At 43.3% G+C, this 57,671-nt stretch carries 47 protein-coding genes (1 of these 47 running past the window's edge); 16 read left to right on the top strand and 31 right to left on the bottom strand.

Annotated elements, in window-relative coordinates; genetic code table 11:
• A protein-coding gene (locus KTR07_RS18310; RefSeq protein WP_008767734.1) for a hypothetical protein crosses the window boundary here: on the bottom strand, window positions 1-169 show its 5' portion. The gene continues 206 nt to the left of window position 1, outside the view; 169 of the gene's 375 nt are visible here — the first part of the coding sequence; the start codon lies at window positions 167-169; the stop codon falls past the left edge of the window.
• Window positions 170-179: 10 nt separating this feature from the next.
• Window positions 180-728, bottom strand: a complete 549-nt coding sequence (locus KTR07_RS18305) for an RNA polymerase sigma factor (protein WP_008767733.1) — start codon at window positions 726-728, stop codon at window positions 180-182.
• 155 nt (window positions 729-883) lie between these two features.
• Between KTR07_RS18305 and KTR07_RS18300 the strand changes: the two genes are divergently transcribed.
• Window positions 884-1,300, top strand: a complete 417-nt coding sequence (locus KTR07_RS18300; protein WP_011108002.1) for a DUF6249 domain-containing protein — start codon at window positions 884-886, stop codon at window positions 1,298-1,300.
• Between the two features lie 83 nt (window positions 1,301-1,383).
• Here the strand turns inward: KTR07_RS18300 and KTR07_RS18295 are convergent, their stop codons facing one another.
• On the bottom strand, window positions 1,384-1,602 hold the full coding sequence (locus KTR07_RS18295; RefSeq protein WP_011108003.1) for a winged helix-turn-helix domain-containing protein: 219 nt from the start codon (window positions 1,600-1,602) through the stop codon (window positions 1,384-1,386).
• Between the two features lie 236 nt (window positions 1,603-1,838).
• On the opposite strand from KTR07_RS18295, the gene KTR07_RS18290 reads away from it, so the two are divergent.
• From KTR07_RS18290 to KTR07_RS18275, 4 genes are all read left to right on the top strand, one after another.
• Entirely contained in the window at window positions 1,839-3,578 is a 1,740-nt protein-coding gene (locus KTR07_RS18290; protein WP_217315473.1) for a thiamine pyrophosphate-dependent enzyme, read from the top strand.
• 178 nt (window positions 3,579-3,756) lie between these two features.
• Window positions 3,757-4,674: a DUF2157 domain-containing protein gene (locus KTR07_RS18285; protein ID WP_032841475.1), complete on the top strand. Its 918-nt coding sequence runs from the start codon at window positions 3,757-3,759 to the stop codon at window positions 4,672-4,674.
• Window positions 4,658-5,614, top strand: coding sequence for a DUF4401 domain-containing protein (locus KTR07_RS18280; RefSeq protein ID WP_008767728.1), 957 nt, complete (start codon window positions 4,658-4,660; stop codon window positions 5,612-5,614). The genes KTR07_RS18285 and KTR07_RS18280 overlap by 17 nt, the downstream gene beginning before the upstream one ends.
• A complete protein-coding gene (locus tag KTR07_RS18275; RefSeq protein WP_008767727.1) occupies window positions 5,601-6,104 on the top strand; it encodes a GDYXXLXY domain-containing protein in 504 nt (167 codons plus the stop codon). Before KTR07_RS18280 ends, KTR07_RS18275 begins: the two co-directional genes overlap by 14 nt.
• A gap of 381 nt (window positions 6,105-6,485) precedes the next feature.
• On the opposite strand, the gene KTR07_RS18270 is transcribed toward KTR07_RS18275, so the two are convergent.
• The 6 genes from KTR07_RS18270 to KTR07_RS18245 form a co-directional block, all read right to left on the bottom strand.
• A complete protein-coding gene (locus KTR07_RS18270; protein WP_008767726.1) occupies window positions 6,486-7,577 on the bottom strand; it encodes an OmpA family protein in 1,092 nt (363 codons plus the stop codon).
• Between the two features lie 99 nt (window positions 7,578-7,676).
• A complete protein-coding gene (locus tag KTR07_RS18265) occupies window positions 7,677-10,736 on the bottom strand; it encodes a hypothetical protein (RefSeq protein WP_008767725.1) in 3,060 nt (1,019 codons plus the stop codon).
• 373 nt (window positions 10,737-11,109) lie between these two features.
• The gene (locus KTR07_RS18260) at window positions 11,110-12,048 is read right to left on the bottom strand and encodes a site-specific integrase (protein ID WP_008767724.1); all 939 of its coding nucleotides are present in this window, start codon (window positions 12,046-12,048) and stop codon (window positions 11,110-11,112) included.
• Window positions 12,049-12,753: 705 nt separating this feature from the next.
• Window positions 12,754-14,316 carry an ATP-binding protein gene (locus KTR07_RS18255; RefSeq protein WP_008767723.1) on the bottom strand — a complete coding sequence of 521 codons (1,563 nt, stop codon included), beginning with the start codon at window positions 14,314-14,316 and terminating at the stop codon, window positions 12,754-12,756.
• A 165-nt stretch (window positions 14,317-14,481) separates the two neighbouring features.
• Entirely contained in the window at window positions 14,482-16,119 is a 1,638-nt protein-coding gene (gene groL, locus KTR07_RS18250) for a chaperonin GroEL (RefSeq protein WP_008763228.1), read from the bottom strand.
• Between the two features lie 45 nt (window positions 16,120-16,164).
• Window positions 16,165-16,437, bottom strand: coding sequence for a co-chaperone GroES (locus KTR07_RS18245; protein ID WP_010539043.1), 273 nt, complete (start codon window positions 16,435-16,437; stop codon window positions 16,165-16,167).
• A 262-nt stretch (window positions 16,438-16,699) separates the two neighbouring features.
• Here KTR07_RS18245 and KTR07_RS18240 point away from each other — a divergent pair, with 262 nt between their 5' ends.
• Together KTR07_RS18240 and KTR07_RS18235 are read left to right on the top strand one after the other, a co-directional pair.
• The gene (locus KTR07_RS18240; protein WP_032841473.1) at window positions 16,700-17,728 is read left to right on the top strand and encodes a L,D-transpeptidase; all 1,029 of its coding nucleotides are present in this window, start codon (window positions 16,700-16,702) and stop codon (window positions 17,726-17,728) included.
• A gap of 43 nt (window positions 17,729-17,771) precedes the next feature.
• Complete coding sequence (locus KTR07_RS18235) at window positions 17,772-18,488, top strand: murein L,D-transpeptidase catalytic domain family protein (protein ID WP_008767720.1); 717 nt, start codon at window positions 17,772-17,774, stop codon at window positions 18,486-18,488.
• Between the two features lie 54 nt (window positions 18,489-18,542).
• On the opposite strand, the gene KTR07_RS18230 is transcribed toward KTR07_RS18235, so the two are convergent.
• Window positions 18,543-21,194: an ATP-binding protein gene (locus tag KTR07_RS18230; RefSeq protein ID WP_225710292.1), complete on the bottom strand. Its 2,652-nt coding sequence runs from the start codon at window positions 21,192-21,194 to the stop codon at window positions 18,543-18,545.
• A gap of 75 nt (window positions 21,195-21,269) precedes the next feature.
• A complete protein-coding gene (locus tag KTR07_RS18225; RefSeq protein WP_162303121.1) occupies window positions 21,270-21,419 on the bottom strand; it encodes a hypothetical protein in 150 nt (49 codons plus the stop codon).
• Window positions 21,420-21,687: 268 nt separating this feature from the next.
• Between KTR07_RS18225 and KTR07_RS18220 the strand changes: the two genes are divergently transcribed.
• The 5 genes from KTR07_RS18220 to KTR07_RS18200 all read left to right on the top strand — a co-directional run bounded on the left by KTR07_RS18220 (window position 21,688) and on the right by KTR07_RS18200 (window position 29,505).
• Window positions 21,688-23,157, top strand: a complete 1,470-nt coding sequence (locus tag KTR07_RS18220; protein WP_008767718.1) for a 4Fe-4S dicluster domain-containing protein — start codon at window positions 21,688-21,690, stop codon at window positions 23,155-23,157.
• Window positions 23,138-24,175 (top strand): [FeFe] hydrogenase H-cluster radical SAM maturase HydE, encoded by a 1,038-nt coding sequence (gene hydE / locus KTR07_RS18215; RefSeq protein WP_008767717.1) that lies wholly within the window; start codon window positions 23,138-23,140, stop codon window positions 24,173-24,175. Before KTR07_RS18220 ends, hydE begins: the two co-directional genes overlap by 20 nt.
• Window positions 24,176-24,179: 4 nt before the next feature.
• Window positions 24,180-25,598: a [FeFe] hydrogenase H-cluster radical SAM maturase HydG gene (gene hydG, locus KTR07_RS18210; RefSeq protein WP_008767716.1), complete on the top strand. Its 1,419-nt coding sequence runs from the start codon at window positions 24,180-24,182 to the stop codon at window positions 25,596-25,598.
• Between the two features lie 63 nt (window positions 25,599-25,661).
• The gene (gene hydF / locus KTR07_RS18205) at window positions 25,662-26,879 is read left to right on the top strand and encodes a [FeFe] hydrogenase H-cluster maturation GTPase HydF (protein WP_008767715.1); all 1,218 of its coding nucleotides are present in this window, start codon (window positions 25,662-25,664) and stop codon (window positions 26,877-26,879) included.
• 88 nt (window positions 26,880-26,967) lie between these two features.
• Window positions 26,968-29,505 carry a S9 family peptidase gene (locus KTR07_RS18200; RefSeq protein ID WP_032841442.1) on the top strand — a complete coding sequence of 846 codons (2,538 nt, stop codon included), beginning with the start codon at window positions 26,968-26,970 and terminating at the stop codon, window positions 29,503-29,505.
• 84 nt (window positions 29,506-29,589) lie between these two features.
• On the opposite strand, the gene KTR07_RS18195 is transcribed toward KTR07_RS18200, so the two are convergent.
• From KTR07_RS18195 to KTR07_RS18155, 9 genes are all read right to left on the bottom strand, one after another.
• A complete protein-coding gene (locus KTR07_RS18195; protein WP_008767713.1) occupies window positions 29,590-30,990 on the bottom strand; it encodes a hypothetical protein in 1,401 nt (466 codons plus the stop codon).
• A 610-nt stretch (window positions 30,991-31,600) separates the two neighbouring features.
• The gene (gene hisS / locus KTR07_RS18190; protein ID WP_008767712.1) at window positions 31,601-32,965 is read right to left on the bottom strand and encodes a histidine--tRNA ligase; all 1,365 of its coding nucleotides are present in this window, start codon (window positions 32,963-32,965) and stop codon (window positions 31,601-31,603) included.
• A 151-nt stretch (window positions 32,966-33,116) separates the two neighbouring features.
• On the bottom strand, window positions 33,117-33,797 hold the full coding sequence (locus KTR07_RS18185) for a zinc metallopeptidase (RefSeq protein ID WP_008763217.1): 681 nt from the start codon (window positions 33,795-33,797) through the stop codon (window positions 33,117-33,119).
• Between the two features lie 119 nt (window positions 33,798-33,916).
• The gene (locus tag KTR07_RS18180) at window positions 33,917-35,233 is read right to left on the bottom strand and encodes an alpha-L-fucosidase (RefSeq protein ID WP_113748287.1); all 1,317 of its coding nucleotides are present in this window, start codon (window positions 35,231-35,233) and stop codon (window positions 33,917-33,919) included.
• Between the two features lie 177 nt (window positions 35,234-35,410).
• Window positions 35,411-36,682, bottom strand: a complete 1,272-nt coding sequence (locus tag KTR07_RS18175) for an adenylosuccinate synthase (protein ID WP_008763215.1) — start codon at window positions 36,680-36,682, stop codon at window positions 35,411-35,413.
• A complete protein-coding gene (locus KTR07_RS18170; RefSeq protein ID WP_008767710.1) occupies window positions 36,679-37,167 on the bottom strand; it encodes a Fur family transcriptional regulator in 489 nt (162 codons plus the stop codon). Before KTR07_RS18170 ends, KTR07_RS18175 begins: the two co-directional genes overlap by 4 nt.
• A 179-nt stretch (window positions 37,168-37,346) precedes the next feature.
• Window positions 37,347-38,015: a DNA alkylation repair protein gene (locus KTR07_RS18165; protein ID WP_113748890.1), complete on the bottom strand. Its 669-nt coding sequence runs from the start codon at window positions 38,013-38,015 to the stop codon at window positions 37,347-37,349.
• A gap of 8 nt (window positions 38,016-38,023) precedes the next feature.
• Window positions 38,024-40,072 carry a dihydrofolate reductase gene (locus tag KTR07_RS18160; RefSeq protein ID WP_072067454.1) on the bottom strand — a complete coding sequence of 683 codons (2,049 nt, stop codon included), beginning with the start codon at window positions 40,070-40,072 and terminating at the stop codon, window positions 38,024-38,026.
• Between the two features lie 94 nt (window positions 40,073-40,166).
• The gene (locus tag KTR07_RS18155; protein WP_008763211.1) at window positions 40,167-40,631 is read right to left on the bottom strand and encodes an AraC family transcriptional regulator; all 465 of its coding nucleotides are present in this window, start codon (window positions 40,629-40,631) and stop codon (window positions 40,167-40,169) included.
• A 268-nt stretch (window positions 40,632-40,899) separates the two neighbouring features.
• On the opposite strand from KTR07_RS18155, the gene recQ reads away from it, so the two are divergent.
• A complete protein-coding gene (recQ, locus tag KTR07_RS18150) occupies window positions 40,900-42,705 on the top strand; it encodes a DNA helicase RecQ (protein WP_165938127.1) in 1,806 nt (601 codons plus the stop codon).
• Window positions 42,706-42,853: 148 nt separating this feature from the next.
• Here recQ and KTR07_RS18145 read toward each other — a convergent pair whose 3' ends face one another.
• From KTR07_RS18145 to cysK, 3 genes are read right to left on the bottom strand one after another with little or no spacing between them, the layout of a single operon-like run.
• Window positions 42,854-43,942, bottom strand: coding sequence for an acyltransferase (locus KTR07_RS18145; RefSeq protein WP_008767707.1), 1,089 nt, complete (start codon window positions 43,940-43,942; stop codon window positions 42,854-42,856).
• Window positions 43,943-43,990: 48 nt separating this feature from the next.
• Window positions 43,991-44,809: a lipopolysaccharide assembly protein LapB gene (locus tag KTR07_RS18140; protein WP_008763207.1), complete on the bottom strand. Its 819-nt coding sequence runs from the start codon at window positions 44,807-44,809 to the stop codon at window positions 43,991-43,993.
• Between the two features lie 10 nt (window positions 44,810-44,819).
• On the bottom strand, window positions 44,820-45,770 hold the full coding sequence (gene cysK / locus KTR07_RS18135; protein WP_008767706.1) for a cysteine synthase A: 951 nt from the start codon (window positions 45,768-45,770) through the stop codon (window positions 44,820-44,822).
• Window positions 45,771-45,858: 88 nt separating this feature from the next.
• On the opposite strand from cysK, the gene KTR07_RS18130 reads away from it, so the two are divergent.
• The 3 genes from KTR07_RS18130 to KTR07_RS18120 are packed head-to-tail and all read left to right on the top strand — an operon-like array spanning window position 45,859 to window position 49,049.
• Window positions 45,859-47,694 carry an LTA synthase family protein gene (locus tag KTR07_RS18130; RefSeq protein WP_008767705.1) on the top strand — a complete coding sequence of 612 codons (1,836 nt, stop codon included), beginning with the start codon at window positions 45,859-45,861 and terminating at the stop codon, window positions 47,692-47,694.
• Window positions 47,695-47,733: 39 nt separating this feature from the next.
• The gene (gene lpxF / locus KTR07_RS18125; protein WP_011108022.1) at window positions 47,734-48,411 is read left to right on the top strand and encodes a lipid A 4'-phosphatase; all 678 of its coding nucleotides are present in this window, start codon (window positions 47,734-47,736) and stop codon (window positions 48,409-48,411) included.
• An 8-nt stretch (window positions 48,412-48,419) separates the two neighbouring features.
• Entirely contained in the window at window positions 48,420-49,049 is a 630-nt protein-coding gene (locus KTR07_RS18120) for a class I SAM-dependent methyltransferase (protein WP_008767703.1), read from the top strand.
• Window positions 49,050-49,054: 5 nt separating this feature from the next.
• On the opposite strand, the gene KTR07_RS28465 is transcribed toward KTR07_RS18120, so the two are convergent.
• The 8 genes from KTR07_RS28465 to KTR07_RS18085 form a co-directional block, all read right to left on the bottom strand.
• Entirely contained in the window at window positions 49,055-49,144 is a 90-nt protein-coding gene (locus KTR07_RS28465) for a WD40-like domain containing protein (RefSeq protein ID WP_371737218.1), read from the bottom strand.
• Entirely contained in the window at window positions 49,144-50,376 is a 1,233-nt protein-coding gene (locus KTR07_RS18115; protein WP_254306560.1) for a DUF4784 domain-containing protein, read from the bottom strand. The genes KTR07_RS28465 and KTR07_RS18115 overlap by 1 nt, the downstream gene beginning before the upstream one ends.
• Window positions 50,377-50,579: 203 nt before the next feature.
• A complete protein-coding gene (leuB, locus tag KTR07_RS18110) occupies window positions 50,580-51,641 on the bottom strand; it encodes a 3-isopropylmalate dehydrogenase (protein ID WP_008767701.1) in 1,062 nt (353 codons plus the stop codon).
• Between the two features lie 90 nt (window positions 51,642-51,731).
• Complete coding sequence (locus tag KTR07_RS18105; RefSeq protein ID WP_008763199.1) at window positions 51,732-53,261, bottom strand: alpha-isopropylmalate synthase regulatory domain-containing protein; 1,530 nt, start codon at window positions 53,259-53,261, stop codon at window positions 51,732-51,734.
• The gene (gene leuD, locus KTR07_RS18100; RefSeq protein WP_008763198.1) at window positions 53,237-53,839 is read right to left on the bottom strand and encodes a 3-isopropylmalate dehydratase small subunit; all 603 of its coding nucleotides are present in this window, start codon (window positions 53,837-53,839) and stop codon (window positions 53,237-53,239) included. The genes KTR07_RS18105 and leuD overlap by 25 nt, the downstream gene beginning before the upstream one ends.
• 42 nt (window positions 53,840-53,881) lie before the next feature.
• The gene (gene leuC / locus KTR07_RS18095; RefSeq protein ID WP_008763197.1) at window positions 53,882-55,276 is read right to left on the bottom strand and encodes a 3-isopropylmalate dehydratase large subunit; all 1,395 of its coding nucleotides are present in this window, start codon (window positions 55,274-55,276) and stop codon (window positions 53,882-53,884) included.
• A 77-nt stretch (window positions 55,277-55,353) separates the two neighbouring features.
• A complete protein-coding gene (locus KTR07_RS18090) occupies window positions 55,354-56,850 on the bottom strand; it encodes a 2-isopropylmalate synthase (protein ID WP_008763196.1) in 1,497 nt (498 codons plus the stop codon).
• 396 nt (window positions 56,851-57,246) lie between these two features.
• Window positions 57,247-57,489, bottom strand: a complete 243-nt coding sequence (locus KTR07_RS18085; RefSeq protein ID WP_008763195.1) for a hypothetical protein — start codon at window positions 57,487-57,489, stop codon at window positions 57,247-57,249.
• Between the last annotated feature and the right edge of the window lie 182 nt (window positions 57,490-57,671).

Here is a 57,671-nt window from a genome sequence, read left to right as displayed (position 1 = left end):
CTGCCCAACCGATTCTCGTTTTCCGCTTCGTCTGCTTCTCAGCCTCCTGATGAACACGCTCCATCATCCGATACGAAAAATTGGAAGACAGTCGTTCCGTTTGCCTCCGTTCCAATGCTTGTTTCAGCATATTGCCCGTATTCTCGTTTATCTTTCTTTCCTCTTCCATATCCTCTCTTCTATTTATTATTCATCAATACACAAATCTTTTTCCGGGTACGATGAAGCCGTACTTTCACATTACTGATCGAAAGTTTCAGCACCTCACCGATCTCTTCCATTGACTTTTCTTCATAATAAAACAAAGTAATCAATGCTTTCTCTTCTCCGCTCAACTGATCTATCGCCATCTCCAAACGCTCCAGTTGTTCTTCGGTTTCTGCCGGAGCAAGCACATTGTCCGCCATCTCATCGGGTACATTATTAATCGTATTCTCTTCTATATAAAGAAACTCCTGTTTCTTTTTCCGGGTAGCCGAGATAGCGGCATTGTAAGCGATGCGATAAATCCATGTAGAAAAACGGCACTCGCCTTTATAACGATTCAAGTTGCGGAAAGCTTTCAGAAAAATATCCTGAAGTAGTTCCTCCGCATCTTCGGGACAACCGACGATCTGCACTACCAACGTATACAACGGACGACTGTAGCGGTCAAGAAATACGGAAAAGTATTCCGTCTCTCCATCCAGTATGCGTTCGATATAGTATGATTCGTCTTTCTGTTCCATCTTGACTCTTTAGACGCTGCCCGATACAAAAGGTTACAATCCGGGAAAGAAAAAATACAGGATTATAAATTATCCGCTTTTCAGTGTAACCTTTTTCCGTCCACTGCGTCAAACGATACAAAGAACGAAAATATTCACTTAAAAACAGTATAATTATGATGGATTTTATCACCATTCCCTTGGTCGTAGGTACTATTACATTAGGAATCTACAAATTATTTGAACTTTTTGTATGCAAGAAAGAGCGGATAGCCATGATTGAAAAGCTGGCTGACAGAGTCAACACAGGAGAAATCAACAGTAACTTATCCCTCAACCTTAATTACTCCCGCTCCCGATTTACCTTCGGTTCTTTAAAAAGCGGTCTGCTGATGCTTGGAATAGGATTAGGTCTACTGGTCGCCTTCTTTATCTGCATCAACTCATTTCCGGGATACACCGCTTCCAGAAACTGGGACGTGGAACGTCAGGCAAGTGTCGTGTATGGCGCATGCGTACTTCTTTTCGGTGGTGCAGGGCTGCTGACAGCTTTCCTCATCGAGATGAAAATACAGAAGAAAGAGAAAGAATAAAAAACCAAAATCCCCGAAGCCTCATCTACAAAGATGTAACTTCGGGGATTTAATCTGTTCTCATTAAAACATCAGACATTCTTTCATCCAATATAAACATTTACGCAGAGATATACATAAAGTTCCTCATCACACTGATCGAACTCTATCTTATTCTCTTTCGATAACCAGCCCAGAGCGGCACCCAATTCTTTATCCTTCAACCCGGACTTTCTCTTTAAGGTACCATAGCCCCATTTCTCATTGTTGCTCAGCAGTTGCCAGACTTTACCAGCATACACACCGATTTGCTTTCTATCCATTTTCTACAGCTATTAAGAGGTTAAAAACATTAGGTTAAGATTTCGCCTATAAAGATAACAAATGGATATCACAATTGTTCCCTCCCCGATGCTAAAAAGTTGTTACAAAATTATTTTTAACATAAAACCTGCGATGTGTACCGACACAACGGACTTATTAGCATATGTTAAAACAGAACTTTTCTTGGCATACATCTGTTATTACATTAAGAATCAATCCTAAACCTATTAGAAATATGGCAAAAAAAATAGCAGAACAACTGATCGATACATTAGTTGAATCGGGCGTAGAGCGCATCTATGCCGTGACGGGCGATAGTTTAAATGAAGTAAACGAAGCTGTCAGAAAGAACAATAAGATACAATGGATACATGTACGGCATGAAGAAACCGGAGCCTATGCCGCAGCAGCCGAAGCGCAACTGACCGGACGGATAGGATGCTGCGCAGGCAGTAGCGGCCCGGGGCATGTTCACCTCATCAATGGACTATATGATGCACAACGCTCAGGCGCACCGGTCATCGCCATCGCTTCCACCATCCCCAGCGGAGAATTCGGGACTGAATATTTTCAGGAGACCAATACTATAAAACTCTTTAACGATTGCAGCTACTATAATGAAGTGGCAACTACTCTGGGACAATTCCCGCGTATGCTTCAATCAGCCATTCAGACAGCCATCACCCGAAAAGGAGTAGCCGTTGTAGGCTTACCGGGAGACCTGGCCAAAGCATCTTCCGTTTCCGTCGATTCTTCGGTAAAGAATTATCCGGCTCCGCCAGAAGTCTGTCCGGCGGAAGAAGACTTGATACAATTGGCAGAGTTGCTGAACAACCATAAACGCATTACTCTTTTCTGCGGCATCGGCTGTCGGGGAGCACACGAGGAAGTGATCGCGCTTTCGGAGAAGCTGAATGCTCCTGTGGTATATACTTTCAAAGGAAAAATGGAAGTACAATATGAAAATCCTTATGAAGTCGGAATGACCGGACTGTTGGGAATGCCTTCCGGCTATTACAGCATGCACGAAGCCGAAGTACTTCTTATGCTCGGCACAGACTTTCCTTATTCCGCTTTCCTGCCCGATGACATCAAGATAGCACAGATAGATATCAAACCCGAACGGCTCGGACGCCGTGCCAAAGTGGATATCGGACTTTGCGGAGATGTAAGAATGACTATTCAGGCATTATTGCGTATGCTGGACCCCAAGACTGATGATACTTTCCTGCTGAAACAACTGAAAAGATATGAAGGAGTAAAGAAAGACCTGGCAGCCTATACGGAAAATAAAGGAGATATAAAAAAAATCCATCCGGAATATGTGATGTCCGAGATTGATAAACTGGCGTCGGACGATGCAATATTCACCGTAGATACCGGAATGACTTGTGTATGGGGTGCACGTTATCTGCAAGCTACGGGAAAACGGCATATGCTGGGTTCTTTCAATCATGGTTCTATGGCGAATGCTTTGCCACAGGCCATCGGGGCAGCGCTTGCCTACCCCGACCGTCAGGTAGTGGCGCTCTGTGGTGACGGAGGTCTGTCGATGACTTTAGGAGATCTGGAAACCGTTGTCCAATACAAGTTACCGATTAAGATCATTGTCTTCAATAACCGCTCCCTGGGAATGGTAAAACTGGAAATGGAAGTAGACGGCCTGCCGGACTGGCAGACAAATATGCTGAATCCGGACTTCGCGCAAGTAGCCGAAGCAATGGGAATGACAGGCTTCAATGTCAGCAATCCGGAAGAAGTACTGACTACTTTATTAAATGCATTCGAACTGGATGGTCCGGTACTGGTAAATATCATGACCGATCCGAACGCTCTTGCCATGCCTCCTAAGATAGAGTTGGGGCAGATGGTAGGCTTCGCCCAGTCCATGTATAAACTGTTGATTAACGGACGCTCACAGGAAGTGATCGATACTATTAATTCGAATTATAAACATATACGGGAAGTCTTCTGACAGTTCCTTCTTCAACGATATTTATCCTTGCACACAGACAAGATGATTATCTTCAGAAAGGTATAATCTGATCTCATTACAGACTAACAATGAATCAGATTCTGCCTTTTTTATATATCCAACCGAAAGATAATCATTTTATTTTCTTATGTTTGTAATCATCAAAAAAGAAAAGTACATGGAAAAACCGGACTCTTCACTCCTATTCAGGCAACCGATGTATGCCGATAAAAAACAATGGAAACAATTTCTTTCTATTTTTCTGTTAGCAGCAGGCGTTGGTTTTACGGTAGCAGGAATTATCTTTTTCTTCGCCTATAACTGGGAAGATCTTCCCAAATTCGCCAAACTGGGAATCGTACAAACATTGCTTGTTGCATCTGTTCTGCTAACAGTATTTACCCGATGGAATATACTTATCAAACAGATAATCCTCACCGGAGCCACATTCCTGGTAGGCACACTTTTTGCTGTATTCGGACAAATCTATCAGACGGGCGCTGATGCGTATGACCTGTTTCTGGGCTGGACACTGTTCACCATCCTCTGGGCAGTCGCCATCCGTTTCACTCCGCTCTGGCTGACGTTTATCGGACTGCTCTGTACTACCATTTGGCTGTATGCAATGCAAATAGTGCCGGATAACCAATGGGCAGTCACTTTGCTGACCAGTGCAGTAACCTGGATTTGCGCTTCGGCAACGGTCGTCACAGAATGGATGAGTATCAAAGGTACCCTCAGCCGACAGAACCGTTGGTTTGTCAGCCTGCTTTCTCTGGCGACCATCGTGCATGTGACTTATCTTATGATGGCAGTAATCTGCGAAAAGGATGCAATCGTATCCATTCCGCTCACAAGTACCGTTCTGCTGTTCTCGGCAGGGTTATGGTTCGGATGGAGACAAAGGAATTTATTCTATCTTTCCGCCATTCCTTTTGCCATACTGATGATTTTACTATCCCTGTTTATCTGTCACAGTAACCTTAGGGATGTCAACATATTCCTTCTCTCAGGAATTATTGTTATCACCGGTACCACTTTATTGATTTATGCAATCCTTCACCTAAAAAAACAATGGTATGGCACAGAAGAGTAACCTGACAATCGAAGTCCTTTCAATTATCGGAGGAGTGCTGACCGCTATCTTCTTTCTGGGATTTCTGGCACTTTCCTCCATTCTCCGATCCGAAACATCCTGCCTGATTGTAGGAAGTATCCTGATCATTACTACTTTATTTGTCAATCGTCTCCTGACCAAACCTTTTCTGGATGCGATGAATATTACGTGCTACATAGCCGGATGTATATTAGCCGGTTATGGAATGAATAGAAACATGGATGTCCTCTTTATTGTACTGATAGGGATCAGTGTAGTAACGATGCTGTTATCCAAAGGGTTCATCCTGACTTTCCTTTCGGTAATCTCATTCTATATGGCGCTGTTCGGAGAGATAACGAATTTATTCTCTTCACTGAATCCGCTGAATGTCGCTGCCGTGCCTATTATAGCTATTTTCTTATTCGTCAATCTATCTGAGACAAAAATACTCAGCTATACGAACGGGGATTTTTCTAAATACAAACCTATTCATTCCGGTCTGTTCGTATCGTGTGTCCTTTCATTGGCCGGGTTGTCTGTCAATTACTTGACAAAAAGCACAAATGACTGGATCATATCTGTTTTCATGTTGGTGGGTATCCTTCTGATGGTTTATAAAATCATGCAGGTGATGCAGGTTAAGAGTCCGGTACATCAGGTGTGCATCTATCTTCTTTGTATCCTGATCTGCCTTCCCAGTCTGCATGCCCCTTATCTATCAGGCAGTATCCTGTTGATACTGATATGTTTTCATTACGGTTATAAAGCAGAGTCCGCAGTTGCGCTCCTCCTCTTCATCTATTCCATATCCAAATATTACTATGATCTGGATATCACCTTGCTGACGAAATCGATCACCCTGTTCTTCACGGGAATCGTATTGCTCATAGCCTGGTATATTTTCACTCAAAAAAAGACAAGACATGAAAAAATATAGCCGAATACTGATTATCGCTAATTTAATCCTTCTTCTGGGATACTTTAACTGGTCTGTTTATCAGAAAGAACAGACGCTGAAAGAGGGACAACTCGTATTATTGCAACTGGCTCCTGTCGATCCCCGTTCGCTGATGCAAGGAGATTATATGAGGCTTAACTATAAAGAAGCAAATTCCGAATTGATAAACAGACAGGAAGCTAAACGCGGTTATGCCGTGCTCAAGCTGGACAAAAATCACGTCGGAGAAATAATACGTCTTCAGGAATCCCTTGAACCAGTAAATGAAAATGAGATCGTCCTGAAATATAAAACGATAAATGGCAGATTATTCCTCGGTGCCGAATCCTTCTTTTTTGAAGAAGGACAGGATTCTGTCTATAATCGTGCCGCTTATGGTGGATTGAGAGTAGATAATAAAGGACAGAGTTTACTGGTAGGATTGTATGACGGGGATTTCCGGCAGATTAAACCGTACAGAGGCAAATAGTAATCTATAAATATATAAAAGACCCGGACTTTCTCAAGCCCGGGCTTTTGTATTCTTAAACATCTTCTTATTAGTGGGGAATAAGGGGATTACATTAAAAGTAGTAATCTCGGGAAAACAAGACAGATGAATAAGATCATAAAGAGAATGCCCTAGGGAAATAAGGGAGGCATTCTCTGCCAAGGGTAGATTTTGAAAAGAGAGACTTTCACAAGTATCGTCTTTCTATCTACTCCCGGTTATCTCCACATTTTAAGTGAAGAAGGGTTCATCGTAGAAGTCCGAACTTTCACAAGCAGGAGACTTCCGGATATTCTCAATGTGGCTCCTCGTATGAATAGAGGAAGTGGGGAAATCAAACCACACGAGAATTAGAAAATATTATTCTGCAATGCAGATACTTACACGGTTCTCTTCCGGAGTCGCATAAGGTTGTACAGTATCTCCCTTAAAATCAATTTTAATTCTATCTGCAGCAATGCCTTTTACCTTCAATGCTTCAGCCACATTGACAGCACGCTTTTCCGATAGTTTGCTATTGATTTTAGGATTACCTGTATTGACATCTGCATAGCCTGTTATGCTTATTTTAGCTGCCGGATGTGTCTCAAGATACTCAATCAGAGAAACAAGTTTGGCTTGTTGATCATCCTGAATCTTTGCGGAATTCAATGCAAAGAAGATATTCTGCTTCATAGGCTCAGCTACCACCTCTTTTTTAGGTTGTGGTTGTTCCACTACAGGAGCAGGCTTCGGCTGTTCAACCACTACCGGTTCCGGTTCGTAATATATCGGTGCTGTTTTTGTATAACTCTTGCCAAGTTTGATACTCAAACCCACTAAAGCATTCAATTGCCAATCACAATTTCCAGCTTTCTTTGAGTTGAATTTGTCTGATAAAGCATTGGCGTTGGCCTCGATATTAATGGATAAACGGTCATTCAGACGGAGATCACACCCTAAGCCCAAGCGTCCGGTCACAAGAAACTTGCCTTCCTGCCAAAGATATTCCATTTCATAAGTACGTGTATCCAATGCATTCGCTTCATCATTATCAAATCCACGATTAAGTCCTGCTCCTGCAAAGAGATAACCATTGAAAACACGTTTCGGATTAAAACCGCAAAATAAAGTACTAAAATCGGCTATAATATCTACATTTCCCTGAAGGTATTTGTATTGATATACCTGTTCAGGATTAATCCATCCACCTTTTGCCTGCCAACCACTTACACCAACACGTGCACCAAAAGCAGGAGCAAACTTATAGCCTACGTTAAGAGCAGCTGCCGGAGAAATCAGATCGGCAAATTTGGCTTCACCAACAGTATGAGCAGCACCTATTTGTGTCTGAATAAACCAATGAGGATGAAAAACAATCTTACCGGGTTCTTTTATACGCTGTTCTTCGCTCTGTGCAAATGCCATTGTAGTGCATAGAATAGCAAAAACAATTAATACGTTTCTTTTCATACGCTAAGTATATAGTTAGAGAAGGGTATCCTCTCATTTTAAGAAGATACCCTTCCACCTAAAAAGGATTATAGTGATTCTTACGAATTACTGTTCACATTATCCGTGCGTAGGTAATACAGTTACTGTTATAACCTTCGTCACATCACCATATGGATAGCTGACTGTTACAGGAATCTGAAGTTTAAATGAAGTCTTCACAGTCACACCCTTATTATCGTATGTAACCATACCGAAGTCACCATTTTCAATTGCAGTCAAGTTATTGCTTGTATCTGTACCTGCAGCATAAGTCACTACATTAGGATACAAAGGTGCAACTTCCGACCACAACACAAATTTGTTTGGATCTGTTTGTCCCATATTGGTCTTAATGTTATCAGTAGCGATAGCAAATGCTGAAATTCCATAATACGTATAGAAATTATTCGTACCCATTTCAAAATCATGTCCACGCCAGTCTGTCAATGAAATCAACTGATTCAAAGCGACCTTAGCACCACCTGTTTCAGCATCCTGAATAGTACTAACCGGACCTGCCATGATATTAACCGGACGCAAGAACTTAGCATCAAATTTACCATTAGTCAACGGAAGTTTAGTATTGCAACCCTTATTGGTAATCACAACTTCAATCGTTGCAGTAAACGGATTCTCATTGTAAGCCGATTTATTCAGCAACGCTTTGGCAACAGCTGTCTTATTATAAGTAACCTTGCTACCAACGATAACTGCCACTTCTTCTGCAACACCAGTTCCCTTCGCACCCATCAACTTATCTCCGGCATCGTTTCTATATACATAGTAATCAACTCCATCAATCGTTATTTTCTGCTTAGCTGTTACGACTCCGTTTTCTTCCGCAAATACAAACTTCGGATCATTCAATTGAGTAGGCTGGAAGTCTGTAAACTTGCTGTCTACTGTAGTTACAATCTTATTACCCATAAATACAGAATAGAAATCAAAGTCTGCCAAGGTAGCCTTATTAGTGGCAATCGGTTCTTTAGCATCTATCTCAATAGAGTTTCCACTCCAAAGGTTTGTATTCTTAGCACCGATTGTACCTGAAGCTTTGTGTACCTTGCCTGTAGTCAAAATGATTACTACATCCTTGCGTCCTGTTGCAGAGTAGTATACCTTCTTAGTGAATGTATCACCTTCTTTAGCAGCTAACAAGTCTGCATTATCAATAGTCCAATCTACAAGGATTGTCTGTGTACCTTCAGGATCTTGAAGTTCTACTACCTTACCAACACTATTGTCACCAATAGCAGGGTTAGTCTTAGCATCATTCAATTTGTAAATAGCATAGAATTCATCTTTCTTCAGACCAAGCGCATTATAAACATCTACATTCATAAATTGAACATCTGTTGTAACCGCTGCATCATCGCAACCTACATAAATTTCCTCATGTTTCGGATAGTCTATTTCTTTACCATCCACATCATCTTTCACAATATTGATTTTCACCCAACCAGCATTCAAGACTTTCTTCGTGGCAATCTCTCTCAACATAACACGTACCATTGGCTGACGATCAGCAGCAGCAACACCCGGTTCTCCGTATACAGTAGAAATAGCCTCACCATCTTCTAATTTCAAGAATGCATTCTGAGGAGTTTTGTTATCGCCACTGATATAGTTGGACTGTGCAAACGCGATTTCCAAATCCAAATCAGCCAAATCACCTTCAAAAACTTTCTCTTCAGAAGGATCAGCATCCGTTTTATCAGCTGTTTCTTTATAATGGAATGTGAATTTATCTTTCAGAACCAGTTTTTTAGGATCTTTAGCGTCTACAGTAGCTGTAAGAGCAAAGTTAGCCTCTGCTTCAATAGCTTCCAAAGCTTGACCTATCTTAGAATCATTGTCATCTGCACCGTACAAATGTCCATCATTCGTTGCATTATTATTCACTTTATCTTTAAAAGCAAGAACAAAGTCAGACCAGTTGGTTTTATAGATAGCAGCATAATCAGAAGTAATTACTCTAGGTTCTTTCTCGTCTTTCAACTGAACAGACACCTGTAACGCAAGCGTTGAAACTTCCTTAGCATCCAAAGCTTTGATTTCTTCTGAAGTCGCACTGAATGTAACTTTCAGCATACGACAATTCTTGCCATCTATTTCCTTATCTACCAATTTATAAGAAGTTACTGTAGGATTAAACTCTTGCGAACGTGTAACAACTTCCTTATTGTCAGCCACATAATGAACAGATTTTTCTACAATCTGTGATTCACTGATATTTTGAGGATTAACATGATAGTAAGCTACAATTTTCGGAGTGAGCACATTTACTTTCGTTGTATTCCGCTGCCAAACTTCACCAGTTTTTGTAGGAGTAGCATCGGATGTCTTCACCGTCCATTCATTGTAATTAAGGCTGATAGCCTTCATTGCTTGAATACCGCCCAAATAAGACTGTGGTTCGAAAACAAGGCTACTTAAAACTGCAGTGTTCGTTTTCAATACAAATCCCTCCGGATATTCTTTCATACCACTAATCACGATGTTACCATCTTCGTTAACTGCAGCAGTAATCGTTCCTTCTGCCTTCCAAGATTGTGCAGGATCAGTCGGCTTTCCGTTCACATACCATATACCGCTAGCATCAGGAGTATAAATATCGGCAGCAGCTTGTACACCTAGATTTTTTGCTGCATCACCTTCACCAATCCACCAATTGCCATCTTTGATGTAAGGAGTCAAACCGTCAGTACCATTAGTGCTATTGCCATCCTTACCTTCAGCCTGTACTTTCAAATCGGTATTTCCAATCCACCAGTTACCGTCTTTAATATAAGGAGTATCTCCGGCAGCCTTCCACTGAGTTTTCTCAGTACCTTTGTACCAATAGCCATCATCACCGATAGTATAAACAATACCGTCTTTACCGTTAGTACCATTAGTAATTTCATAAGTCTTCTCGTTGCCCAGAATTACTTGAATACCATTAGCGATTGGTTTAACATCTTTGACCCACTGTCCACTATCCAGCACCTTCTGAATCTCAGCCAGTTTAGCGTCATTCGCATCAATGCGCTCGTTAATCGCATTGATGTCATCATCGTAGTCCTTACAGCCTACGTAGGTGACAGTAGAAAGTGCTAACGCCCCGAAGAACATCACTTTTACAAATTTTCTTTTCATAACTACTTAAAAATTACATTAATAATATATTATTAAACACTAAGTTTCAATAATGCCTGTCCCGTTACTTGGTAGGTAACGGGGAAACCTTTGTGGTAACCTTTATAAAGTAGTTTTTGTAGAAAACAGATTCAAAAAGAATCTAAATCTTTTACCCCTGCTTCGTAGTAGCGGCAGAGGGGAGGAAAATCTTTTGCCAAAATTTAAGGTTAATACAGTCTTAATACAAAGAATCCGCAGTATTTGTCGTTTATGTGTTCTTTTTTTAGTAGTTTATCAGAGAATTTTTCATTTTTGTTTGCATGTTTTCCAAAATATGTCCATATTTGCAGCGCTATTCAGTCCCGTTACCTACCAAGTAACAGGGTAGTAATCAAACTATTATTCCACCAATAGAGCGTTTCACAAAATCAACGATCCTATTATTTGCTTCATCAATTTTCCTACTACGGAATGGCTTCAGATAAGTTTCGGTCACCGTAATGGAAGAATGTCCCATTGCCTCAGAAATGATACCTGGATGAATTTCACAATAATAAGCTGTCGTAGCCCAGGTATGACGTGCTGTATACGAGCTAAGTTTGCTTTCCAGTCCCAGCCACTGACCTAACAATTCTAAATGCTGATTGAAACTCCGTAAGGCTAACTGATATTCCCGATATGCTTCCTGACTTCCTTCAATACTATGAAGAATTGAAAACAAATAAGGAGAACTAAGATCCCGACTTATGTGCTTTTCTAATAAAAGCATAGCTTCCGGTGTCAGAGTCACTGATAAGGAACGACCGGTCTTACGCCGACGATACGTTATCACGTTTCCTCTTAAATCGCTTTTACGCAAATAGGCCAAATCAACAAAAGGTAAACCACGAAGCAGAAACATCAGAATAAACAGTTCCTTCGTATGACGTAAATCTGAAGGAATTGTGGATGATTTCGACAAACGACTAAAAACTTTTCGCATATCTTCATCTTCCAGCGCACGTTTCCTATCTGCACGTGTTCCTGTGTAAACAGAACGGAATAAATGCGGAATATATTCCGCTTTACGAAGATCAACTGCACGATTATAAACCGCACGCAACACACGAAGGTAAGTGGAAACTGTATTCCAACTGGAACCACGACTGCGAAGATAGACTTCAAAATCTTTCAACCATTCGGGATTTACCTGATGAAAATCAAGGTATTTACTCCCATGAAAGGTTGTCACAATGTTCAAAGTACTTCGATACACATGGGCAGTCCCAAAGTTTCCCTCTGCCCGTAGCCCATCGGCTACTTTCTTAAAAAATGAAATTAAATTCCCCATTGCATAAACTATTAGATATACACTATTAAATAGATACACTTCCTACTCTTATAATAGGAGTGAACGGTCAAAAAACAAAGACCTCTCGACAAAAGTTTGGAGGCAAAGAAACGAATTTTAATTGGATCAACATCAAAAACACGTATTTTGTTGATTTCTGTTGCTTTTACGCATTATACCATAAGTTTTCAAACAAGGGTTTCACCCTTCACCTTTTCTTTGAAAACCTTTATTCATCAGTGATAGTGGGTGAAGGGAGGTACCTTCACCTCTTTCTTCAGACAAGTCAGATACAATCGACCGCTCGTTTACATACAATCAATAGGATGTTTAAAACAAACATTGAGAAGAAAAAAATAATCTATTAGCATCTTTCCATTAGGTTATAGTTAATGCAAATATCATTATAGCAAAAACAAATTAGCTTATAGCAAAACGAATGATGCTTTCATGAACGAATGTCATTTTCAGTTCAAAGGGTGAATAACTAGGCCTTCACCCGATATCATCGATAAATAAAGGATTTCGAAGGTAAAGTGAAGGTGAAGATAATATTTATAACATCTCCCGTATGGCAACTTAAAGCTACGCTTTAGCAACCATAAAGCATAGCTTTTGGATATCCAAAGCATTGCTTTACGAAAGCAAAGAATATTATGAACGAAGCTAAATGGCAGAAAGACTTTACCAACTAATTTCAAATACTCATTTTCCTCCTTTTTCTACAACCCACTTCTCTATATTTCGTGTCTTGGCACTGAAATTCACTCCAATTTTGAACAACTCCCGATCATTGGATTCGAAAGGCTGAGCGTAATGTTTCTCATTTATCTGTAGCAATGCTTCCTCCGCTGTACCATCCAATTTAAACTCCATGACATAAACGAATTTTTCTGTCTGGAGAACAAGATCAATACGTCCTCCACTAGTATGATATTCTGCTTTAACATAGAATCCTATTAACTTGAAAACAATAAAAAGAACATTTTGATAATGTAATTCCAAATCACGAATCAACTCATAAGGTGTATCAGCAAAGAAAATTTGTAAACGTCGAAAGAAAGAATCATAATCTCCGGCTTCTATCTCACGAACAAATTTCTGAATTTCAAAAGAAGATTCCACTGCATTAGTATTAGCATAGAAAGGAAGCAAGAATTTAACAAACCCTTCTTCTACTTCACGGTTAGGAAATCCAAGACGATAAATACCAAAGCGCTCATCATATCCTTTTATAGTGAGATAACCACTCTGATAAATGACAGGTATCGGATTGTCGGAAGTAGAATCAACACTATTCAAGACTTCAGCACTCGTTTCTTCGTGCGCCATTCTCTGAAGATCATAATGATGTTTTTTTAATAATTCTACCAGATAGGTAGGTGTACCGGTTTCGAACCAATAGCTGCCAAATTCATTACGTAAGAATGCATTGAGAAGACTAAACGGATTATACATGCCGATGGAATTATGAGTAAAATGGTAACCATCATAGTATTCACGCAATGCAACACATATTTCATTATATGTCATTCCACGAGCATCTGCAAATTCAGAAAGTTCAACCTCCAGATTATCATGCAATTCTTGATCACTGACTCCACATATATCTATATATTGATTCCACATGGAGATATCGTTGAGATTATTCAAATCGCTGAATACACTAACCTTACCAAACTTCGTCACACCTGTCAGCATAGCAAATTTAATATAACCATCCATCGACTTCATCACGCCGTAGAAGGCTTTCAATGTATTCCGGTATTCTTCCTGCAACTCATCTCTACCAATGGCTTGCAACATTGGTTTGTCATACTCGTCGACAAGAATCACCACCCGCTGCCCTGTTTTTTCTGCGGCCAGTCTAATTAAAGTAACCAAACGGTCATCGATCGTTTCATCACTGGAACATGAGCCGTATTGAGCTTCGTAAACAAGAAGTTGTCGATCTATCAGACGGATAAGATCATTTTCAGTATCAAACTTTTTAGCATTCAGATCCAAATGAATAACCGGATATTCAATCCAGTCCTTCTCCAGACTCTCCATCGCCAATCCTTCGAAAAGTTCTTTTCTTCCTTTAAAATAAGCTTCAAGAGTAGATAACAGCAAACTTTTTCCAAAACGACGGGGACGACTTAGAAAATAATAACTGCCAGTCTTTACCAATTTATAAATCAACGCAGTTTTATCAATGTAAAAGTAACCATCTTTTCGAATCTTTTCAAAGTTCTGTATGCCGATAGGATAAATTTTACTACTCATATTCTCAGGGATTTTTGATTTGCAATACACAAAGATACTTCTTTCCAAACAAATAACGCCAAGTTACACACAAAAGTTTCTATCACAAAGCTGCGCAAAAAAAGAACCGCCTTCCCCACAGGGAAAGCGGTTCCATACCTTATTTTTATGTCCGGAAAGGAAGAATTACATCATTCCGCCCATGCCGCCCATGCCCGGAGCGCCCATCGGCATTTCTGGTTTATCTTCTTTCTTTTCCACGATCACACATTCTGTAGTCAGGAACATACCTGCGATAGAAGCTGCATTTTCAAGAGCCACACGAGCTACTTTAGCAGGATCTACTACACCGGCAGCGTGCAGATTTTCGTAAACATCCGTACGAGCATTGTAACCGAAGTCACCTTTACCTTCACGTACTTTCTGAACAACTACCGCACCTTCCTTGCCTGCATTGGCAACAATTTCGCGAAGCGGTTCTTCGATAGCACGTTTGATGATACCGATACCTGTTGTTTCGTCCGCATTGTCACCCTTCATGCCTTCAAGAGAATCGATAGCACGGATGTAAGCAACGCCACCACCCGGGATGATACCTTCTTCGATAGCAGCGCGAGTTGCACGCAATGCATCGTCTACACGGTCTTTCTTTTCTTTCATTTCTACTTCAGAAGCAGCACCTACATAGAGAACTGCTACACCACCTGACAATTTAGCCAGACGTTCCTGCAATTTCTCACGGTCGTAATCTGATTTAGTAGCAACGATCTGAGCCTTGATCTGATCGCAACGTTCCTTGATGTTTTCTTTCACACCGGCACCGTTTACGATTGTTGTATAATCTTTAGATACTGTTACCTTGTCAGCAGTACCGAGCATTTCGATTGTAGCCTGTTCCAGTTTCAGACCTTTTTCCTCGCTGATTACCACACCACCTGTCAGGATAGCGATATCTTCCAGCATTTCTTTACGACGGTCACCGAAGCCCGGAGCCTTCACAGCACAAATCTTCAGCTGAGAACGCAGACGGTTTACTACCAATGTAGTCAACGCTTCGCTATCCACATCTTCCGCGATAACCAACAGAGGACGACCTGTCTGAACAGCCGGCTCAAGGATAGGCAAGAAATCTTTCAGGTTAGAAATCTTCTTGTCGTAGATCAGAATGTAGGGTTTCTCCATCTCACATTCCATCTTTTCCGTATTAGTAACGAAATAAGCAGACAGATAACCGCGGTCGAACTGCATACCTTCTACTACACCGATAGTAGTGTCAGTACCTTTAGCTTCTTCGATAGTGATTACACCGTCCTTAGAAACTTTACGCATAGCGTCAGCAATCAATTTACCGATTACCGGGTCATTGTTGGCAGATACAGTAGCAACCTGTTCGATCTTGTCGTAGTTGTCACCTACAGTTTCAGCTTGTGCCTTGATTGATTCTACCACTTTGGCAACAGCCTTGTCGATACCACGTTTGATATCCATCGGGCTTGCACCGGCAGTCACATTCTTCAAACCTTCAGCTACGATAGCCTGAGCCAAAACAGTTGCAGTAGTTGTACCGTCACCTGCATCGTCACCAGTCTTAGAAGCGACTTCTTTCACCAGTTGTGCACCGGTGTTCTGGTAAGCATCTGCCAATTCGATTTCCTTTGCTACTGTCACACCGTCTTTTGTGATGTGCGGAGCACCGAATTTCTTTTCGATGATAACGTTACGTCCTTTCGGGCCAAGAGTTACTTTTACTGCATTTGCCAATGCATCGACACCTTTTTTCAATTGGTCGCGGGCATCGATATTGAATAATATTTCTTTTGCCATAATGATATCTTATTTATTTTAAAATGATAAATTTAGAATTTTGAATTAACCCAGGATAGCGAGAACATCGCTCTGACGCATGATAAGGTATTTAGTGCCTTCTACTTCAAGTTCGGTTCCGGCATACTTGCCATAAAGAACTGTATCGCCTACTTTCAATACCATTTCTTCGTCTTTCGTTCCGTGACCAACTGCCACAACTTCACCCTTCAAAGGTTTTTCTTTTGCTGTATCAGGAATAATGATACCACCAATTGTTTTTTCTTCTGCAGGTGCAGGGAGGATAAGCACTCTGTCTGCTAATGGTTTAATGTTCATAGTTCTTTTTTTTGATTTTATTTGTTATACATTATATTCATGATTTGTCCTCTTCTTGAAGAAGACGCTAAATCAGTTGCGAAAAGTATGCCAAAGCAAAATAATGATTGTTTGGCAGAAATTGACTGACAAAATGACTGACAACAGGTTATTAATGGCAAAAAAGCATATTTGTTCCACACTTTTTAAACAATAGAAGCGGATTATTCCTTATAATAACGTATATTCGTAAATGAACCCCAAGATAAACTGTATAGATTATATGAATAAAATAAGTTTTGGCATATCCATCGCTTTTTGCGTACTCTATTCCTGCACTTCGCATACAGGACACAAAACTTCTGAAGAGACTTTACAGGCTGATTCACTGGCACAGGACACGATTGCGGAAACTGTGGCAGAACCTGTCGTCAAAAAGATTACTCCGGAAGAAATTCAAATCACCAAAGAACTACTGTATGATAAATACACGCTGGAAGATACATATCCTTATAAAGATACGACCCGCAGTTTCCAATGGGACAAAATAAAAGAACAGCTTGCTCTGCTCGAAAACATACAACTGCAGCCGTCTCAATGGGCTATCCTCCAGAATTACAAGAACAGAAACGGTGAAGCTCCATTGGTGAAAAACTTCAAAAGAAATGCCTACGGACGGGTAGCGGACACGCTTGGGGTAGAGCGATACCAGTCTGTCCCGCTTTATCTGCTGACGGATACGATAGCACCCGAACGCTACGGGCAGGATGGTGAACTGACGCGTTTTATTGAGGACGGAGAAAACTTTGTCAAAGCAGAACCGATATTTACAGAAGGCGAATGGATGATTCCTAGAAAGTATGTCAAAGTGATCGGAGATACGGTGGTTTTCAATAAAGCCATTTTCGTTGACCGCCATAATCAGAATATTACCGCACTGGAACGCACGGAAAAAGGGAAATGGGTAGTACGCAGTATGAACCCTTCTACTACCGGACTTCACCGACCGCCGTATGCGCAGGAAACTCCTTTAGGAATGTTCGTACTGCAGGAAAAGAAGGTGAAAATGATATTTCTGAAAGACGGCTCGAAGGAAACAGGAGGCTATGCGCCTTACGCCAGCCGCTTCACGGACGGAGCCTACATTCACGGAGTACCTGTCAATGAGCCCCGAAAGACACAGATAGAATATAGCTGGTCACTGGGAACTACTCCCCGATCACATATGTGTGTACGGAACGCAACTTCCCATGCCAAATTTATTTTCGACTGGGCACCTGTTAATGAGACGATTATTTTTGTTTTGGAATAAAAATCCCTATCTTTACCGCGATTTTATTTCAAGCTTAAACCCTATGCTTCAGAAAGTTATATTATTTTTATCATTCCTTTTCATTCCATTCAGCCATGTTTCAGTCGACACAATGGCCGTTCCTGCATCTGACTCTCCGACTCCTGTGTCCGAATTAGCTGCCGGCGAACAGCTCTTTGAAGAAATGGAGTTGGGTGGAATTGTCAATTTCATTGCATTCCGTCAGGCTGTCGCCGGTTACAACCGCATCAAGGAGAAGAGTAAACCGATTCTGACGCTGATTGACTTCTCAAAGCCGTCTACCGAAAAACGTTTTTTTGTCTTCGATATGGAGAAGAAACAACTGCTGTTTTCATCAGTAGTCTCACACGGACGAAACAGTGGAGGGAACTATGCCACTTCTTTTTCCAACCAAAACGGCTCTTATAAAAGTTCACTGGGATTTTATCTCACTGAAAACACTTACCAAGGCGGAAACGGCTACTCACTCATCCTAAACGGACTCGAAAAAGGAATCAATGACAAAGCTAAAGAACGTTCCATCGTCGTGCACGGGGCTTCATACGCCAATCCGACAGTAGCCGCCTCGGGACGTTTGGGGAGAAGTCTGGGATGTCCTGCCCTCCCGACAAAACTAGCCAAGCCCATCATTAATACAATTAAAGATGGCAGTGTTATGTTTATCTATGCCAATAATAGCAGCTATCTTGCTCAAAGCGACATCTTAAAAAATGTCAGTGCCCCCATGCCGGCACTCTAAACAGTCTTTATCAGAAAGAGCTGCACGGACTAACCGCACAAAGGAAGAACAACTTTACTTTATCGGCAGGGTAAACCAGAAACAAGAACCTTTCTCTGGTTCACTATCTACGCCAATCTCGCCACCCAGTTGTTCCACAATACTGCGGCAAATGGAAAGCCCGAGTCCTGTGCCATGTACAAAGGAATTCAGTTTGACGAAACGCTCAAAAATCTCGTTCTGCATTTCCGGCTCAATACCTATGCCTGTATCGGCAATGTAGAAACGCAGATGAGCCTCATCAAGCTGATCATAGCCTACCCGTATATTTCCTTCTTCCGTGAATTTAAGCGCATTGTTTACAAAGTTGGAAATAACCTGATGTAAACGATTGCGGTCACTCATGATGCGACATTCCGGCAGATGGCGGTCAAAAAGGATTTCCACGTTCGGTCTGGCCTTCATTCTCATAGCGAGAACAATATCTTCACAAAGCAGATTTACGTCCACTTCACGTTCGGTGAAATCGAACGTTCCCGCCTCAATCTTCGATAAGTCAAGAATATCTGAAATCAATTGTAATAACAGGTCATTGTTTTCTTCCACAATATCCATGTACTGCCGTCTTTCCTCCATGTCCTCCGTATCCACCATCAGACTGGAAAAACCAACTATGGCATTCAGCGGAGTGCGTATCTCATGACTCATATTGGCAAGGAAAGCAGACTTCAACCGGTCGGATTCTTCGGCTTTCTCTTTTGCCTCTATCAGTTTGGCTTCCGTTTCTTTCAAGGCAGTGATATCGTAGTTGACTCCAATCAATTCCACTTGGCCTTTTTCCGGCTCATAGAGATTCAACACTACATTGGTACGCACCCAGTTCCATTCATTCTTCGTACCGGGACGCAAAATACGCATCTCACCTTTGAAGGCTTTTGCTTTCCCTTTCTTTGCTTCTTCAAAAAAAGCAAGCATACGGGAACGGTCATCCGGATGCATTTTGGAGTAAACACCGACTACATCGGAAAGAGGTGTATTCTCATCCTCTCCCATATTCTTGAACCATTGCTTGATGGCATAGCCCTGACGATTCAGCAGATTGAGTTTGGCATATCCCACCTTGGCATAATCAGATATAAGAAGAAACAGATTCTCAAAATCAGAAATAGGCTTCAAGGCATCAATACGCTCCGTATTATCCATATTAATAAGGATATATCCGGTAAGGTTACCATGATTATCATATAATTTGCGGACTTTTGTATAAAGTTCGATGACACCGGCTTTCAATGGACGATAATACCCCGTGTGGCGGGCACATTCGAACGAATAACGGGCACGAAAATCCGTAATACTGCTCTTGCGTATACTCTCAAGTATCTGGGCATCCACATTCGGGTTTTCAAAGAAATTGAGTCCGATCACCTCCGACTTATCTGAAATTCCCAGAATATCCATATCCCTCTCGTTCAAATCCACCAGATTCCCCTCTTTATCGTAAATCTCCACCCCGGCAGGAATATTGGCAAAGATGTTTTTGAAGAGTCTTTCACTGCGTGCCAAAGCTGCTTGTTCGAAGATTACTTTCTCTTTCGCCCTGCGCAGTTCAAGGCAAATACTGATTACATTGGCCAAAGAAGACAGCCAGCGATAATCTTCGTCCGACCATGAAGCGGAACCATCCACCAAATCTACTCCCATAAATCCGTAGACATGATCATTGACTACCAATGGAGTCGCCATCAAAGCCTTAATTCCCTGACGGGACAACACCTCATATTCACCCTGCCCCATTCCAGGCATCGGCTTTAATGTTTCAAATAAAATAGGCTTCTTGCCCAATATCTGTGATGTCCACCACGGCATGAAGTCTACCGGAATTTCCTGCAATTTATTTATTTCCGCTTTTACTCCTTCCGCTACAACTTCATAGGTACAGTTATAAAAATGATTTTCTTCGTCCGTCTCGAAAATATAGGCACGTCCCGCCCGATAAAAAGCCAGAATATCTTTTAATATCTCATAAATTCCTGTCTCGACTTCTTCATCTTTCAGAAAACGGGACAAAGACCGTGAAATTGAGTTCTGATAATAAAGCAAATCATTGATACGGTGTGAGATGGTTTCCGTTTTTTCATATTCCACCTTTTCGACAGATTTCTGTTCAAAGTCTGCCGCATGTTCAGCCACATATTTCCATAAGGGGGCGGCGTTGAGTGACTGCATGATCTCATTGTTTTCCAGCAGTTGTTTCACTTCTTCAAAAGTCAGCAGATGTACAGACAAATCTTCGGTATCTTCCAGATGTTGATGATCTATCGGTTCGACATTCGTAGCTAGGAAGCAATGAGTCAGGTTGGTATGCGTACTCGGATTGGCAGATATCACCATGTATTCCTGCCAGTTTCCTTTTCCATATCCGGTCTCCTCCCACAGTTCGCGCTGAGCGGAAACTAATGGGGAAGCATCCTCTTTATCACAAACTCCGGCACAGAGTTCATAAGAGGTACGTCCCAATCCAGGACGATACTGACGGACAAATACAAATTTGCCGTCTTTGGTTATTGCTATCGTGTTTACCCAATCGGGATATTCAAGAATATAATATTCAGGGATGTGGTTTCCATTAGGTAATAGCATATCTTCGCAGCGAACTGTCAACCACGGGCGGCGAAACAGATATTTGCTACTTACTGTTTTCCAGGCCTTCTCTTTCTCTTCCATCATTATTTGGTTTGCTTGCGGCAAAAGTAATGATTTTAGCCGGATAACTATTGCCCTATACAAACAAATATCTGTTTTTTACTCGCAAGTGATCTCTATTGTCTGGACCTGTTCGAGGTACTTCTTTGTAGCACTAACCAGCGAACTCCCCATATAATACCAAAACATCAGGCTGATGATGATCATCAATGCACCGATCATCGCAAAACGACTTCTTTGTTCCAACATACTGCTACTCATATCTCTTCTCCTCTCTTATTTTATGTTTTACAAAGATAACACCGAAATGCTACAAAAAATTGACAAGAATGTTTCAAAAACCTTAAATATTGAATTTATTTAACCAACCGGAGGGAAATAGTCTCCTGCATACAGGCTGTTTTATCCTTCCGGAAATATTAATGTAACAATCTGCTACATTCAATTTAACGATTATTAGTTTATCCGCAAACTAGTTACTATCTTTGCACCCACTAACAACCCTTTTAATTACTATATGGCTTTTACTAATAATATTATGATTGTCCGGCATAAATTGCTGGCTGACCTTGTCAGACTCTGGAAAAACGACCAGTTAGTAGAAAAAATTGACCGTCTCCCTATTGAGCTGAGTCCGCGCAAATCAAAACCGCTGGGGCGTTGCTGCGTACACAAAGAACGTGCTGTATGGAGATACAAGACCTTCCCGCTGATGGGACTGGATATGACGGATGAACACGATGAAGTAACTCCTCTCTCCGAATATGCACGGATGGCACTGAACCGCCCGGAGCCAAGTAAGGAAAATATCATGTGTGTCATTGACGAAGCCTGTTCTTCCTGCGTACAGATTAATTATGAAATCACCAATCTTTGCCGGGGATGTGTGGCACGCAGCTGCTATATGAATTGCCCTAAGGATGCAATACGTTTCAAGAAAAACGGTCAGGCAATGATTGATCATGATACTTGCGTCAGTTGCGGTATCTGCCATAAGAGTTGTCCTTATCACGCGATTGTATATATCCCCGTTCCTTGCGAAGAATCCTGCCCGGTGAAAGCTATCAGCAAAGATGAGCATGGCGTGGAACATATTGACGAAAGCAAGTGCATCTACTGTGGAAAATGTATGAATGCCTGCCCGTTCGGTGCTATCTTTGAGATTTCACAAACCTTTGATGTACTGCAACACATCAAGAAAGGAGAAAAGTTGGTAGCTATCATCGCTCCGTCTATCCTCGGACAGTTCAAGACTTCTATCGAACAGGTATACGGTGCCTTTAAAGAAATAGGATTCACCGACATTATCGAAGTAGCCGAAGGAGCCATGATGACCACCAGCAACGAGGCACACGAACTGCTGGAAAAACTGGAAGAAGGTCAGAAATTCATGACTACCTCCTGCTGTCCTTCATACATTGAACTGGTAGAAAAGCACATGACGGAAATGAAACCGTACGTTTCTACCACAGGATCACCGATGTATTATGCGGCACGAATCGCCAAAAAGAAACATCCGGATGCGAAGATTGTATTTGTCGGTCCGTGCGTAGCCAAACGAAAAGAGGTACGCCGTGACGATGCTGTAGACTATATCCTGACATTCGAGGAAGTAGGTTCTATCTTGGATGGAATGGACATTCAGCTGGAACAGGTGAATTCTTTCTCTATACTGCATACTTCCGTCCGTGAAGCACATGGTTTTGCACAAGCCGGTGGTGTGATGGGAGCCGTAAAAGCATATCTGAAAGAAGAAGCGGACAAGATCAATGCTATCCAAGTGTCGGATATCAACAAAAAAAATATAGCCTTGCTGCGCGCCTGTGCCAAAACAGGAAAAGCAGCGGGACAGTTTATCGAAGTGATGGCTTGCGAAGGTGGCTGTATCACCGGACCAAGTACGCACAACGACATTGTTTCAGGACGTCGTCAATTAGCACAAGAACTGCTCAAGCGGAAAGAAAGCTATGAGACAATGGATAGATAAACTGCAAGAAGAAAGGACACTCCAACCGGAAGAATTCCGGCAACTGCTGACCGAATGTGACGGAGAATCATTGCGCTATATCAATAAACAGGCGCAAGAAGTCAGTCTCCGTCATTTCGGAAACCGGATTTTTATTCGCGGACTGATTGAAGTCAGTAACTGTTGTCGAAATAACTGCTACTACTGCGGTATCCGGAAAGGGAATCCGAATCTGGAACGTTATCGGTTATCCACAGAAAATATACTGAATTGTTGCAAGCAGGGGTATGACCTCGGCTTCCGTACTTTTGTGCTGCAAGGGGGAGAAGACCCCGTACTGACAGATGAACGGATAGAGGATATAGTTTCAACGATTCGCCGGAGTTATCCTGATTGCGCCATTACACTGTCACTGGGCGAAAAGTCGCGGGAAGCATACGAGCGTTTCTTTCAGGCAGGAGCCAACCGCTATCTGTTGCGTCACGAGACTTATGACAAAGAACATTATCAACAACTGCACCCTACCGGTATGTCATGCGAGCATCGTCTGCAATGCTTACGGGATTTAAAGGACATCGGCTATCAGACAGGCACCGGAATCATGGTAGGCAGTCCGGGACAGACTATAAAACACCTGATTCAGGATATTCTGTTTATCGAACAGCTTCGCCCCGAAATGATTGGTATCGGCCCCTTCCTGCCTCATGGTGAAACGCCTTTTGCCCAGTCTCCCAGCGGAACCGTGGAACAGACGCTCCTTTTATTATCCATCTTCCGTCTGATGCATCCGTCGGCGCTGATTCCGGCAACTACGGCACTGGCTACCCTCACTCCCGACGGACGGGAACGGGGAATACTGGCAGGCGCCAATGTAGTCATGCCCAATTTGTCGCCACAGGAAGAACGCAAAAAGTACAATCTGTATAATAACAAAGCCTCCCTCGGAGCGGAATCTGTGGAGGGACTCAACATATTGCAACAGCAGCTGGAAAAGATCGGTTATCAAATCTCCTTCTCCAGAGGCGATTACAAACAATAAAGAAATGTATAAAATAGATTCACCCCAAGCAGAAGAATTCATTCATCATGAAGAGATTCTGGAAACTCTTGAATATGCACGGAATCACAAAAATAACCGCGCATTCATAGAACAGCTGATCGAAAAAGCCGCTCTTTGCAAGGGACTGACGCACCGCGAAGCAGCTACCCTGCTGGAATGTGACCAACCTGACCTGATAGAACGAATCTTCCATCTCGCCAAAGAAATCAAACAGAAGTTTTACGGCAACCGTATCGTTATGTTCGCACCGCTTTACCTGTCGAACTATTGCGTAAACGGATGCGTATATTGCCCTTATCATGCCAAAAACAAAACAATCGCCCGCAAGAAACTGACGCAGGAAGAAATACGCAAGGAAGTAATCGCTTTGCAGGATATGGGGCATAAACGTCTGGCACTTGAAGCCGGCGAACATCCGACTCTCAACTCACTGGAGTATATACTGGAATCCATCCGGACCATTTATAGTATCAGACACAAGAATGGGGCTATCCGCCGTGTAAACGTAAATATCGCCGCCACTACCGTCGAGAACTATCGCCGGTTGAAAGATGCCGGCATCGGCACGTATATCCTATTTCAGGAAACTTATCACAAAAAGAACTACGAAGCTCTCCACCCCACCGGACCGAAAAGTAACTATGCTTATCATACCGAAGCAATGGACCGCGCCATGGAAGGCGGCATAGACGACGTAGGAATGGGAGTGCTCTTCGGACTGAATACCTATCGCTATGACTTCGTAGGATTATTGATGCACGCAGAACATCTGGAAGCCCGTTTCGGTGTGGGTCCGCACACTATCAGCGTGCCGCGCATCTGTTCGGCGGACGACATCAATGCGGGAGATTTTCCCAATGCGATTTCCGATGATATATTCAGTAAGATTGTAGCTGTCATCCGGATAGCGGTTCCTTACACCGGCATGATTATATCCACACGTGAATCACAGGAGTCCCGCAAAAAAGTGCTTGAACTCGGTATCTCACAAATCAGCGGCGGCTCCCGCACCAGCGTAGGCGGCTATGCGGAAACGGAACTTCCGGAAGATAACTCCGCACAATTTGATGTAAGCGACACCCGGACATTGGACGAAGTGGTCAACTGGCTGCTCGAATCAGGATATATCCCCAGCTTCTGCACCGCCTGCTATCGGGAAGGACGCACCGGGGACCGATTTATGTCCTTAGTCAAATCGGGACAGATAGCCAACTGCTGCGGCCCCAATGCATTAATGACTCTGAAAGAATACCTCGAAGATTATGCATCGGAAGACACCCGAATCAAAGGTATGAAGCTGATAGCCAAAGAGACCGACCGGATTCCGAATCCCAAAATCAGAGAAATAGCCATCCGGAACTTAAAAGATATTGCGGAAGGAAAAAGAGATTTCAGATTTTAAGGGGCAAGGTGCCCCTGCCAAGTTTCCATGCGGATAATTAACGTTACAACAATTGCTTGATTTATGAATTTAGTCCACACCCCCAATGCCAACCGGCTCCACATCGCCCTCTTCGGAAAGCGTAACAGCGGAAAATCCTCCCTGATCAATGCACTGACCGGACAGGATACCGCTCTTGTTTCCGATACTCCCGGAACAACGACCGACCCCGTGCAGAAAGCAATGGAAATTCACGGTATCGGTCCTTGTCTGTTCATTGATACTCCGGGATTTGACGATGAAGGTGAGTTAGGAAACAGGCGTATCGAACGCACATGGAAAGCCGTAGAGAAAACCGATATCGCCCTTCTGCTTTGCGCAGGTGGTAGCTCTGCAGAGGAAACCGGAGAACCGGACTTTACCGAAGAACTTCATTGGCTGGAACAACTCAAGGCAAAAAACATCCCGACCATTCTGCTTATCAACAAGGCAGATATACGGAAGAACACCGCATCCCTTGCCATCCGGATAAAGGAGACTTTTGGAAGCCAGCCGATTCCTGTCAGTGCCAAAGAGAAGACAGGCATCGAACTGATACGACAAGCCATTCTGGAAAAGTTGCCGGAAGATTTCGATCAGCAAAGTATTACTGGCAACCTGGTAACGGAAGGAGATCTTGTCTTGCTGGTCATGCCACAAGACATTCAAGCCCCCAAAGGGAGGCTTATTTTGCCACAAGTGCAGACAATGCGGGAATTGCTCGACAAGAAATGTCTGATCATGAGCTGCACCACAGATAAGTTACGGGAAACGCTGCAAGCCCTCTCCCGCCCTCCTAAACTGATTATTACAGACTCACAAGTCTTTAAAACAGTCTACGAGCAAAAGCCTGAAGAAAGCAGACTGACCTCTTTTTCCGTCCTTTTTGCAGGTTATAAAGGAGATATCCGGTACTATGTGAAAAGTGCCTCAGCCATCGGAAGTCTGACAGAATCTTCCCGTGTACTGATAGCCGAAGCCTGCACACACGCCCCTCTATCCGAAGACATCGGGAGAGTAAAACTTCCGCATCTGTTAAGAAAGCGGATTGGAGAAAAGTTATCGATAGATATCGTGGCGGGAACTGATTTCCCGCAGGATCTCACTCCTTATTCTTTGGTTATCCATTGCGGCGCTTGTATGTTCAACCGCAAATATGTGCTGAACCGCATCGAAAGAGCAAGGCTACAAAATGTGCCGATGACAAATTACGGAGTAGCTATCGCTTTCCTCAACGGGATACTTAATCAAATAGAATATTAAAATAAAAAGAACAGAACCTTGCAGACTTCAAGCATTTGTCTTATATTAGTCACGCAATCAAATATTTATTAACTTTAGACATAAACAAATGAAAAAGAGAACTATGGCTTTGGCCATCTTTCTGGCAACCGGTGTTACTATGCAAGCACAAGACCGACTGACACAGTACAAAGTCCGGAATGCCATCAGCGTTCGTACCCCCATTATGAACGACAGCATCAATCCTAAAGGAGAAAAACACACCAAAAAGATGTTACTCCAGACCCCGGTCGTACTACATTTGCCGGATGCACCGATGCAGTCGCTCACTGCGGACACAGCGGGGTATCTCAGCTTCGAGAAAGCAGATAAAGACAATAAACTTTATCTGGTTAAGACTCAGATTCGTGCAGAACGTTTCCTGAAAGGGAAGTTGAAAATCACCTCCCCCGTCCGCTGGGAAGTCTTCATTGACGGAGCCTCCAAGCAAGTAAAAGATGCGGCAGAAGACAGCATCACCTCCGGCTCATCACGTGACATCGCTCTCAGCCTTGAACCGGAGCGGGATTACGAGATAATCATCAAACTGCTTTCTGCTTCCGACGACAAAGCGGCTCCAACGCTGAAATGCGAACTGATCAAAGACGAGAAATTCAAGGATATCGCCTGCAATCTAGATCCGGAAGCAAAGAAGCGTTTTTCTCTCGACAATACAGTTTATGGCAACCGTGCCATCTCTGTTTCCATCTCTCCCAGCGGAAAGTATCTGCTGACCCGTTATTGGGATAACCACGCCGCCAAACGCTCACGCACTTATTGCGAACTGACGGAACTAAAGAGCGGAAAAGTACTCCTGACCAATCTCAGAGACGGCATGAGCTGGATGCCTAAAAGTGACAAGTTATACTACACGGTAACTGCCCTGACAGGAAATGACGTAATCACCCTCGATCCTGCCACACTCCGCGAAGAAACGATTTTGCAAAGTATTCCCGAACAGAGTTTCAGATGGTCGCCCAACGAAGATTTTCTGATTTACTATCCCCGCGAAGAAGGAGTCAAAGAAGATGGTCCTCTCCGCCGCATCGTAAGTCCTGCAGACCGTATTCCCAATTCCCGCGGACGGAGTTTCCTTGCGAAATACAACCTGGCCGACGGTGTCTCCGAGCGCCTGACCTATGGCAACCACAGCACATATCTGCAAGATATTTCTCCGGACGGAAAATACATGTTATACAGTACATCCAAAGAAAACATCACTCAACGTCCGTTCTCTCTGTCCTCACTTTACCAAGTAGATTTGGAAACGTTGAAAGTGGATACTCTTTTCTATGAAGACCGCTTTATCGGAGGTGCGGGCTACTCTCCTGACGGCAAGCAGCTATTGCTGACCGGCAGCCCCGAAGCGTTCGGCGGCATCGGAAAGAATTGTGGCAATCACCCTATTGCCAATGATTTCGATACTCAGGCCTTTATTATGGATCTGAGTACCCGCAAGATACAACCGATTACCAAAGACTTTCATCCGACAGTCAGCCCTCTGCAATGGAATCATGGCGATGGGTGCATCTATTTCAATACGGACGATGGCGATTGCAAAAACATCTATCGTTATTCTCCGAAGGACGGAAAATTTGAGAAGCTGAACCTCGAAACGGATGTTACCAGCGCTTTCGCTTTGTCCGAATACAATCCGGGCATCGCAGCTTACATCGGTCAATCGGACTACAACGCCGGAGTGGCCTATCTCTATGACATGAAGAAAAAGACTTCCAGCCTGCTTGCCGACCCGATGAAACCGATTCTGGAGAAAATAGAATTAGGCAAAACAGAGCCGTGGAACTTTACCGCTTCCGACGGAACTGTCATCACTGGCAAGATGTGCCTGCCTCCGAATTTTGATCCGAACAAGAAATATCCGATGATTGTATATTACTATGGCGGTACGACTCCGACTACCCGCGGAATCAGTAATCCGTATTGCGCACAATTATTCGCTTCACGTGACTATGTGGTCTACGTCATCCAGCCTAGCGGAACGATTGGCTTCGGACAGGAATTCTCCGCCCGCCACGTCAATGCGTGGGGCAAACGTACAGCAGATGACATCATCGAAGGCACGAAGCAGTTCTGCAAAGAGCATCCGTTTGTGGATGAAAAGAAAATCGGATGTCTCGGTGCTTCTTATGGCGGATTCATGACGCAGTATTTACAGACGCAGACGGATATTTTCGCCGCTGCCGTATCGCACGCCGGAATCAGTGACGTGACCAGCTACTGGGGTGAAGGTTACTGGGGTTATTCCTACAATGCCATCGCCGCAGCCGACAGTTACCCGTGGAAGGACCCGGACTTGTTCACCAAACAAGGCTCCCTGTTCAACGCCGACAAGATAAACACTCCGTTACTGCTGCTACACGGTACGGTAGATACCAATGTGCCTATCGGTGAAAGTATCCAGCTTTTCAACGCATTGAAGATACTTGGCAAGACTGTAGAGTTCGTGACCGTAGACGGAGAAAACCATTTCATCTCCGATTATGACAAGCGAATCAAATGGCATAACTCCATCATGGCATGGTTTGCCCGTTGGCTACAGGATCAACCGGAATGGTGGAAGGAAATGTATCCGGAACGCCATTTATAATTTATGATAAATACGTATCCCCGGTCGTACACAAGAGTAATTCTTGGATATACTACCGGGGATACTTCTACTTTGTAATCTCATCTATTTTAATTCTACCTCGATAGCTGCCGGATAAAGCCGTTGCGGATCAAAGAACACCGCACAGCTATTAACCATATTCTTCAAATCAGCCTTTACTTTTCCCTCGAAAACCTTTTTGCCATTCACCGTCAGAGTCACCTTTTCAGTTAAATCGACCAGCTCGTCGCAGAGATAAATGACCACTTTCCCTTTATGCACCTGCGCATATTTCTTCGCAAACTTCATCTCTATTCCCCATCGTTGATCCTTCTCCGTAGCTTCATAAACAACATCATCGACCTTCAATGAAATATGATTTCCCGAAATACTCATTTCATAATAAGTACGCGACTTCCCCTCTTCATCGGATCTTTCCTTCACATACAGATTATAAAATCCTTTCCGGTAGAGTCCGTCCATTTCAAAATTCTCCCAGCTTACATATTTGGGATAAGGATTACGGACATATTGCTTCAGCCAGGGAGTCGTCGGACGATAATCAATACTATGCCCCATTCCGGGAATCAGTTCTATCTTGTGAGTGAAATAGCCGGGATGCTGATGCGCCAAACTATCGAATGCTTCCCGTACATATCCGGTCAGTGTATTCCGGTAGAATCCGGTATCCTTATCTCCTGTCCGCAAAGAAAAAGCAATATTACTACAATTCTCCGCAGGAGCATTCTTTAAAGGTTCCCCTCCTGCCATCGGTCCCGCAGCAGCCCAATAATCAGCATAAAATGAGGCCAGACGCTGACTGCCATATCCGCCTTCCGAGATTCCAAAAACATACACTCTGTTGGGATCAATCTTTCCCAAGAGTAAGGATTGTCGCAGCAATTTCTCCCAGGCAAACTGTTTAGCTTTTTGCCACCAACGATAGTACTCGCCTTCGTTCGGAATCTGTGGAATAAAGTAAACGGAAGGAGCATCATCAAAATTCCGGCAAATATTCAATCCGGTACTCCATTCCCGCTCTTTGGGTCCCGAACCATGCAGATAGAGGAATAATGGAAGTTCATTTCCTGCTTCATCTGTCCCTTTCATTCCCCAGTAATAGGGCATCACTGCATTTGGTTCCAAACTATCAGGAAGTTCCCAATAGCCGGTAGAAGCGGATGAGAGTGTATCCAAAGCTATTAATTTTTCTTCTTTAAAACCATCATTTGCCTCTTTCCACAACTGCCATACGACATCACGATAGTGTTCTACTTCTGACAGTTTCAACGGTTTTCCTGCGTCAAAAGTGGTTGTCTTACCGGAAAGAGATTCAGAAAAGAACGTAACAATCTCTTTTCTTGTCTGTGCCTTCACCGACTTCTTCAGGGAGTTCTCATTGGTTTCGAGTTCATGAGCAGTCGAGGAGGCAATACTGGCAGCACAGATTATGCCTAGAAAAAGTGTGTTTCTTATTGTTTTCATATTACTTTGGGGGTTGTTGTTTTTCATATATTTGCTATCAATTCAATGTATGCACAAAGATAAAAATTACTGTCCGGCTCTCCTTATTTTTTCAGTCTAATCTAAAAACTAATATCCAAAGTTTTTAATTAAGAAGTAGAATTAAGCCTTCCGAGAATATGATCCCCAAAAGTAATTGTTACATATAATTACCATTTCATTCTATATAGTTTCCGATAGTCAGTTTTCATTCGAAACCGCATCCTTATATCTTTACAAAAACAAAAACGGCCTTTAATAAACACGGATTCTGTTTATAATAAACTTATCGCACGTTTATTATAAACGGTATCCAAGTTTATTAAAAACGATATTCGTCCCTTTTTAAGTAAGAGACGAAATGTAGCAGGCATAATTAACGACAAAATGGGGCAATAATCATCTGATCATTGCCCCATTCCAAGTTCTTCTGATACTTATAAGTAACAGTATAAAGGTGATATTTATGTATCTATTTTTCTTATTACATTCATCTTATTTATGCCTTTTCTTTTCTCAAAGATACAACATAAAAAGTCATTTGTCAAGTACTTCACCGGAAAAGCGGATATTCTCACTCTATACCCTGCTTTTAATTGCGTAAAGCAGCTATCAGTTCTTCCACCGAAACAAGATTCTGTTCGCCGGTTTCCATATTCTTCAGCATTGCTTTGCCTTCGTTCATTTCGTTCTCTCCTACGATAGCTACGAACGGAACACTCTTGGCATTGGCATAGCTCATCTGCTTCTTCATCTTTGCCGCATCCGGGAAGATTTCCGCACGGATACCTGCCGCACGAACTTTTGCCAGCATACTCATAGAGAAAGCAGCTTCTTTATCACCAAAGTTTACGAACATCAATTCCGTACCGTTCACTGCTTCCTTCGGATAAAGTTCCAGTTGATTCAAGACGTCGAAGATACGGTCTGCACCAAAAGAAATGCCGACTCCCGACACACCGGCCATACCGAATACTCCTGTCAGGTTGTCATAGCGACCACCACCGGTGATACTGCCGATCTGCACGTCCAGCGCTTTCACTTCGAAGATAGCACCGGTATAATAATTCAATCCGCGAGCCAGCGTCAAGTCAAGTTCGATCTCATTTTTCAAGCCCATTGTTTCCAGTGTGCCCAGAATAAATTCGCTTTCTTCCACTCCTTTCATGCCTGTTTCACTGGCTGCCAGCACGCTCTTTAGTGTAGCCAGCTTTTCAGTATTGGTTCCGCTCAGCAGAATGATCGGCTGCAATTTGGCAATCGCCTCATCACTGATCCCTTTCTCTTTCAGTTCCGCATTGACGTTCTCCAGACCAATCTTATCCAGTTTGTCAATAGCCACTGTGATATCTACAATCTTATCCGCTTCACCGATAATCTCAGCGATACCGGAAAGAATCTTGCGGTTATTAATCTTAATACACACACGGATGTTGAAACGGCTGAATACAGTATCGACAATCTGCATCAGTTCTACTTCATTCAGCAGTGAATCACTGCCGACAACATCGGCGTCGCATTGATAGAACTCACGGTAACGTCCTTTCTGCGGACGGTCTGCACGCCATACCGGCTGTATCTGATAACGCTTGAACGGGAAAGTTATTTCATCGCGGTGCATCACCACGTAACGGGCAAAAGGCACTGTCAAGTCATAGCGCAAACCTTTCTCACAGAATTTGCTTGCCAGCTTAACAGCATTACGACTCAATAACTCTTCATCTGTGATGCCGGAAAAATAATCTCCTGAGTTCTGAATCTTAAATAGAAGTTTGTCACCCTCATCGCCATATTTCCCCATCAGTGTAGAAAGCATCTCCATCGACGGAGTTTCTATCTGCTGGAAACCATACAGATGATATACGTCACGAATCGTATTGAATATATAATTACGCTTCGCCATTTCTACCGGCGAAAAGTCACGAGTTCCTTTAGGAATACTTGGTTTTGCTGCCATGATATAATTACTGTTTAGTATTTTAATTGCGCAAATTTACTGCAAATTTCCGAGCAACGCTTGCATATATCTAAAAAAAACATCAATAAAAAAAGAACGCCTCCATAGTCTTTGAAAACGATGGAGGCGTCAAAACGATTAATCTTATCTCTTAGTCTCTTCTGCCCATAGCAATCATAATGTAATAGATCAGCGTAGCCAATGAACCCAGTGCAGCAACTACATAGGTGTATGCAGCAGAGCGAAGAGCGTCTTCGGCTTGCGTATGATTGTATGAATTAGTAATGCCGGATGAACTCAGCCACACAAGCGCGCGCTTACTTGCATTGATTTCCACCGGCAAGGTGATAAAGCTGAACAAAGTAGTGGTAGCAAACAGAATGATACCGATCCACAACAATTGCGGGAAGGAGTTGAACAGCAGAATACCGCCCAGCAATACCCAAGTCATGATAGAGGACGAAAAATTCACTACCGGCACCAAGGCGCTGCGCATTTTCAACGGAGCATACATACGTGCATGCTGAACAGCGTGTCCACATTCGTGTGCCGCTACGGCAGCCGCCATGATACTATTACTTTCGTATACACCTTCACTCAGATTCACTGTTTTGTTAGCAGGATTGTAGTGGTCGGTCAGCTGACCGGGTGTATGAGTTACTTGTACATCGTAAATTCCATTGTCGTGCAGCATCTTCAGAGCTACGTCGCGTCCTGTCATACCGTTTCCTGTCGGAATTTTGGAATACTTCTTGAATTTGTTCTGCAAATTCATCTGTACCAACCAACTTGCTACGGCAATACCAATAAATAATACCCAATAAGACATCATATACTTTTCATTTTAATTATTACTCTATATCTATATAAACAAATTGTTTGCCAAAAATAAAGGGAAACTACGTATGTAACGATAGTTTCCCTATGCTTTTATGAAGAATTAGCTAAAAATTAGTCAATTGTAAGTTCTACAACGTAATCAATATCTTTTGGTATCTCTGTAAACTCCAGCAACACGCCTTCTTTATTTTTAGTGAAGCGGACAGGTGTGCCGTTCTTAAACAGTACTGCCTTCTTCACCTTCTTATCTGCCAAAGGCAGGAACAGGGCTTTATCCTGCAAATTCAGAATATGCACATACAGCTTGTTTCCTTTCTGCGTCGTCACTCCCCAATCATGCGGAGCAACCGCACCGCCACGGGTTCCATAAATCGTTTCACCATATTGATTCATCCACTCTCCCATTTCTTTCAACCGCTGTACGGCTACTTCCGGAAGCTCTCCGTCGGGCTGAGGGCCGATATTCATCAACAGGTTCGCATTCTTTCCGGCTGCCTTTACCAGATAATGAATCAGTGTCTTCGTTGATTTATAATTCTGATCCGTAATCTTATATCCCCACATACCATTCATCGTTTCGCAGGTTTCCAAGGGCAGGTGACTTACACTTTGTCCGGAAAGTCCTGCGGTATTTTCTCCGGGCAGGTCACGTTCGAATATCTGAATGTCTTCACCGGCGAAAGGAGTCTGATGATGGTTATTTCCTATCAGGCAGCCCGGCTGTAGTTTATGGATCATGGCATATTGTTCCGGCAATTCCCAGTTAAAGCCGGGGTTTCCATCCTGATCCCACCATCCGTCAAACCAAATGGCTCCTACCGGACCATAATTAGTCAGCAGTTCCGTCAACTGATTGTTCATGAACTGATAATAGCTTTTCCAGTCTCCTTGCGGATTCGAACGTCCTGTACCCCGTCCTGTACGTCCCCAAGGATAATCTTCCCGCGTCCAGTCAAGATGAGAATAATAGAAATGAAGTTTAATTCCCTGTTTGCTACAGGCTGCTGCCAGCTCCTTGATGATATCCCGCTTAAAGGGAGTTGCCTTCACGATATTGAAGTCCGAATATTGGGTATCGAACATGGAGAAGCCGTCATGATGGCGGGAAGTCAGGCAGATATATTTAGCTCCCGACGCTTTGATGGCAGCCACCCACTTATCCGCATCAAACTTGGAGGGATAGAAGCCGCCTGCCAGTTTGGCATACTCTTTATAATTCAGATTATTATTTGTCATAGTCCACTCACCGGTGGCAAGCATGGCATACAGTCCCCAATGAAGGAAAATACCGAATTTATTATCCTGAAATTCTTCACGGGCTTTGAGGTTTTCTTCACCAGGCTGGTAAGAAGACTGTGCGTGGAGCCGGGAGGAGATTCCCAGACTCATACCTATTAAAAATAGGAAAGTAATGAAATGTGTTTTCATAATGCGTTATAGTTAATATTGGGGGTAAAGAAAAAACAAAAAGGCGGAGTAATTTCCATTTCTCCGCCTCTCATTAAGTTATAGAACAAAGGAGACCAAAAGCAATAGTATCATCAATTCCCCTCCTTCCAGGAGGAGACTTAAGATACTACCGGACTTTTTAGTCAGCCCCATTTCTTATTCTTCAGTATAACGTTCGATTGTCTGCGCTCTGTCCGGTCCGACAGATACAATCTTAATTTCCACACCAAGTTGTTCTTCCAGGAAAGTCAGATAAGCATTGAATTCTTCCGGGAATTCATCTTCGCTCTGCATCTTTGTCATATCTGTCTTCCAGCCCGGCAGTTCTGCATATACAGGTTCCACACCTTCAGTGATGTCATATGGGAAATAATCAATTTCCTCGCCATCTACCTTATAAGCAACACAAGCCTTGATGGTATCGAATGTATCGAGCACGTCGCTCTTCATCATGATCAGTTTGGTAACACCGTTTATCATAACGGAATATTTCAGAGCTACCAGGTCAATCCATCCGCAACGACGTTTACGTCCTGTTACAGAACCGAATTCATGTCCCAGTGTGCACATCTTGTCACCAGTCTCGTCGAACAGTTCTGTCGGGAACGGACCGGCACCTACACGAGTACAGTATGCCTTGAAGATACCGAACACCTCGCCGATACGGTTCGGAGCTACTCCCAGACCGGTGCAGGCACCTGCACAAACCGTATTGGAAGATGTAACAAACGGATACGAACCGAAATCGATATCAAGCATCGTTCCCTGAGCACCTTCGCAAAGAACGCTCTTGCCGTCTTTCAGATAGTTGTTAACCTCATGCTCACTGTCTACAAAATGGAACTGTTTCAGATATTCGATACCTTCCATCCATGCTTTTTCCAGTTCTGTGAGGTCATATTCGTAGTTCAGACTTTTCAGGATTTGTTCGTGACGAGCTTTCGCCGCACCGTATTTCTGTTCGAAGTTATGAAGGATATCACCTACACGAACACCGTTACGGCTAACTTTATCCGTATAAGTAGGGCCAATGCCTTTACCGGTTGTTCCTACTTTCGCATCTCCCTTGGCTGCTTCGTAAGCAGCGTCCAGTATGCGGTGTGTCGGAAGGATGAGATGAGCTTTCTTAGAAATGTGCAAACGCTCTTTCAATGGGTGTCCCGATGCTTCGAGTGCCTCAGCTTCCGCTTTGAACAATGCCGGATCGAGCACTACACCGTTACCGATAATATTTACCTTATCTCCCTGAAAAATACCGGAAGGAATAGAACGAAGTACATACTTCTGTCCTTCGAACTCAAGTGTATGACCGGCATTCGGACCGCCCTGAAAACGAGCGACCACATCATACTTAGGTGTTAATACGTCGACTACTTTGCCTTTACCTTCGTCGCCCCATTGTAATCCTAATAGAACATCTACTTTCATTTTTCTTTTTTATTGTTGTTACTGACTTTTTTCCGTTTATTAGCTCTGTCGCACTTGCTGCACAATCCATATATATATAAGGAGTAATGCGAAAGTTGAAAGCGGCTTAATTTTGTATTTTCGATGGCATGCTGCAATTCCTCGTTCTGAAACTCAGTCACTTTACCACATTGAGTACATATCTGATGATGATGTGTCTCGCGATTGTATGATTTTTCGTATTGGGAGGAAGTGCCGAACTGATGCTTGATGATCAGCCGCGCATTGATAAGCAGAATAATAGTATTATAAAGAGTTGCCCGGCTCACCCGGAAATTCTCCTGATCCATCATTCTGGAATAGAGCATATCGATATCGAAATGTCCGTCGATGGAATAGATAGTTTCGAGTATGGCGTAACGTTCGGGAGTCTTACGATGCCCGTTCGCCGTGAGATATTCTGTGAATATCTGCCTTACTGTATCTTTCACATTTTGAGTTTCCATCATCAGCACAAAATTAGCGCGAACAAAGTTAAGCCTTTTTTGTGGAAAGCAAAAGAATTTCTGAGAATAAGTAATAAGTATTAAGTAATAAGTATTAAGTAATAAGTATTAGGTATTAACCGTAGCTACTTAGATTCCATGCGGCGGATATCCGCATGGTAATACTTAATACTTATTACTTAATACTTATCACTAGCTTCTTCTTTTACCATATTATAGAGCATCTGCTCCGCTTCCACTGTGGAATCTGCCATTCCTTCAACCATCCGGCATACACGGAAAGCATGTTCTTCGTTATGCTGCATATACTTACGGATAGCCAGAAGAGCTGCATTCCGCACATGATAGCTTTCTGAATGAACAGCGCAAAGTGCCTGGTCGAGCAATTCGCCGGAGGCTCTTTCTGTCATATCTCCCTTTTTCATCAAAAGACGGGCAGCCGTCAGGAAACCGCATGTCTGCACATATTCCTGTTCATCAGCCATCCAATGAAAAGATTTAGCAGGGGCATACGGCAAATGCTGGAAAAGATTCATACAGGTCAGTTCCGCAATCTCTATGTTACGGATACTTTCTACCCAGATATCAGCTATTTCGGGATAAAAGGTATCCACAGGCTGCAACATGGCTGCCATGATTTTGCATTCGCGAATGTCTTCTTTCCACAATGCCTGCGCCAGGTCATGGTTCTTTTCATACCCTTCGACAATCATCTTTATGCGGGGGATTTCGACTCCGAAATTGAGTTTGTATACCAATCCCTTCTCACGCATACTTTGGGACACAGCCCCGTTCATAGAGAGACGGAGCTGTGTTTTGATATCCTTCAGTTGTTCTTTTATATCCATTTTCAATATTAATTATTTACGGAAGGCAACGGAGAATAATCTTTGCTGTAGCGCAACATTTGTTCTACATAGTCTTCATCATAAGACACGGTAACGTCCGTGATATTTCCATCCTTGTCAGTCACCAGTTCATAAACCGGATTTATAAAACCTTTGTAAGGAGCCAGATTCAGTTTCTTATAGCGTGCCAACACTTCGGCGTGCAAAGCAGGATCAACCTTCACGGCATAATTTTCGACCAATGTACGGGCACCCTCAAAATCACCGGTCGATTTGATTCGCTGGATTTCAGCCAGCAGTTCACCAAACAACTGACGGACTTTCTCATAATCATTGACTACAACATAGGTCTTTCCGTCCCTCTTCACCATTTCGACCACTTTGTCGGGAGCACCTTTTTCAAATACCCAGCGGGCAATCAGCTGACGGTTGCGCATATGAGCTTCTTCGATATTATTTCCCGGTTCGATACGTACAAGCTGAGTCATCAGACCGTTCATCAGGAAAGTATAATATTCAGCTTTATAAGCCTCCGCATCCGGAACAAGTTTCAGTTCCACCAGTTTCGGGTCGGCCACATAATACAATCCGAACAGGTCGGCACGTGCTTCTTCTATAGTGGAACCATACGCTTTCAAAGCGTCAGGGTCTACTCCCGGAAGCAATTTGCCCGAACCATGTCCCAGACATTCATGTAAGTCTGTATGAAGTTCACCTGTCAGGTCGCCATATTGGTCGATCCGCTGTCTCTCTTCGTCATTGCAGACAAACTCTTCATTGAATCCGTTACCGTGGGCAGCTTTATTATAAGCATCTGTGATATTGCCGATAGTAACTGACTTAGAGCCGTGATGGGCACGAATCCAGTTAGCGTTCGGAAGATTGATGCCGATGGCAGTTGCAGGATATAAGTCGCCGGCAAGAATAGCGGCAGTGATCACCTTGGCAGATACCCCTTTTACCTTTTCCTTTTTGAAAGATTTATCAACCGGCGAATGATCTTCGAACCATTGCGCATTGCTGCTGATAATCTCTGTGCGGTGCGTAGCACCCAAGTCTTTGAAGTTGACCAGTGATTCCCAGCTGGCTTTCACTCCCAGCGGATCGCCGTAACTTTCTGTAAAGCCATTAACGAAGTCAATTCTTGAATCAAGGTCTTTCACCCAAAGGATAGCATATTCATCGAAGTCTTTCAGGCTGCCTGTTTCGTAAAATTGAATCAGTTTGCTGATCACAGCTTTCTGTGCATCATTTTCGGCAACCGTTTCCGCTTTCTTCAACCAGTACACAATCTTTTCAATCGCCTGAGTATAAAGTCCGCCTACCTTCCAGACTTTTTCCTGTATTTTCCCATCTTCTTTCACCAATCGGCTGTTGAGTCCGTAAGAAACCGGAGTTTCATCTTTTGGGTCTTTCATTGCTCCGTAGAAGCTTTCCGCTTCCTGCTGAGTGACTCCGTCGTAATAATTGCAGGCAGAAGTCAGCACCAAGTCTTCACCGTCCGCCTGATTTACACGCTTTGCCAGGATAGCCGGATCAAACATAACCGGGAAGAGCTCATCACAGAGTTGTTCGGCAGTCTGTCCTTCTGATAACGGAAGTAATTGGGCGTCCGTTCCGAGCACTGCCTGTTTCAAGAAGTCCTGCGAGAAACCGGGCACAAACTTTTCCATGCCGTAATGATGATGAATACCATTGGAGAACCATACCCGTTTGAGGTACACTTCCATATTTTTGAAGTCGGGAGCCGACTTGTCTCCTTTATAATTGGTGTAAACGGCTTCGAGCATCCGACGGATTCTCAGGTTATACTTTCCGTTCTGATCAAACAGGATGTCGCGTCCTTCCAGCGCAGCCTGAGTCAAGTAATAAACCAGTTCTTTCTGTTTCAGCGTCAAGGTTTCGAATTCGGGAACCTTGTACCGCAATATTTGTAAGTCTGCAAATTGTTCCACTGTATAATCAAATTTATCTGCCTCAGCAGTTGTTGTTTTGGCCCCACCGCAGGATGCAAGGATCGTAGCGGTAACTGCCATCGAAATAAAATGTTTTTTCATAATTACTGATATTGATTAATTAAATAAGAAAAGGAATTATCCCCGAACTTTTCATTCAGAGGTAATTCCTTTTGGTCAGTATCGGAAAACGCAATTACTTCTTACTTTCAGCGTGTTTCTTGCGATATCCGTTAGGAGTTTCACCTACGTTCTTGTAAAATGCAGCGTAAAAAGATTGACGATTTGCAAAGCCAACCATTGCACTGATTTCTTCCACATTCTTGTCGGCATAACGCTTGTCTGTCAACAAATGCAGAGCGTCTTTCACTCTGTACTCATTCAACAAACAAGAGTAGTTCATACCAAAACGAGAATTCACTACTGCAGAAAGGTAGCGAGTATTGGTCTTCAACTCTTTAGCCAAATCTTTAGCTGAATAGTCAGGATCTTTATACTTCTTCTGAACTACTACAATGTTCAGAATCTTGTCATACAACTCGTCTGCCAGTTCCGGTCTGATTAATGACCGATATGCAGCCTTCTTTTCTTTCTTTTCCCTCAAATTGTAGGGACGTTTCTTTGGAGCTTCCTCCGCTTTTTTGTTCTCTAAATCACTCATTGAATTAACTGGTTAGGGTTTGTTTATTTGTTATTAATTGCTCATTCGCAACGTTACATGTTACAAATGTCTTACTTTTTTTTTAAACACACAATTATTTTGTGCATTTTTTTCTAATAAAACAATCAAAAACCTTGAAAAAGAGGAATTAAGGGTGAATAATAAGAAACTTTAACTCTTGGGGCATTAAAATCAAAACAGAAATCGAGACATGATAAAGATTGCTAAGGAAAAGCGTACCTTTGCCACAAAGTTTAAACAAATGTTGATGAAAGAAACTCTAAAATCATATTTCGGTTATGACAGCTTCCGACCCTTACAGGAAGAAATCATCCGCCACCTGTTGAACAAGCAGGATTCACTGGTACTGATGCCCACCGGAGGAGGTAAATCGATCTGTTATCAACTACCTGCATTGCTTTCTGAAGGAACGGCTGTAGTGGTCTCCCCGCTTATCTCACTGATGAAAGACCAGGTAGAAACATTGCAAGCCAACGGCATCGCAGCAGGAGCACTCAATAGCAGCAATGACGAAACGGAAAATACCAATCTCCGCCGTGCCTGTATCGAAGGACGCCTGAAACTGCTTTATATTTCACCGGAGAAGCTGATAGCGGAAAAGGACTATCTGTTGCGGGATATGAGTATTTCGCTCTTCGCAATTGACGAAGCCCACTGTATTTCCCAATGGGGACATGACTTCCGTCCTGAATATACACAAATGGGAATGCTCCATCAGCAATTTCCGCAGGTACCGATTATTGCATTAACGGCAACAGCCGATAAAATAACCCGTGAGGATATAATCCGACAGTTGCATCTGATACAGCCCCGGACGTTTATTTCTTCTTTCGACCGTCCCAACATCAGCCTGGACGTAAAACGCGGTTTTCAGGCAAAAGAGAAGAATAAAGCGATTCTGGAGTTTATCCATCGCCACAGAGAAGAAAGTGGAATCATTTATTGTATGAGCCGTAATAAAACGGAAACTGTAGCACAAATGCTGCAAAAGCAGGGAATCCGATGCGGTGTCTACCATGCCGGATTGTCTCCGCAGCATCGGGACGAGACTCAGAATGACTTCATTAATGACCGTATTCAGGTAGTATGCGCCACCATTGCTTTTGGTATGGGAATTGACAAATCGAATGTCCGATGGGTTATTCATTATAATCTTCCTAAAAGTATTGAAAGTTTTTATCAGGAAATCGGGCGTGCCGGACGGGATGGCTTACCAAGCGATACTGTATTGTTCTATTCACTGGGCGATCTGATCCTGTTAACTAAATTCGCCACAGAAAGCAACCAACAGACAATCAATCTGGAAAAGTTGCAACGTATGCACCAATACGCAGAAGCGGACATCTGCCGCAGAAGAATCCTGCTGAGCTATTTCGGAGAAACCTCAACAGAAGATTGTGGCAACTGTGATGTCTGTAAAAACCCTCCACAACGCTTTGACGGTACAGTCATCGTACAAAAAGCGTTGAGCGCCATAGCTCGTGCAGAACAACAAATAAGTACAGGGATATTAATTGATATTCTTCGTGGAAGTTATTCGGCAGAAGTTACGGCAAAAGGATATCAGGAATTAAAGACGTTTGGCGCAGGAAGAGACATACCACCTCGTGACTGGCAGGATTATTTACTTCAAATGCTACAACTAGGCTATTTCGAAATAGCCTACAATGAAAATAACCATCTCAAAATCACTCCAAGCGGAAGTAACATTCTTTTTGGAAAAGCGAAAGCAATGCTTGCCGTGATTCATCGGGAAGAAATCGTCACAGGAAAAGGGAAAAAGAAGAAGGTGGTCATCGCAAAAGAACTTCCTTTCGGTATCCCCGGTGGAGAAAACGAAGATTTATTCGAAGCACTACGGGGATTGCGGAAACAGATTGCCGATCAGGATGGTCTTCCGGCATATATCATTCTATCGGATAAGGTGTTGCATCTGCTCAGTATTTCACGGCCGACTACCATCGAAGCATTCGGAGAAATCAGTGGTATCGGAGAGTTTAAGAAGAAGAAATATGGAAAAGAGTTTGTGAATCTGATTAAGCAGTTTGTATAATAATGTATTGAGCCGTCCCATCGATTTACCTTTAATAAAGAGTAACTTATTCAAGCGTAACCAGGAAGGACCATATAATAAGATGAGTAAACAAAAAAGGGAAGCAATCGCTTCCCTTTTTTGTTTAATTCAAGAACATCCGATCTATTTAGCCTATAATCCATTTACTGCCCGGTATGAATGAGATAATCTTTGTCGTTATATAACAGCAGACAAATGTAGTCACTGCAATACATGGGATGGCGGAAACAGTAGGCAGTTCCAGCGTATTTTTGAATACTGTCGCCCATAACCCGAGCCAGAATATATGCATAAGGTACATACCATAGCTAAGTTTCGACATATCTGTTACGAAACGCGGAGCTTCCGGCCGATTTATACAAGTGAAGAGAAGGAATGTACCCGCTGTAAGAAGTACACAGTTAATCGTACAGAAAGCCCATCCTATTTCTATGACAGGGGTAGAATGAGTAATTCCGGGAATAGCCTGTATATAGAATGAGTAAATAGTCAGCGCAGCCCCGGCAACCATTGAAATGAGTCCTACAATGAAACGTTTGGAACGATCCCATTTTAAGTGTACACGTATGTAGTGTGCCAACACAAGATATCCAAGATAGCCTGAGAAATACCACAACATATGGTATTCGTTCCAAAAACACTGCCCCCACACTTCACCAAACCAGCGATTGAAGTACGGCATACACGTTGATAACAGGAACAGTCCTATGAAGAAACGTTCTTCTTTTGCAGTGGCTTTACTCAACCAAGGAGATATAATAGGTATAAACAGGTAAAGACTTATCAGGGGATACATGAACCAAAGGTGTCCGGCAAGCGTCGGGAAGTTCAGGAATATTCGAGACATATCCTTTATTGATGTCTCGCTGTCTATCTGTCCCCACAACATCGGCAGGATACTATAGAGTATCATAAATATAAAAAACGGTGGCAGGATATGAGTGAAGCGTCGGCGGTAGAACTGCCATGAAGTCTGTCCCTCCTTCATCGGTACCAGCAGATAAGCAGAGACAATCATAAACAATGGTACTGCCATGCGTGAAAAACCATCGTACACGGCCACCCACAATCGGTCTGCTTCACTGGCTAAAAAAGATTGCGGTCCCGCCATGTCCGTAGATCCGGCAGCACCATAAAAGTTTTCACTGGCGTGTACCACCATAACGAGGAAACATGCGAACACGCGCACGTAATCTAAAAAAACAATACGTTTCATTTTCTGTTTGGGTATTAATTAGTAGTAATATGTTTTTAGTTTTGTCTTTTATTTACATTGTTTCAGCTGCTCGTGCAAATCAGCAGGAGGTATGCCCAGCGAAATAGCTTTTTCAAAGTCCATCTTTGCCAATGCTTTCTTTTTCTGTGTCAGATAAATATTGCCACGCAACAAATAGGCATCCGCCGAAGAAGGATTCAGGCGAATAGCTTCCTCCAAATCGACCAAAGCCAGATCTTCATGCTTCATCTCCCGTTCCACATCTGCACGGGCAATGTAAAGAGTCGCGTCTTCGGGAGTTGCCGTAATCATCTTATTAAGAATTTCGAGCGCTTCCTTGAATTTTCCTTCTTTCTGTTCCAAGGTAGCCAGCCCAAGCCGACCGCTATAACTTTGCGGGTCAATCTCCAACAAGCGATTATAATCGATTCGTGCCGCGGGGTAATCCCTCCGGAGCACATAGATATATGCCCGCATCAACAGCGCTTCTTTATTCTGTTTATCTTCGTCAAGTACCTGACAATAATCGGTATAAGCACGGTCTGTATTCCCCATTTCCAGATTAATCGCAGCTCGGTCCAGCAGAATAGGTACTGCCAATGGAGCAAAGTTCAGCGCAAAAGAATAAGATTCGAGTGCCTTGTCATATTCACCCAACCGACGCTGCACCAATCCCAGATTGGAAAAAAGCATAGCATTCTTTGCATTCTTCGGCTCCAGTTTCAAAGCCTGAAGCAGTAGTTCTTCGGCTTTGGAAAGACTGTCCATTTCGATATATTCAATTGCCTTTTCTGATAATTGCTGATAGGTCTGCGCACACAGGGCAACCGGAAAGCTAAGAAATAAAATTAAAATAATTCTTATCATGATTCAAATATTAATCCAAAGGATAGGCATCAAAAGCGAACAACTCGGTCGACAGATAGCGTTCTCCCGTATCAGGTAACAACGCAACGATTTTTTTGTTCCTGAACTCCGGACGCTGTGCCAACTGTCGGGCTGCATATACGGCCGCTCCCGAAGAGATTCCGGCCAGCAAACCTTCTGTCGCAGCCAGCTCTCGCCCCGCACGAATGGCTTCGTCATCGGGCACACCTATCACTTCATCCACTACAGAAGCATCATAAAGTTTCGGAATAAAATTCGCCCCGATTCCCTGTATGCGGTGTGATGCTGCCTGACCTCCTGCCAATATGGGAGACGACGCAGGTTCAACCGCAACGATATGAACATCCGGATTATGTTTTTTTAAGGCGCGTGCCACGCCGCAAATCGTACCTCCGGTTCCTACTCCGGCAACGAACACTGCCACTTCACCATCCGTATCCCGCCAGATTTCCTCTCCTGTTGTCCGCTCATGGACAGCAGCATTCGAAGGATTTTCAAACTGTTGCAGGATCACAGATCCGGGGATACTATCGCGCAACTCCTGCGCCTTGGCAATAGAAGCAGCCATCCCGCCCAAGCCATCTGTTAGCACAATCTGCGCCCCCAGTGCTTTCAACAGGTTTCGCCGTTCCAAGCTCATCGTTTCGGGCATAGTCAATATCAAGTGATACCCTTTAATGGTAGCTACCATCGCCAGTCCGACTCCCGTATTTCCGCTGGTCGGTTCGATAATGGTGGCACCGGGTTTCAGTGCCCCGCGGGCCTCCGCATCTTCAATCATAGAAAGAGCGACTCTGTCTTTTACGCTTCCCGCCGGATTAAAAGCCTCCAGTTTAGCGATAATATTCTGATTAAGACCATACTTTCCACTATATCCGGAAAGTTCCATTAGAGGTGTATTACCCACTAAATCTGTTAATTTATTCGCAATTTTTGCCATCATTCACCTCGTTTTATCAGGTTGATGCGCAAAGATACAGAAAAGAATTGTACCTTTGTCTCCGTTCAATATTTTTAAGTTTATAGATATGAAAAAGAGAATCCTGCAATTTCTCACGACTTATTTTTTGTTCGTTCTTCTGTTTGTCCTTCAAAAACCTATTTTCATGGCTTACTACCATGAACTCTATACAGACGCCTCAATCGGCGATTATTTCAGCGTGATGTGGCACGGCTTGCCGCTGGATTTCTCACTGGCAGGATATCTGACTGCCATCCCGGGCTTCCTGCTTATCGCTTCCGCCTGGACGAAATCTTCCATACTACGCCGCATCCGGCAAGGTTACTTTGGAATCATCGCTTTTGTGATGTCCTGCATCTTCATCATCGATCTGGGCTTATACGGTTTCTGGGGATTCCGGCTGGATGCCACCCCGATCTTCTACTTCTTCTCATCTCCGAAAGATGCCATGGCAAGCGTCAGCTTCTGGTTCATATTACTCGGAATCCTAGCTATGCTGATCTATGCAGCCATCCTCTACGGTATTTTCTACGCCGTACTTATCCGGGAGAAAGCACCGTTGAAGATACCTTATCAGCGGCAGTATGTATCTCTCGTCCTTTTATTACTGACAGCTGCGCTCTTCATTCCTATCCGTGGCGGTTTTTCCGTATCGACAATGAACCTGAGCAAAGTATACTATAGCCAAAACCAACGGATGAATCATGCAGCCATCAATCCGGCATTCAGTTTTATGTATTCTGCTACCCATCAAAACAATTTCGATAAGCAATATCGGTTTATGGACCCGAAAGTTGCAGATGACCTGTTGGCCGAAATGCTGGATAAACCTGTGGCAGCAACAGACAGTATCCCGCAAATTCTAAATACTCAACGCCCGAATATCATCTTTATTATCCTCGAAAGTTTTTCTACACACTTAATGGAAACAATGGGGGGACAGCCGAATGTAGCAGTGAATATGGATAAATTCGGTAAAGAAGGAGTGTTATTCACTAATTTCTACGCAAACAGTTTCCGGACGGATCGAGGACTGGCATCTATTATCAGTGGTTATCCCGGTCAGCCGAGTACCAGCATAATGAAGTATCCTGAGAAAACGGACGGACTTCCTTCCATTCCTCGCAGTCTGAAAAATGCCGGATACAGTTTGGAATACTATTACGGAGGGGATGCAGACTTCACCAATATGCGCTCTTATTTGGTTTCATCGGGTATTGAGAAGATTATCTCCGAGACGGATTTTCCTTTGTCCGAACGTCAGGGTAAATGGGGAGCACCGGATCATACACTTTTCCAACGTTTCCTGAAAGACCTCAAAGAAGAGAAGCAGCAGGAACCTTTCTTTAAAATCGTGCAAACATCAAGCAGTCACGAGCCGTTTGAAGTTCCGTTCTACCGATTAGACGATAAAGTGCTGAATGCTTTCGCCTATGCTGATAGTTGCGTAGGAGATTTTGTGAGACAGTATAAGGAGACCCCGATGTGGAAGAATACACTGATCGTACTTGTACCGGATCATTTGGGAGCTTATCCGCGTCCGGTAGAAAATCCGCTGGAAGGGCATACAATTCCGCTAATACTGATCGGAGGGGCCGTGAAAGAACCACGAGTAGTAGACACATACGCTTCGCAGATCGATATTGCCGCTACGCTGCTTTCTCAGCTCGGATTGCCGCATGATGACTTTACTTTCAGCAAGAATATCTTTAATCCGTCTTCTCCCCACTTCGGGTATTTCACGGAACCGACACTGTTTGGCATGGTGACTGCGGAAAATCAATTAGTGTACAATCTGGATGCCAACACCGTCCAGATAGATGAGGGGACAGAGAAAGGAGCCAATCTGGAAAAAGGCAAAGCCTTCCTTCAGAAACTATATGATGACCTGGCTAAGCGATAAGATCAGACAAATCCACCTTTTAATAATACGATTTATTTTATGATAGAATTTCTTTCGGATATAGACACCCAACTGCTTTTGTTCTTCAATGGAATACATTCGCCTTTCTGGGATTACTTCATGAGTGCATTCACAGGTAAAGTTATATGGGTCCCGATGTATGCCAGTATCTTATATATACTGCTCAAGAATTTTCATTGGAAAGTGGCTTTGTGCTATGTGGTAGCGATCGCCCTCACTATCACGTTTGCCGATCAGATGTGCAATAGTTTTCTTCGTCCGCTGGTAGGTCGCCTGCGTCCCTCCAATCCGGAAAATCCGATAGCGGATTTGGTCTATATTGTGAATGGAAGACGAGGAGGAGGATTCGGTTTCCCTTCCTGTCATGCTGCCAATTCTTTCGGACTTGCCATATTTCTGATTTGCCTGTTCCGTAAACGCTGGTTAAGCATATTTATCGTACTTTGGGCATTTACCAACTCTTATACACGCCTGTACCTGGGATTGCATTATCCCGGTGATTTAGTAGCAGGAGCCATTATCGGTGGATTCGGAGGTTGGCTGTTCTACTTTATCGCCCACAAGTTAACGGCACGACTTCAGTCAGACACTCCTGTTCCTGGAAAGGGTGCCGGAATGAAACAAACAGAAGTTATGATCTATACCGGATTGCTGACTTTAGCAGGCATTATCATCTATTCCATCGTGCAAAGTTAGTTTATAACATGGGCAAAAGAAATATCATCCATAAGTTATTCCACAATCTCAAAAAGCCTGAAGGCTTTTGGGGAAGAGTCATTCTCCGGGAAATGAACAAACGACACACTTTGCTTTCCGAATGGGGAATGTCACATATAGTATGGAATAAGGAATGGAATGTGCTCGACATTGGTTGCGGTGGCGGAGCCAATCTTACACAGCTGATGCATCGCTGTCCGCAAGGAAAAGCATACGGCATTGACATTTCTCCGGAAAGTGTCCTTTTCGCACAGAAGAAAAACAAGAAATATCTTTCCACCCGCTGTTTTATAGAACAAGGCACGGTAGACACACTGCCTTATACCGATGAAATGTTCGACGTGGTCACTGCCTTCGAGACGGTTTACTTTTGGAACGATCTTCCGAAAGCATTCACCGAAGTAACACGGGTATTAAAGCGAAACGGACATTTCCTGATTTGCTGCGAACTGAATAACCTGTCAGTCAAAACTTGGACAAATCTGATTGACGGGATGATTATTCGTTCTTGTGATGAATTGAAATCCATACTCTTGCAGTCCGGCTTTGTCTCCATTGCTTCATATAAGCATGAAAAAGGGCCTTTGTGCATAGTAGCCCGGAGAAGAGCTGAGTAATAACCTTATCGGGCTAATACGATTTCTGAATAAGGAAATCCGCCCCCTGGATATAATGACTCCCAGCTACCTTTTAGTAAATCATATACATAAATCAGCCTTCCATTCCGACTACCATCAAAAACAATACATAAAGCTCCTGTTTCTTAAAATCATCCGAAACAAGTGTGGCTACTGAACACGCAGCATTAGGGAATGTGGTGAAAGGTTCATCCAGCATCTTTGTAGTCGGGTTCCATAGCCTAAATTCTGTTCCATCTCCCTCTGTTATTGTAGCACCATTTCTCTTCGATACGATATATCCGCCAACACGTGTATATTTAGCCGTTCCCATACCTTCTACAGGCTTAACTATCCAAAAAGGGATCAATGCCACAGCCTCTATCGGTTCGCCAACATATATACTTTTCTCTTCTATATTTTGCCCGTTCAAGACTACTGGTGAAAAAGTTCCATCGCCGTTATCAGCCGAACAGAGTATATTTCCATCACTCATTTGTATACAGGGATAACGTGACAATGCTTCAGCCTTCATCCCTTCGGGCAGCAGAAAACCATAATCAGGTTTCTCCGGCACATACATTCTGGTATAGGGCATCACATTAACTGTTTTAACAAATAAACGGTCTCCGCCTTGATATACCCCAAATACAGAGTTAGCGGTCGCTATCCCCATTGTTACAAGCTGATCAGCTCCCGGCTTTTCCCAATAGTTCATAGAAAGATCATAAAGTCCGGTCGTACGGCGATCATCCTTCGTCCATACTCCACTAAGGCTCCAGCTTCCGGGAAGGTTGACTACACAAGAGAAGTCTTGATTGTCTGCAAGTCGTACTATCTCTGCCGTCTGAGGCTTTTCAAGATTGATGTATTCGATAGCATGAGGACGGTGGGTATTGGAACGGGAATTAATGATACCATAAAGCTGAAAATCTTTGGGTGCCTGTCCATCCGCCACCGAAATCTTTCCTAAAGACATCATTTGACCGGAGCAGCGTAACAAGATTTCCGTTGTAGAAGCAGGCCAGTGTCCGGGAGCCAGAAAAGTAATGCTCGTAGCCGTCTTTTCCGTTATAACACCCCGTCCCCCTTTAGCATATCCTTCATGCAGCACTTCGTCTTGAAGCGGCCAGCGAATATCGAACATGATTTCATCATTGTCTTGAAATCCTTTCGCCATTATCGTTACCTTTTCACCGGGCTTGAATACTGTTCCCGAAGCAGGCATTACAACATTGGTTACTAAAATCGGTTGTTCGTCCTTGTCATCAGAACTACACGCTGCAAGCAGCAAACCCAACAGTAAGAATAGATAATTTTTTGTCATAGCACTTGTGTATTAATCTGTGCAAATGTACTGTTTTTCATTAGCAAATATCTTACTCTTTTACTTTTTAACAGTCCGACTAGGTTTTTCTCCCAACGGACTCATTTTCTTCAGTAAAAAAACAAAGAAACGGAATGAACAAAAAAGAGGCTGAACTCCATTTAAAGAATCCAGCCTCCATATATCTTATTCAGAAGATCTGTTTAAGCCTTCTTGATATAGTCAACAATCCACTGTCCTACTTCCTTTGTACCGTATTTGGCACCATCGGCCACTTGAATTTCAGGTGTACGTACGTTTTCATCCAGTGATGCATCAACCGCCTTACGAATCAGCGCACCTTCTTCCTTGCAGTCGAAGTATTCAAATAACATAGCTACAGACAGAATCTGTGCCAACGGGTTCGCAATATTCAAGCCCTTCGCCTGTGGCCATGAACCATGAATCGGTTCGAATACCGGAGTACTTTCACCGGTAGAAGCCGAAGGAAGCAATCCCATAGAGCCGCTGATAACAGAACCTTCGTCAGTCAGAATATCCCCGAATGTATTTTCAGTCACCATCACGTCAAAGAAAGCTGGTTCTTGGATCATCTTCATGGCAGCATTATCCACAAACATATAGTCAGTTGTCACCTCCGGATAATTGGGAGCCATTTCCTGTGCAATCTGACGCCACAGACGGGAAGAAGCCAGAACATTTGCCTTGTCTACCACAGTCAGGTGCTTTCTGCGTTTCATTGCATATTCAAAAGCAACTTTCAGGATACGTTCAATTTCCGGACGAGTGTAGTAGTTTGTATCGTATGCTTTATCATTATCCTGATATTTCTCACCGAAGTACATACCGCCGGTCAGCTCACGGATGCAGATGAAATCCGCATTCTCAACCAGTTCCGCACGCAACGGAGATTTATGGATCAGGCATTTGAATGTCTGTACCGGACGAATATTAGCAAACAATCCCAATTTCTTACGCATTGCCAGCAATCCCTGCTCCGGACGAACTTTCGCAGTAGGGTCATTATCAAACTTCGGATCACCTACGGCTGAAAACAAAACAGCATCTGCATTCTTGCAAACCTCATATGTTTCTTCCGGGAACGGATCACCTACTTTATCAATCGCATCTGCACCGCAGATTGCATATTCGTAACTTACTTTGTGACCAAACTTCTCGCAAACGGCACTCATTACATCTACACCTTGTACCGAAATCTCCGGTCCGATACCGTCGCCTGCTAATACAGCAATTTTAAAATCCATGTTACTTTTCTTTTTATCTTTTATACTACTCAAAGTTAATTAATCTCTGTCATATCGGAAGCATCAAATGCATGTTAATATAAAATCAACTTATTCTTCAAGTAGATTCAACATCTTCATTGTTGCTTTGATGGCAGCCTCCGTCTGGTCGGCATCAAGTCCACGGGTACGGAACACCTGTTCGTCATAGTTCCAGGTAATTACTGTCTGCACAAATGCATCCGTACGCCCACCCGGTGGGATAGATACCGCATAATTCGTCAACATGGGGAATTTACGTCCTAACGTCACTTTATAAATTTTGCGCAACGCACGTACGAAAGCATCATACTGACCATCGCCACTTGAACTTTCTTCGTATTCCTTTCCGTTTATTTCGATCTTTAAAGTCGCCATCGGTTTCAGACCGTGAGCCAGATTTACAAAATAACTCTTCAGCTTGACCTTCTCGCCTATCGCCCCGTGTTTCAATACATCCGATACAATATACGGCAAATCCTCCTGAGTCACCAATTCTTTCTTGTCCCCCAGTTCAATGATTCGCTCCGTTACCTTGCGCATGGCATCTTCATCGAGTTCCAGTCCCAGATCTTCGAGGTTCTTACGGATATTTGCCTTCCCACTTGTTTTTCCTAATGCATACTCACGTTTACGTCCGAAACGTTCGGGAAGTAAATCATTACAATACAAATTATTCTTATTATCGCCGTCGGCGTGAACGCCTGCAACTTGTGTAAAGACATTCTCTCCCACAATCGGCTTATTGGCAGGAATTACAATACCGGAATAGGATTCTACTACCCGACTGACATCATTCAGGCGGCTTTCGTCAATATTGGTCATTGCATTGAAATGATCTTTCAGAATAGCCTGCACACTGGAAAGGGGCGCATTACCGGCCCGTTCGCCAAGTCCGTTGATCGTAGTATGCAGTCCTCTGACACCACTCAACACGGCAGCCAGCACATTACTTACCGCCAGATCATAGTCATTATGCGCGTGAAAATCAAAATGGGTATTCGGATAACGCTTCTTCATCTTCCGCATATATTCTATCACCTGCAGCGGGTTCAGGATTCCCAATGTATCGGGCAACATATAACGTCTGATGCTTGTCTGCTTCAAGCCATCCATCAACTGAAACACATATTCGGGAGAATCTTTCATTCCGTTACTCCAGTCTTCCAGATATACATTCACTCCGATATCCTGTTCATCTGCGTAATGTACTACGTTGATAATATCTGCGATATGTTCTTCGGGAGTCTTTTTCAATTGTTGGGTACAATGTTTCAATGACCCCTTACAAAGAAGATTGATGACACGGCACCCGGTACGTTGTATCCAGTCCACCGAAGTATGACCGTCCACAAATCCCAGCACTTCCACTTTCTGAAGCAGATTGCGGCGGGCTGCCCAATCACAAATCATCTTCACGGCTTCAAACTCACCTTCCGATACACGTGCTGAAGCAACCTCTACCCGGTCTACCTTCAAATCCTCCAATAGTAAACGGGCAATCATTAGTTTCTCATGGGGCACAAAAGATACTCCGCTGGTTTGTTCACCGTCACGGAGCGTTGTGTCCATGATCTCTATTTTGACGCCTTGTTTTCCCATTCTTCTATTTTATTTTTATTGCTTAGCAAGAAGTCTATGTCATCCAATCCGTTCATCAGACAAAGTTTCTTATAAGCGTTGATTTCAAAATGTTCACTCTTACCCGTTGCTTTATTAGTGATGGTCTGTTCGGGAAGGTTCACTTCCACTTCCATCTTCGGATCGGCAAAGATCGAGTCAAAGAGTTCCTGCAAAAATCCTTCAGTAACAACTACCGGAAGTACGAAGTTGTTCAGCTCATTATTTTTGTGAATATCGGCAAAGAAGCTCGATACTACCACACGGAAACCATATCCGGCAATCGCCCAGGCTGCGTGTTCGCGGCTGGAACCCGAACCGAAGTTCTTTCCTGCCACCAATATCTGTCCGCTATATGTAGGATCGTTCAGCACAAAATCTTTGTTCAAGGAACCATCGGCATTATAACGCCAGTCACGAAACAGGTTATCACCGAAAAACTTCTCTTCACGAGTCGTTGCTTTCAGAAAACGTGCCGGAATAATCTGGTCAGTATCTACATTCTCTAAAGGAAGGGGTACACAAGTACTTGTTATTATATTAAATTTTGTCTTAGCCATCTTTCTGTTTACAATTTAAATATTTACAAATTACGATTGAAATTACATCAGTTCACGCGGGTCGGTAATCACTCCTGTCACCGCAGCGGCAGCAGCAACCAACGGGCTGGCCAGTAAAGTACGGGCACCCGGTCCCTGACGACCTTCAAAGTTACGGTTGCTGGTCGATACTGAATATTTTCCTGCAGGAATCTTGTCATCATTCATCGCAAGGCATGCTGAACATCCCGGTTGACGGATTGCAAATCCCGCTTCAGTCAATATCTTGTCAATTCCTTCCTTACGAATCTGTGCATCAACCATCCATGATCCCGGAACCAGCCATGCGATTACATTATCCGCTTTCCTGCGTCCCTTCACTAGAGAAGCGAATGCGCGGAAGTCCTCAATACGGCCATTAGTACAAGCACCCAGAAATACGTAATCAATCTTTTTACCCAGTAACGATTCACCCGGCTGGAATCCCATATATTCCATCGATTTTTTGAAAGAAACCTGTGCAGCCTCTCCCATTCCTTCCGTAGTAGGAATGTTTTGCGTAATTCCCATTCCCATGCCCGGATTGGTTCCGTACGTAATCATCGGCTCGATATCCGCTGCATCAAAACGGACCTCCTGATCGAATACGGCGTCATCATCGCTCTTCAGCGTTTTCCAGTATTCCATAGCCTGATCCCATGCTTCCCCTTGCGGAGCATTCTCACGTCCTTTGATATATTCGAAAGTCACTTCGTCCGGGGCAACCATACCACCACGTGCTCCCATTTCAATGGACAGATTACAAAGAGTAAGACGTCCTTCCATAGTCAGATTGCGGATGGCCGAACCTGCATATTCCACGAAGTAACCGGTAGCTCCGCTGGTAGTCATCTTAGACATCATGTACAGAGCGACATCTTTCGCAGTCACTCCTTTACCCAGTTCGCCATCTACGGTAATTCGCATTGTTTTCGGTCTTGACTGAAGGATACATTGTGAAGCCAGTACCATTTCCACTTCACTGGTACCGATGCCGAAAGCGATAGCTCCCATTGCACCGTGAGTAGAAGTATGCGAGTCACCGCAAACAATCGTCATGCCCGGCAGTGTCAGTGCACGTTCCGGACCTACCACATGGATAATTCCGTTTTTAGGATGCATCATACCGAAATGGGTCAGACCGAAATCTTTCGCATTTTTCGTCAGTGTATCCACCTGAGTCTTGGAGATCGGGTCTTCAATCGGTTTATCCTGATCATGTGTCGGAGTATTATGGTCGGGCATACAGAATACCTTTTCCGGACGCAATACCTTGATGCCACGCTCGCGCAATCCGGCAAAAGCCTGCGGACTGGTCACTTCATGACAATATAAACGATCAATATAAAGTTGTGTCGGCCCATCTTCCACCGTAGTCACCACGTGGGCATCCCATATTTTATCAAATAATGTATTCATCTGTTATATCTATTTTTACTATGTATGATTTATAATTAATGCAGGGTACGTATTTCAGTACCACTTTCGCTGTTCCTTTATGCCTTGAATTTATTAATACAGTCAATATAAGCTTCTACCGATGCGGCTATAATATCCGTATTTGCTCCGAAGCCATAATAAATCTGATTATCATATTCCACCTGCATATGAACCTTACCTACATCATCACTTCCCTTGCTAATAGCCTGAATAGTGAATTCTTTCAATGTCATGTGACGATCTACGATCTTTTTCAGAGCCTTGATGGCAGCATCCACCGGACCATTACCACTCGCACAAGCTTCAAACTTCTCACCGGAAATATTCAGTCCCAGACTAGCAACCGAACGTACACCGACACCACTTGTCACCTGCAAATACTCCAACTTAATACGATGATTCTGGCTGCGGTCTGCTCCTGCCAATACCAATACATCATCATCATTGATATCTTTTTTCTTATCGGCCAGTTTCAGAAACTCCTCATATACCTTATCCAGTTTTTCCTGATCCAGGTTAACTCCCAACAACGACAGGCGATTCTTCAATGCCGCACGTCCGCTACGGGCAGTCAGTACGATAGAGTTATCATCGATGCCTACATCATGCGGATCGATAATCTCGTAAGTTTCTACATTCTTCAACACACCATCCTGATGGATACCCGATGAATGGGCAAAAGCATTGCGACCTACGATTGCTTTATTCGGCTGGACAGGCATATTCATCAAACTGGATACCATACGGCTGGTCGGATAAATCTTCTGTGTATTGATATTGGTCTGAATATCGATCTCATGATGACTCTTGATAATCATTGCGATTTCTTCGAGAGCGGTATTTCCAGCACGTTCGCCGATACCGTTAATGGTCACCTCTACCTGACGGGCTCCATTCAGAACACCAGCAATCGTATTTGCTGTTGCCATTCCCAAATCGTTATGACAGTGAGTAGAAAGAATCGCGTTATCAATGCCGTCTACATGATCAATCAAATATTTAATCTTTGCACCATATTCGGAAGGCAGACAGTAACCCGTTGTATCCGGTATATTCACCACTGTGGCTCCCGCTTTGATAACCGCTTCTACCACACGTGCCAGATATTCATTGTCGGTACGTCCTGCATCCTCTGCATAAAATTCCACATCATCCACAAAACGACGTGCATACTTCACTGCTGCTACCGCGCGTTCGATAATCTCTTCCCGATTGGAGTTGAATTTATATTTAATATGAGAATCAGAAGTACCGATACCTGTATGGATACGTTTATGCTTGGCGAATTTCAAAGCGTCTACCGCTACATCAATATCCTTCTGAACAGCACGGGTCAAAGCACAAATAGTGGGCCAAGTCACCGCTTTAGAAATTTCAATCACAGAATTAAAATCTCCCGGGCTGGAGATGGGGAAGCCGGCTTCAATTACATCGACCCCCAAAGCTTCGAGTGCCTTCGCTACCTGAATCTTCTCCACTGTGTTCAACTGGCATCCCGGAACCTGTTCACCATCCCGAAGGGTGGTATCAAAAATAAATAACCTATTGTCCATCTTCTATCATTTTATGTTATTATTGGCTCAAAAAAAAACCTTTCACACTTGGAAGTGAGAAAGGCTTTCGTATATTTTCAGTATACACATTTACGCGCAGCACTCACTTCCACTAACCTTTGATAGTAGAATAATAATACCGCATAGTAGAATATGTATAAACATCTGATTCATTTTTTGTCTCTTTTATAGTTTGACGGTGCAAAGGTATGGATTATTTCTGTACTACCAAATAATACGTTACTTTTTTATCGAAAATAATTTCATTTCATAAGTTAAAGTCGGTTATTAGCAGAAAAGTATTACTAATAAAGCCCCGTATTTCATCAAACAGAAAAAGGGGCATAGTGCGGACACACTATACCCCCTTTTAATTTATCGTTCTAAATCAATAGATTACTTTTTATCACAGCATTCCTTCTTTTCTGTGCAATCAGCTTTCTTATCGCAAGCAGTAGCACAAGAGTCTTTCGCCTGGCAGCAAGAGTCAGTTGCTTCAACAGCAACAGCTTCTACAGTTTCAACTGTTGCTTCTTCACCTTCAGAAGCGGCAGCGTTATTAGCTTTGTTACCAGAACAAGAGATCACAGCGAAAGAAAATGTTACTGCTACAGCAGCCAAAAAAAGTTTTGTTTTCATACCTTTTAATTTGCTTTAAACGTTTAATAAAATAATTGTCGTCGGCAAATATAGCTATTTTTTCCTAAACTGCCAAAACAAGAAATCCCCGCCAGTCAATAAAGACTGGCGAGGCTTCTCTAAAAATGGCGGCTACCTACTCTCCCACTGTTACGCAGTACCATCGGCGTGACGAGGCTTAA

This window comes from Bacteroides sp. MSK.20.82, assembly GCF_019052485.1.
GTDB lineage: Bacteria > Bacteroidota > Bacteroidia > Bacteroidales > Bacteroidaceae > Bacteroides > Bacteroides thetaiotaomicron.
Note: the sequence above shows the minus strand (reverse complement) of the source record. Positions and strands in the feature narration are given on the sequence as shown.

What these genes read in the sequence shown, in the direction of transcription:
- recQ (WP_165938127.1), top strand. Translation starts at nt 40,900, where the DNA reads ATGAAAGAAACTCTAAAATCATATTTCGGTTATGACAGCTTCCGACCC.
- hisS (WP_008767712.1), bottom strand. Translation starts at nt 32,965, where the DNA reads ATGGCAGCAAAACCAAGTATTCCTAAAGGAACTCGTGACTTTTCGCCG.
- KTR07_RS18180 (WP_113748287.1), bottom strand. Translation starts at nt 35,233, where the DNA reads ATGAAAACACATTTCATTACTTTCCTATTTTTAATAGGTATGAGTCTG.
- KTR07_RS18185 (WP_008763217.1), bottom strand. Translation starts at nt 33,797, where the DNA reads ATGATGTCTTATTGGGTATTATTTATTGGTATTGCCGTAGCAAGTTGG.
- KTR07_RS18235 (WP_008767720.1), top strand. Translation starts at nt 17,772, where the DNA reads ATGCTTCAGAAAGTTATATTATTTTTATCATTCCTTTTCATTCCATTC.
- KTR07_RS18115 (WP_254306560.1), bottom strand. Translation starts at nt 50,376, where the DNA reads ATGACAAAAAATTATCTATTCTTACTGTTGGGTTTGCTGCTTGCAGCG.
- leuD (WP_008763198.1), bottom strand. Translation starts at nt 53,839, where the DNA reads ATGGCTAAGACAAAATTTAATATAATAACAAGTACTTGTGTACCCCTT.
- KTR07_RS18305 (WP_008767733.1), bottom strand. Translation starts at nt 728, where the DNA reads ATGGAACAGAAAGACGAATCATACTATATCGAACGCATACTGGATGGA.
- KTR07_RS18090 (WP_008763196.1), bottom strand. Translation starts at nt 56,850, where the DNA reads ATGGACAATAGGTTATTTATTTTTGATACCACCCTTCGGGATGGTGAA.
- hydF (WP_008767715.1), top strand. Translation starts at nt 25,662, where the DNA reads ATGAATTTAGTCCACACCCCCAATGCCAACCGGCTCCACATCGCCCTC.
- KTR07_RS18255 (WP_008767723.1), bottom strand. Translation starts at nt 14,316, where the DNA reads ATGAGTAGTAAAATTTATCCTATCGGCATACAGAACTTTGAAAAGATT.
- KTR07_RS18240 (WP_032841473.1), top strand. Translation starts at nt 16,700, where the DNA reads ATGAATAAAATAAGTTTTGGCATATCCATCGCTTTTTGCGTACTCTAT.
- KTR07_RS18165 (WP_113748890.1), bottom strand. Translation starts at nt 38,015, where the DNA reads ATGGATATAAAAGAACAACTGAAGGATATCAAAACACAGCTCCGTCTC.
- hydE (WP_008767717.1), top strand. Translation starts at nt 23,138, where the DNA reads ATGAGACAATGGATAGATAAACTGCAAGAAGAAAGGACACTCCAACCG.
- KTR07_RS18140 (WP_008763207.1), bottom strand. Translation starts at nt 44,809, where the DNA reads ATGATAAGAATTATTTTAATTTTATTTCTTAGCTTTCCGGTTGCCCTG.
- KTR07_RS18280 (WP_008767728.1), top strand. Translation starts at nt 4,658, where the DNA reads ATGGCACAGAAGAGTAACCTGACAATCGAAGTCCTTTCAATTATCGGA.
- KTR07_RS18120 (WP_008767703.1), top strand. Translation starts at nt 48,420, where the DNA reads ATGGGCAAAAGAAATATCATCCATAAGTTATTCCACAATCTCAAAAAG.
- KTR07_RS18265 (WP_008767725.1), bottom strand. Translation starts at nt 10,736, where the DNA reads ATGAAAAGAAAATTTGTAAAAGTGATGTTCTTCGGGGCGTTAGCACTT.
- KTR07_RS18295 (WP_011108003.1), bottom strand. Translation starts at nt 1,602, where the DNA reads ATGGATAGAAAGCAAATCGGTGTGTATGCTGGTAAAGTCTGGCAACTG.
- lpxF (WP_011108022.1), top strand. Translation starts at nt 47,734, where the DNA reads ATGATAGAATTTCTTTCGGATATAGACACCCAACTGCTTTTGTTCTTC.
- KTR07_RS18290 (WP_217315473.1), top strand. Translation starts at nt 1,839, where the DNA reads ATGGCAAAAAAAATAGCAGAACAACTGATCGATACATTAGTTGAATCG.
- KTR07_RS18260 (WP_008767724.1), bottom strand. Translation starts at nt 12,048, where the DNA reads ATGGGGAATTTAATTTCATTTTTTAAGAAAGTAGCCGATGGGCTACGG.
- KTR07_RS18300 (WP_011108002.1), top strand. Translation starts at nt 884, where the DNA reads ATGATGGATTTTATCACCATTCCCTTGGTCGTAGGTACTATTACATTA.
- KTR07_RS18245 (WP_010539043.1), bottom strand. Translation starts at nt 16,437, where the DNA reads ATGAACATTAAACCATTAGCAGACAGAGTGCTTATCCTCCCTGCACCT.
- hydG (WP_008767716.1), top strand. Translation starts at nt 24,180, where the DNA reads ATGTATAAAATAGATTCACCCCAAGCAGAAGAATTCATTCATCATGAA.
- cysK (WP_008767706.1), bottom strand. Translation starts at nt 45,770, where the DNA reads ATGGCAAAAATTGCGAATAAATTAACAGATTTAGTGGGTAATACACCT.
- KTR07_RS18130 (WP_008767705.1), top strand. Translation starts at nt 45,859, where the DNA reads ATGAAAAAGAGAATCCTGCAATTTCTCACGACTTATTTTTTGTTCGTT.
- leuC (WP_008763197.1), bottom strand. Translation starts at nt 55,276, where the DNA reads ATGAATACATTATTTGATAAAATATGGGATGCCCACGTGGTGACTACG.
- KTR07_RS18085 (WP_008763195.1), bottom strand. Translation starts at nt 57,489, where the DNA reads ATGAAAACAAAACTTTTTTTGGCTGCTGTAGCAGTAACATTTTCTTTC.
- KTR07_RS18220 (WP_008767718.1), top strand. Translation starts at nt 21,688, where the DNA reads ATGGCTTTTACTAATAATATTATGATTGTCCGGCATAAATTGCTGGCT.
- KTR07_RS18155 (WP_008763211.1), bottom strand. Translation starts at nt 40,631, where the DNA reads ATGAGTGATTTAGAGAACAAAAAAGCGGAGGAAGCTCCAAAGAAACGT.
- KTR07_RS18195 (WP_008767713.1), bottom strand. Translation starts at nt 30,990, where the DNA reads ATGAAAACAATAAGAAACACACTTTTTCTAGGCATAATCTGTGCTGCC.
- KTR07_RS18160 (WP_072067454.1), bottom strand. Translation starts at nt 40,072, where the DNA reads ATGAAAAAACATTTTATTTCGATGGCAGTTACCGCTACGATCCTTGCA.
- KTR07_RS18270 (WP_008767726.1), bottom strand. Translation starts at nt 7,577, where the DNA reads ATGAAAAGAAACGTATTAATTGTTTTTGCTATTCTATGCACTACAATG.
- groL (WP_008763228.1), bottom strand. Translation starts at nt 16,119, where the DNA reads ATGGCAAAAGAAATATTATTCAATATCGATGCCCGCGACCAATTGAAA.
- KTR07_RS18230 (WP_225710292.1), bottom strand. Translation starts at nt 21,194, where the DNA reads ATGATGGAAGAGAAAGAGAAGGCCTGGAAAACAGTAAGTAGCAAATAT.
- KTR07_RS18105 (WP_008763199.1), bottom strand. Translation starts at nt 53,261, where the DNA reads ATGGGAAAACAAGGCGTCAAAATAGAGATCATGGACACAACGCTCCGT.
- leuB (WP_008767701.1), bottom strand. Translation starts at nt 51,641, where the DNA reads ATGGATTTTAAAATTGCTGTATTAGCAGGCGACGGTATCGGACCGGAG.
- KTR07_RS18200 (WP_032841442.1), top strand. Translation starts at nt 26,968, where the DNA reads ATGAAAAAGAGAACTATGGCTTTGGCCATCTTTCTGGCAACCGGTGTT.
- KTR07_RS18170 (WP_008767710.1), bottom strand. Translation starts at nt 37,167, where the DNA reads ATGGAAACTCAAAATGTGAAAGATACAGTAAGGCAGATATTCACAGAA.
- KTR07_RS18285 (WP_032841475.1), top strand. Translation starts at nt 3,757, where the DNA reads ATGGAAAAACCGGACTCTTCACTCCTATTCAGGCAACCGATGTATGCC.
- KTR07_RS18225 (WP_162303121.1), bottom strand. Translation starts at nt 21,419, where the DNA reads ATGTTGGAACAAAGAAGTCGTTTTGCGATGATCGGTGCATTGATGATC.
- KTR07_RS18175 (WP_008763215.1), bottom strand. Translation starts at nt 36,682, where the DNA reads ATGAAAGTAGATGTTCTATTAGGATTACAATGGGGCGACGAAGGTAAA.
- KTR07_RS18145 (WP_008767707.1), bottom strand. Translation starts at nt 43,942, where the DNA reads ATGAAACGTATTGTTTTTTTAGATTACGTGCGCGTGTTCGCATGTTTC.
- KTR07_RS18275 (WP_008767727.1), top strand. Translation starts at nt 5,601, where the DNA reads ATGAAAAAATATAGCCGAATACTGATTATCGCTAATTTAATCCTTCTT.